This window comes from Kitasatospora sp. NPDC051170, assembly GCF_044455705.1.
Taxonomy (GTDB): Bacteria; Actinomycetota; Actinomycetes; order Streptomycetales; family Streptomycetaceae; genus Kitasatospora.
Window position 1 is genome coordinate 53,640 of the sequence record NZ_JBITFA010000009.1, and the last position, 55,604, is coordinate 109,243.

Consider the following 55,604-nt stretch of genomic DNA (forward strand, 5'->3'; position numbering starts at 1 on the left):
CGAAGGCTTCCGGCCACTCCTCGAACCCGAAGTAGCCGAGCGCCTCGCCCGGTGGCCCGTAGTAGGCGGTGCGCCCGCCCGGGGCCAGGACCAGCAGCCGGTCGCAGACGTTCAGGCTGAGCACGCTGTGCGTCACCACGACCACCGTGCGTCCGTCGTCGGCGAGCCCGCGCAGCATGTGCATCACGGAGCGTTCCATGCCCGGGTCAAGCCCGGAGGTCGGCTCGTCCAGGAACAGCAGGGAGGGCTTGGTGAGCAGCTCCAGGGCGACGCTGACGCGTTTGCGCTGGCCGCCGGAGAGGCTGGCGATCACCTGGTCGGTCCGGCTGCTCAGGCCCAGCTCGCCGATCACCTCGTCGACGCGCGCTTCGCGCTCGTGCCGGGCGGTGTCGCCGGGGAAGCGCAGTTCGGCGGCGTAGGCGAGGGCGCGGCGCACGGTGAGCTGGGTGTGCAGGATGTCGTCCTGCGGGACGAGGCCGATGCGGCGGCGCAGCTCGGCGTAGTCGCGGTAGAGGTCGCGGCCGTCGTAGAGCACCGTGCCCTCGTCGGCGGGGCGCAGCCCGGTGAGGGCGTTGAGCAGGGTGGACTTTCCGGCGCCGCTGGGGCCGGCGACGGCGAGCAGGGCCTTCTCGGCGAGCGGGAAGCCGACGTCGTCGAGGAGCACCCGGTGGTCGGGGCCGACGCGCACCACGAGGTGCTGCACGTCGAGGGAGACCTCGCCGGTGTCGGTGTACTCGACGAGCCGGCCGCCTTCGAGGCAGAGCGCGGAGTGGCCGATGCCGACGATGTCGGCCGGGCCGACGGGCGCCTGCTGGACGGGGCGGCCGTTGAGGTAGGTGCCGTTGTGGCTGTTCAGGTCGACGATCTCGTGGCCGCCGCCGGGCAGTTCGCGCAGTTCGGCGTGGTGGCGGGAGACGACCAGGTCGTCCAGGACGAGGTCGTTGTCGTGGGAGCGGCCGATCCGCACGGCGCGCCCGGGCAGTTCCATGACGGAGCTGGGGCGGCGGAAGGTGCCGGAGGAGCGCGGGGCGAGCAGGGAGGTCCGCGCGCCCGGATCGGAGCGGGGCAGGCCCGCGAAGGTCGCGGAGGGGCCGGTGGCCGGGTCCCCGAAGCGCAGGCTGGTGCCGGGGCCGACGTCCTCGCCGGTGACGCGCTGCCCGTGGTCGTACGTTCCGTTGGTGCTGCCGACGTCCTCGAGCCGCCAGTGGTCGTCCACGGCGCGCAGCACCGCGTGGTGCCAGGAGACCCGGGGGTCGGGCAGGACGATCTCGCCGGTCGGATCTCGGCCGAGGTGGTAGGCGCGGCTCGGATCGATCAGCCGTGACCCGGTCTCGGTGACCAGGACGAGGGGCGGCGCGGTGGGTGCGCCCGGGCGCTCTCCCATGCCGAGCATTCTAGTTCCGGGCCCTGTCCGCCGCTTCCGGACCCTGGTCACCGCGCATCGGACCGGATTGCTCCGGATCGTGGATTGGACTGGACCACCGGCTCGGCGCGGCACTATCGTTCGGCGTGCCCGCCGCCGGCGCCTCGATCGCCTCGATCACTTGGGGACGGAACTCATGAGCATCTGGCCGCAGTTGAGCCGTCGCCGGATCGTCAGGGCCGGGCATGCCACCGGCCGGGAACTGCGCTGCGGGCTGATGGACACGATGCTGGCGGACCTCTCCGTCTCCGTCGTCCTCTACTTCGAGTGCCGGTTGGACGAGGACCGGCTCGCCGCCGGTCTCGCCCTCGCCCTGGAGCGGGTCCCGGTGTTCGCCGGACGGCTGCGCACCGACCGGGAGCAGCTGACGGCCGTCTGCGACGACACCGGCGTGCCGCTGGACGTCTACACCGTCGAGGGCACCCTCGCCGAGGCCATGGGTCGGGCCACCGCCGCCGGCTCCGAACTCGTCGACCCGGTCGACGCCCGCGCCGCCCGCCTCGGCGGCGTCCCGCTGCTCACCGTCCGCCTCACCCGCACCTCGGACGGCGGGACGGTCCTCGGCTGCTCCTGGCACCACGCGATCGGGGACCTGCAGAGCTTCATGCTGCTGATGCGCGCCTGGTCGGCGGCCGTCGAGGGCGAGCCGCTGCCGGAGGCCGAACTCGTCGACGACCAGGACGCGTTGCTGCACTCCGTGCTCCCGGAGCGGGACTGCGGCCGGCCCGGCTTCCGGCTGCCCACGGCCGCCGAGGCGCAGGCGCTGGCGAACGAGGTGGCCGTCGCGCCGCGCGCCAACCGGATCGTGCAGGTGCTCTTCGCCGAGGACGAAGTGCGGCGGATGCGGGAGGAGTTCAGTGCCAAGGCCGGGCTCAGGCTCTCCTCGGGGGACGTGGTCTGCGCCCATCTGATCAGCACGCTGCGGGAGTTGGACGAGGACACGGCCGAGCGGATGGTCACCGTGCCGGTCAACGCCCGCCGCTGGCTTGGCCTTTCGCCCGCCCTGGTGGGCAACCTGCTGAGCGAGGTGCACCTGACGCACCGGCCCGGGGAGGGGGCGGCGGCGCTGGCGGCCGCACTGCGCACGGCGGTGGAGGAGTTCCCGGCCGAGCACCTCAACCTGCGGGCCAACCTGGCCTTCCTCGCCGCGGCGGGCCGCTCCCGGATGGCCGACTGCGTGCCGCTGGGCTTCGACCCGGCGGCACGCCGCTTCAGCTTCTCCAACTGGAGCCGCTTCGGCGCGTACGACGTCACCTTCCAGGGGCAGCGGCCGGTGCTGTTCAGTCCGGCGGCCAACTTCCCGGTCCCGTGGGTGTGCTGGACGGTGGAGGGCTTCGACGGCCGGGGCTTCCTGTGCACGGTGGTGGTGCCGGCCAGGCTCGCCGCCCGGGCGCGCGGGGTGCAGGGCCGGGCGGCCCTGCACCGCTACCGGGTGGCGGCCGACGCGCTGCCCGCGGCGGCCGCCCTGGTGCCCAAGATCATCTGACGAAGAGACGAAGAGACGAAGAGACGAAGGGCCGAAAGCGTCAGAACGACTGCTCGATCGCCGTCCAGAGCCGCAGCCGGGCCTCCAGCGCGAGCTGGACGGTCTCGGCGCAGGACTCCCACTTGGCCTGGTCGTCGCCGCACAGGTCGATCAGCATCTGCATGGCCATCGGGGTGTGCTGCTCGCCGTCCACCTCGATGTGGCGGGCCAGGTAGTCCTTGAAGACGGTGAGCACGCCATCCGGGTCCGGGATCCCGACGACCTGGGTGAACATCTCCGGGATCAGGTCCTCGCGGCCGAAGGCGAAGGCGGCGGCCCGGCAGTGCACCGGCGCGTTCTCGACGATCGACCAGGTGGTGGTCGTGAAGTCGACGGCGGCCTGCGGCACCTCGGCGCCCTTCAGGGCCTGCAGGACGCCGTTGCCGGAGCCGAGCAGGCCCAGGAACTCGGTGATCGGCGCCGGGTCGGCCCCGGCCTGGCGCATGCCCTCGACGTACAGCTCGAAGTGGCTGGTGTAGCCCTCGCCGAGCTCGTCGCTCTCCTCGACCAGCACGATGTCGTTGATCAGCCGGCGGCTGGCGGTCGGGCCGTTCGGCACCCAGGGGACCTCGACGCAGGTGAGGTCGCGCTGGAGGCTCTTCAGCAGCGACATGAAGTCCCAGACGGCGAAGACGTGGCTGTTCAGGAAGGTGCGGACGTGGCCGATGCTGGTCAGCCCGTGGTAGACGGAGTGGCCGACGACCTCGCGGCGCAGCGGGTCGATGGCCTGCTGGAGGCTGGTCAGGCCGGGGTGGCTGCGGTCCCAGTGGTAACGGTTGGTGGACAACTCGGCTCCTTAGGTGTGCTTGAGGACGGCGTGCAGCGCGTGGCGCAGCTGCTCGCGGGAGGGCTGTACGGCGCGGTCGAGGGCGGGGGCGAAGGGCAGGACGGCTCCGTCGGGGCGGGTGACGCGCCGGGGCGGGGCGATCAGGCGCATCTCCTCGGCGGCGGTGGCCAGCAGTTCGGCGGCGAAGCCGCAGCTGCGGTTGGAGTCGTCGAGGACGACCAGGCGGCCGGTGCGTTCCAGGGAGGCGGCGAGGGCCTCCCGGTCGAAGGGGTACAGGGTGCGCGGGTCCAGGACCTCGACGGAGATCTCGGGCGCCAGCTCCTCGGCGACGGCGAGCGCGTCGTGGACGAGGTGGCCGACCGCGACCACGGTGACGTCCGTGCCCGGGCGGTGGATGCGGGCGCGGCCGAGCGGGATCGGCTCCAGCTCCCAGGTGACGGTCTCGCGCACGGGCAGGGCGGCGGCGGGGGCGAAGACCACCACCGGGTCCGGGTCCCGGATCGCCGAGCGCAGCAGCCCGTAGGCGTCCGTCGGGGTGGCGGGCACCACGGTCTTCATCCCGGCGTGGGCGAAGAGGCTGTACGGGTGGTCCGAGTGCTGCCCGGCCCAGCCGTCGCGCGAGCCCGAGCCGGGTACCAGACAGGTGATCGGCACGGACGCCTGGCCGCCGGTCATCAGGGAGAACTTGTGTGCCTGGTTGACGAGTTGCTCGAAGACCAGGAACAGCAGCGAGGGGATCTGGAACTCCAGGACGGGCCTGCGCCCGGCTAGGGCCGCGCCGATCGCCATGGAGGTGAACGCCTGCTCGGACAGCGGGGTGTCGACGATCCGCTCGGCGCCGAAGCGGTCCAGCAGGCCCAGGGTGGGGCCGGCCATCCCGGCGCCGATGTCCTCGCCGAAGACGCACACCGCCGGGTCGGCGGCGAGCTCGTCGGCGAGGGCCCGGTTGAGGGCCTTGGTGTAGGAGAGTCTGCTCACGCCGTCGCCCCCGCCCGGGGGCGCAGCCCGTCCGCGTACAGGTGGTCCAGCGCTCCCGCCGGGTCGGGGTGCGGCGAGGCGAGGGCGAACTCCTCGGCGCTGCCGAGCAGTTCGGCGACCTCCCGGTCGATTCCCCCGACGGCGGCGGCGTCGAGCAGGGCGGCGGCGCGGGGGAGCGGGTCCTGGACGCGCCAGGCCTCGATCTCCTCGGGGGTGCGGTAGTGCAGTTTCATCCGCCGTTCCATGGTGTGGTGGCCCTCGTAGCGGTAGGTGCGGCACTCCAGGAACCCGGGGCCGCCGCCGTCCGCCGCCCGCTGGACGGCGCGCAGCGCGGCGGCCCGGACGGCCTCCACGTCCATGCCGTCGACCCGCTCGGCGGGGATGCCGAAGGCTTCGGCGCGGCCGGTGGCACTGCCGGCGACGGCGGTGGCGGCGGGCAGGGTGGTGGCGTAGCCGTTGTTCTCGCAGACGAAGACCACGGGCAGGCGCCACATCGCGGCGAGGTTGAGCGACTCCAGCAGGACGCCCTGGTTGAGCGCGCCGTCGCCGAAGAAGGAGACGGAGACGGCGCTGCTGCGGGCCTGGCGGGCGGCCCAGGCGGCGCCGACCGCGATGGGGGCTCCGGCGCCGACGATGCCGTTGGCGCCGAGGATGCCGAGCCCGAGGTCGGCGGCGTGCATGGAGCCGCCCCGGCCGCGGTTCAACCCGTCGACGCGGCCCGCGAGTTCGGCGAGCAGCCGGTCGGGGGCCACGCCCCGGGCGAGGACGTGGCCGTGGCCGCGGTGGGTGCTGGTGAGGGTGTCGGCCGGGCCGAGCGCCGAGCAGACGCCGACCGCGACGGCCTCCTGCCCGATGTACGGGTGGATGCCGCCGGGGATCGCCCCGGCCTTGACCAGGGCGAGCGCCAGCTCCTCGAAGCCGCGGATCAGCCGCAGCATCCGGTAGCGCTCGCCCGTCGTGCCGAGAGGGGCGGGTGCGGTCACCGGGCCCCTCGCCAGGTGGTCAGGTCCCCGCGCCAGGTGGTCGGGCAGTACGCCGGGTCGGCGTAGTCCGGCCGGTCGTCGGCGGTGCGGCGCACCAGCACGTCGTGGTTGTAGACCACCGGGCCGCCGTCCGCCTTCTCGTGCCGGCGGTACTCGTTGGCGCCGTCCTGGAGGTGCAGGGAGACGGCGCGGCGCGGGAACCCGGCCAGGTTGGGGCCGGAGCCGTGGTAGGTGCGGCAGTGGTGGAAGGACATGTGACCGCGCGGGATGAGCATCGGGATCTTCACGACCTCGGCGCCGTTGTGGGCGGCGTTGGCGTCCAGGATGGCGTCCAGCTCGCCGTTGTCGCGGTCGGCGAAGTGCCGGGTGGAGTCCTCGCCGGAGGGCAGCTCCTTCCAGAGGTGGCTGCCGTCGACCATGGTGATGGTGCCGTTCTCCTCCCGGCAGTCGTGGAAGGGGATGAAGGCGGTGAGCATGTTCTCCGAGGCGGAGGTCTGCCAGTAGTGCTTGTCGAAGTGCCACGGCACCCGGTTGCTGGGCTCCCCGGGCACCGGCGGCTTGAGGATCAGGGTGGACTGGAAGATCCGGATCTCCTCGGCCCCGGCGAGCAGCGCGGCGACGGCGCCGACCAGCGGCTTGCGCAGGATCGCGCCGATGGCGTCGCTCTCGTAGTGCACGTAGTCGTTGTGCCGCTGCACCGGGCCGTGCGAGGGCTCCCAGGCGGCCAACCGGGGCGGGCGGACGGGCAGTTCGCGGTCGCGCTCGCCCGCGTAGTAGCGCTCGGTGGCGGCTTGGAGGGTGTCCAGCTCCTCGTCGGTGAAGAGCTTGCGGCTCAGGTACCAGCCGTGCTCGCGGTAGTGCGCCACCTCCTCGGGGGTGGGCAGCGACGCGCGGTCGGCGTCGGTGAGGTGGAACTCGGCGGTGGTGGTCATCGGCGCGCTCTCCTTCTGTGCGGCGGGACGGTCAGCGAACGTCGGCGCTCTGGCGCTCGACGGCCTCGTACAGGGCCTTGATGTTCGCCGTGCCGAAGGTCCCCGCGCCCTGGCGCTCGATCAGCTCCAGGAAGTAGGTGCGCCGGGGGTGGGTGGAGCGGGCGAAGATCTGGAACAGCTGGCCGCCGTGGTCCTGGTCGACGAGGACGTGCAGGTCGCGCAGGGTCTCCACGGGGATGGCCGTCTCGCCGAACCGCTCGGCGAGCGCGTCGAAGTACGCGCCGGGGGTGGTCAGGAACTCGACGCCGCGCGCCCGGATCGTCCGGACGGCGGTGGCGATGTCGCGGGTGCTGAACGCCAGGTGCTGCACGCCGGCGCCGCCGTGCGAGGTGAGGAACTCGTCGATCTGGCCGGGGCGCCGGGCGGTGTCGGGCTCGATCAGGGTGAAGGTGACTTCCCCGGAGGAGCTCTGCACCACGCTGGAGTCCATGGCCTGCTCGCCGACCTCGATGTACTCGCCGAAGATCCGGTGGAAGCCGAGCGCGGCCTCGCAGAACCGGACGGACTCGGCGAGTTGACCGGCCGGGACGCAGATCGCGACGTGGTCGAGGGTGTCGAGCAGGGCCTCGCCCGCGCCGGGGCCGGCCGCGGGGTCGGCGCTGCGCAGCGGGACGAAGCGCAGCGCGGTGTCGCCGAAGCCGGCGATCAGCCCGGCCTCGCGGTCGATCACCCGGGCGCCGTGCCGCTCGGCGCGGTCCATCGCCGCCTCCGGGTCGGCGCAGCCGAGGGCGAGCACGGCGACGGCGTCCCCGTGGCGGGCCACGAAGGAGGAGACGGGATGGCCGGGGTCGGCGGCGTCGGCCAGGTGCAGGCGGATGGTGCCCTGGTGCAGGGCGACGGTGCGGGTGCCGTCGGGCGTGGTGACGGGGGCTTCGGCGGTGAAGCCGTAGTCGGCGCAGAGGCCGGCGGCGTACTTGTCGGCGTCTTCGCAGTGGAACTCGACGTGGCTGATGGTCTGGACGGTCATCGGGATCTCCCCCCGGAGGGATGGTGGACAGCGGCGTGCCCCGAGGGACACGCCCTAGCGGGTCGACCGGGTGGACGCCGGGCCGAGGATCAGGCTGAGGTTGTGGCCGCCGAAGGCGAAGGCGTTGCTCAGCGCGGCGCGTACGGGGCCGGTGCGGGCCGCGCCGCGGACGTGATCCAGGTCGCAGGCCGGGTCGGGGTCGGTCAGGTTGAGGGTGGGCGGCAGCGTCCCCCGCGCCACCGCCAGGGCGGTCACGGCGGCCTCCAACGCGCCCGCGGCGCCGAGGAGATGGCCGGTGGCGCCCTTGGTGGAGCTGACCGCGGGGCGGTGCTCGCCGAAGACGGCGGTCAGCGCGGCGGTCTCGGCCACGTCACCGATCTTCGTGCCGGTGCCGTGGGCGTTCACGTAGTCGATGTCGCCCGGGGCCAGGCCCGCGTTGGCGAGGGCGGAGCGCATCGCGTCGGCGGCGCCGGCGCCGTCCGGGCGGGGCATGGTCGGGTGGTGGGCGTCGGTGGAGGCGCCCCAGCCGATCACGTCCGCGTAGCCGCCGGCTCCCCGGGCGTCGGCGTGCTCGACGCGTTCCAGGACGAGGACGGCGCTGCCCTCGCCGAGCACGAAGCCGTTGCGCCGGGCGTCGAACGGCCGGCTGGCCTCGGTCGGATCCTCCCAACCCTGCGCCAGGGCGCGGGCGTTGGTGAAGGCGGCGGCGATGGTCGGGTGCAGCGAGGACTCGGTGCCGCCGCAGACCACCACGTCCGCGTCGCCGGAGCGGATCAGCCGCAGCCCCTCGGCCACGGCCTGGGCGCCGGCCGCGCAGGCCGTCACCACGGCGGAGCTGTAGCCCCGGATGCCGTGCTTGATGGCGATCCGGGCGGTGGCCATGTTGGAGAGCATGCCGGGCAGCAGGTACGGGCTGACGCCGGGGCGCCCGCGCTCCAGGCGGCGGTGGGACTGCTGCTCGAAGGTCTCCAGGCCGCCGCCGCCGGTGGCCAGCACCACGGCGGTGCGGTGCGGGTCCACGTCGCGGCCGACGACCAGGCCCGCGTCGGCGAGGGCGTCGTCCGCGGCGGCCAGGGCCAGCAGCACGAAGCGGTCCACGCAGCGGGTCTCGGTGGGCGGCAGCACCTCCTTGCCGTCCACCGGCGGGGCGATCCCGGCGGCGGGGAGCCAGCCGTGCGCGGCGTGGCCCTCGGGCACGGCGCTCAGGCCGGAGCGGCCGGCGGCCAGCGCCTCGAAGACCTCGGCGGGCTTGCGGCCGAGCGGCGAGACCAGGCCCAGGCCCGTGACGACGGCGCCCGGCCGTACGGTCGTCATGCGCTCACCGCGCCGAGGTGGCGCTCGCGCAGCAGGACCTTGCGGACCTTGCCGGTCGGGCCGAGCGGGATGTCCTCGCCCGAGACCACCAGCACCTGGCGCACCGTCGCGGCGCTGGCCTCGTCGAGGGCGGCGGTGACGGCCTTCGTCCGGTCGAGCCCGGGCTCGGCGTTCTCGGCGAGGATCAGCAGGACGTCGGTGACGACGCGGTCGCCGTCGCGCACGGCCACGACGGTGCAGTCCAGCACGTCGGGGCAGGCGGCGAGCACCCGCTCCTCCGACATGGCGGTGAACAGCCGCTCTCCGCCGTCGAGTCGGACCGAATCCACGACGCGGTCGACGTGGTAGTAGTAGCCCTCCTCGTCCCGGTACATCAGGTCCCCGGTGAGGAAGCGCCCGCGCAGCCGGGTGCGGAAGGTGGTGGCGGAGTCGTTCCAGTAGCCGAGCGCCAGGGTCGGGGAGGCGGTGGCGAGTTCGCCGATCTCGCCGGGGCCGAGCGGCTCGCCGTCCGGGCCGACCACCTCGCAGTCGACGAAGGCGTGCGGGCGGCCCACGCAGCGCCCGTAGCGCTCGGTGCCGGGGCCGTGGGTGATGAAGAAGTGGGAGTGGCCCATCTCGGTGGATCCCAGGCCGTCGACGAACAGTGAACCGGCCTCGCGGGTACGGCCGTTGCGGGTGACGGTCTGGCGGCTTCCGGTGGCGATCAGGCGGCGGATGTGCACCTCGTGGGCGCAGTCGCCGGTGTTCCACCAGAGTGCCACGGACTCCAGGTCCCGTGCGGACAGGTCGTGGTGGGCGAGGTCGGCCCAGGTGGCGGCGAAGCCGATCACGCCGCTGGGGCGCCACCGCTCGATCGCCTCCAGCACCCCGGCGCCGGACTGGCCGGAGAGCAGGGCGAGTTCGGTGTGCGAGCTGAGCGCGAGGTTGAGGGCGATCAGGGTCGCGGCGTGCGGGGCGGGCAGGGCGCTGAGCATCCGGTCCTGGCCCTGCGGGCGCGGCAGCCCGAGGCGGTGGTGGATCGCCGCGTACAGGCTGGTGTGCGAGTGGACGACGGCCTTGGGCATGCCGGTGGTGCCGGAGGAGTGGGTGATCGCCACCGGGTCGCCGGACCAGTGCCGGTACGGCTCCGGGGCGGCGTCCGGGTCGCCCGCGCCGAGGGTGCCGATCTCGGGCAGCAGCGGCGCGCCGAGCTCGTGGCCGGCCAGGAGGGCCAGGTGGGCCTCGTCGGCCAGCACCCCGACCGCGCCGAGGCGGGCGATGTAGCGGGCGGCGCGCTCGCCGTCCAGGTTGGGGTTGAGCAGGGCGGGGATGGCGCCGAGGCGGGCCAGGGCGAGGAAGGCGAGCACGTGGTCGGCGGCGGTGCTCGCGTACACCACCACCGGGTCGCGGCGGGTGACGCCCAGCAGGTGCAGGGCGGAGGAGCGGGCGCGGACGGCGCGGTCCAGCTCGCGCAGGGTGAAGGGCTGCCAGGCGGCGTGGTCGTCGACCGGGGTGTCGAAGGTGATCAGCGGGTCGTCGAGGCCGAGGCCGAGAGCGAGCCGGGCCTCCAGGACGTTCCCGGCGCCGACGGCGGGGTCGTCCGCGAGCAGGCGGCGGAGACTGCGGATGGACACGGGTGGCTCCCTCTCGGGCGTTCGGTGGCAGGGGGGCAGGACGGGGCGGTGCAGGGGGCGCGCTTCGACGGCGGCCCGGCGGGAAGGGGTGCGTTCGGGGTGGGGCGCGTTCGGGGTGGGAGGCGGTCAGAGGGCCAGCAGGGCGGCGACGGCCCGGTGCGGGCCCTGGGCCGTCTCCTCGGCGGCGATGACCAGGACGCGGTCGGCGTCCCCGTCCGCGATCAGCAGCGCGGCGTGGTCGAGCGCGTCGGCCGGGATGCGGCCGGGTGCGGTCTCGGCCGGGCGGATCGCCACGACGGGGCCGGTCAGGCCCCAGCGGGCGGCGATGTGCCCGAGGACGGCGTTGGGGTTGGACTGGAAGAACAGCAGCGGTGCGGGCCGTCTGCCGGGCTCGGCGGACTCGTCGATGGCCCGGGCGGTGGCGCGGTCGCCGCTGGTGCTGGCCAGCAGCAGGGCGGTGCGCCCGGGGGCGGGGGGCTGCCCGTGGTGGGCGGCGAGGCAGCGGTCGGCGGCCTCGGCGACCAGCGGGTTGAAGCCCGAGGCGGCGAAGCCGGGCAGCGGCGGCGGGGGTGCGGCGGCGTCGTCGGCCCGGGCCTCGGCGATCACGCGCAGCCCGTAGGCCGTCGCGGCGGCGTCGGTGGTGGTGGTCATGGCGTTCGTGGTGGTCGCAGTGGTCGCAGTGGTCGCAGTGGTCGTGGCGGTCATGGCGTTCGTGGCGTTCATACGGCGGCCAGCAACAGGGCGGTGTTGGCCCCGCCGAAGGCGGAGTTGAGGCTGAGGGCGTGGCCCGGGCGGGCCGCGCGGGGGCCGTCCACGAGGTCGAGGCCGATCTCCGGATCCGGTCCGAGGGCGCCGGCGTTCACCGGGAGCAGGCCGGATTCCAACGCGCCGACGGTGACGGCGAGTTCGAGCAGGGCGGAGGCCTCCAGGGCGTGTCCGTGCACCGACTTGCTGGAGCTGACCGGCAGTTCGGCGGTGTGCGGGCCGAACACCCGGTGCAGGGCGCGGGCTTCGGCCAGGTCGGCGAGGGTGGAGCCGGTGCCGTTGGCGTTGACGTAGCCGACCTCGGCCGGGGCGACCGCGGCGCGGGTGAGCGCGGCCTCGATCGCCCGGGACAGGCCCGTGCCCTCCGGTTCGGGGCGGCAGACGTGGTGGGCGTCCCCGGAGCGGCCCCAGCCGGCCAGCCGGGCGAGCGCGGTGGCGCCGCGCCGTTCGGCGGCCGGGGCCGCCTCGACCAGCACGGCCACGGCCGCGTCGGCGAGCAGGGTGCCGGTGCGCCCGCTGCTGAACGGGCGCAGCTCGCCGTCGCGGGCCAGGGCGCGTCCGGCGTCGAAGACGGCGAACACCCCCGGCTCGACGAGGTGCCCGGCCGCGACCAGCACGCGTTCGTGCCGCCCGGTGGCGACCATCGCGGCCGCGTCGGCGACGGCCGTGGAGGCGGCCACGCAGGCGCCGGTGTACACCCGGGTGACGCCCGGGGCGCCGCACAGACGCCCGACCCCGGCGGCGACCGCCCGGGCGGTGGTGCCGGTGCGCTCGTCGCTGTGGAGGGCGAGCAGGACGGGCGTCCCCTCGGGCAGCGGCCCCACCTGCCCGATCGCGTCCAGTACCGCCCTGGCGAGCGGCAGCGTGGCGGCCAGCGGCACCTCCCCGGGCAGCAGCGCCGCCCGGGTGGTGCGGCGGGCGCTCACGTCGAAGCGGGTGACCTCGCCGAAGGACGCCTTGCCGTGGGCGGCGGCCTCGCTCAGCGCGGCGAGCCCGCGCCCGGCGGCGCTGAGCACGCCGACGCCGGTGACCAGGACGGGCGTACGCCCGCCCGGTGGAGGTGGTCCGAGGCCCCGCACGCCGGTCACGGCCGGGCGCCCGCTCGCTCGGCGAGGACGGTGGCGCGCAGCAGTTCGGTGGCGTCGTCCACGGTGCGCACGGCGGCGAAGCCCTCGTCGTCGAGGTCCAGCTGGAAGCCGTAGCGCTGCTCGAACTCGGCGATCAGCCAGGTGAGTTCGAGCGAGCCGAGCTCCTCCGGCACGGCCTCGGCGGCGCGCTGCCCGAACGCCGCCAGCATCGAGACCACCTCGGCCCGGTCGGGCAGTGCGGCCCCGTTCGAGCCGGTCACGCCGCGTCGCCGACCGGGGCGGCGGCGGTGGTGGCCAGGGCGTCGATGCGCTTGGCGACGTCGGCGGTGAACTCGTCGAGCGTCATCATCGCCGTGGTCTCCATCTCGTCCAGGTCGAACTTGATCCCGAACTCGTCCTCGACCTGCACCGACAGCTCGGCCAGGGCGAGCGACTCGAGGTCCAGACCGGCCGGGCCGAGGTCGGTGTCGCCGGTGACCTCGGAGACGTCGTACTGCATGTCGGTCAGGGAGGCGAGGACGAACGCGCGGATGCGGTCCTTCATGGTGGGCTCCTAGCTCGGTCGGTGCGGGTGGTGCGGGAGAGGACTCGGGGAGGGGTTCAGCGCGCGGCGGCGGTCGCGGCGGTGTCGCGCAGGGCGGCCGGGTCGCGCAGCAGTTTTCCGGTGGCGGTGCGGGGCAGTCGGGGCAGCAGCGCCAGGCGCCGCGGCCGCTTGTAGGCGGCGAGCCGGCGGGCCAGCCCGTCGTGCACGAGGGAGAGGTCCGCGTCGGGCTCGGTGGCGAGGTACGCCTCGATCGCGCCGTCCTCGAAGACGACGACGGCCTCGCGGACCTCGGGCAGCGAGGTGAGCGCCTGCTCGACCTCGGTGAGGTCGACCTTGAGGCCCCCGATCGAGACCTGGGAGTCGAGCCGGCCGAGGACGGTGACCAGGTCGTACACCTCGTCCAGCTCGGCCGCGTCCCGGGTGTGCAGCCAGCCGTCCGACCAGCGGGTCGGGTCGTCCAGCCCCGGGTACGGGGAGGTCGGCGCGCCGATCTGCAGCTCGCCGCCGACGAGGCGCAGCCGCATCCCGTGGACGGGCCGCTTCGCCGGGTTGAGCGCGCCGGACAGGTCGGTGGCGATGACCCCGGTCTCGGTCATGCCGTACATGGTGCCGAGCGGCACGCCGTAGCGTTCGGTGAACAGCGCGGCCAGCCCGGGGCGGACGAGTTCGCCCGCCACGATCATCCGCCGCAGCTGCGGCAGCGCCGGGGGAGCGACGGTGCCCGCCAGCAGTTCGGCGTGGAACGGCACCCCGATGACGGTGGTCGGGCGGTCGCTCGCGGCAACGGCGGTCAGGATGCCGGCCGTGGTCATCCGCTCGGGGATCGTCAGTGCGGCGCGGGCGCGCAGCGCGTTGAGCAGTCCGCCGACCAGGCCGAGCACGTGCACCACCGAGGACAGCAGCACGACGCGTTCGCCCCCGCCGGGGAAGTCCGTCAGTCTGCGGTAGCAGTCGAGTTCGCGGATCACGTCGCTCGCGGTGCGGGCGATGACCTTGGCCGGGCCGGTCGATCCCGAGCTCAGCTGGATCAGCGCGTGCCCGGTGGCGGCCGGGCGGCCCCCTGGCAGGGCGACGGCCTCCGGCTCCACCTCGGAGAAGCCGCGCAGCGCCGAGGCCGGCCCGTGGGTCGCGCCGACCATCACCTGGGGGGCCAGCCGCTCCACCGCCGCCTCGATCTCATGATCGGTCAGGCGGTGGTCGAGCAGTGCCACTTGTGCGCCGAGGCGCCAGCAGGCCAGCAGCGACGTGACGAAGGCCACGGAGGGCGGCAGGCGCAGCGCGGCGGTGCCGCCGGGCCCGAGCCCGACGGCGGCCAGTCTGCCGCACTGCTCCTCGACCAGCGCGCGCAGGGCGGCGCGGTCCAGGGGCGTGCCGAGGTGCAGGCACTCCTCGCCCCCCGGCCCGGCCAGCAGCAGTTCGTCCACCCAGTTCTCCTGGGCGTCGGCGTGCGGTGGCGGGGAGGGCGGAAGTGAGGAGGGGGAAATGCGGGTCAACACCGCTCCAGAGAAGCGAGGGGATTTGACATGAACGCCGTTAATAGCCAAAACGGTCAATTCCGTGGCCAGACCTTGGCACAGACGATTGGTCAAATCAAGGTCTATACCAATGCCGCCCTTCCTCCTACGCTGCCGAACCGGGACTGGCCCGAGCGTGGCCGTCCGGGAAACGAGGATGCCCGTGGGAGAACTCACGCCGGCCGGGATCGAACGCGCCGCCCGCGCAGAACTTCCCCGCGAAATATGGGACTTCGTCGCGGGCGGAAGCGGCGAGGAACGCACCCTCGCGGCGAACCGCGAAGCCTTCTCCCACTATGCGCTTCGCCCCCGAACGATGGTCGACGTCACCACCTGCGATCCCACGCTGACCCTGCTCGGCAGCCCGCTCGGCACACCGGTCGGCATCGCCCCCATGGCCTACCACCGGCTGGTCGACCCCGAGGGCGAGACCGCCACCGCCCGCGCCGCCGGCCGCGCCGGAGCCCTGTTCGTGGCCGCCATGTTCGCCAGCCGTACCCTGGAGGAGATCGCCGAGGCGGCCACCGGCCCGCTCTGGCTCCAGCTGTACTGGCTGCGCGAACGCGACGCCCTCACCGCCCTGGTGGAGCGCGCCGAGGCCTCCGGCTTCCGGGCACTCGTCCTGACCGTGGACGCCCCCAGGATCGGCAGACGGCTGCGCGACCTGCGCAACGGCTTCGCCATCCCGCCCACCGTCCGCGCCGTCAACCTCGACCCCGCCCTGATGAGCGCCAGCCACCAGGCCGCCGACGGCGGTTCGGGCATCGCCGAACACGCCCGCCGCCAGTTCGACCCCAGCCTGACCTGGGCCGACCTCGCCTGGCTGCGCGCACGCACCCGGCTGCCGATCGTCCTCAAGGGCATCCTCACCGCCGAGGACGCCCGCCTCGCCGTCGAGCACGGCGCCGACGCCGTGCTGGTCTCCAACCACGGAGGCCGTCAACTCGACGGCGCGATCCCGGCCCTGGCCGCCCTGCCCGAGGTCGTCGACGCCGTCCCCGCCACCATGCCCGTCCTCCTCGACGGCGGGGTGCGCACCGGCGCCGACCTGGCCACCGCCCTGGCCCTCGGCGCCCGCGCCGTCCTGGTCGGCCGGCCCGTGTTCTGGGGCCTCGCCACCGGGGGAGAGGCCGGGGTGCTGAGCGTCCTCGACCAGCTGCGCGACGAACTGGAGCACACCATGGCCCTCCTGGGCCGCCCCCGGCTCGCCGACCTCGACCGTACGGCCGTCACCCCCTGGCCAGCCGCTCGGGTGTGAGCCCGTCTGAACCCGGCCGCGGCCGGGCCACGTTCCTCAGGATGAGAGACCCACGATGACCACACCCGACACCCGATTCCCCGGCTGGGACTGGGACGACCCGGACGGCCTGGCCACCCGGCTCGACGAGTTCAGCGCCGACGTCGCCACCTGCGCCACCCTGGAGCCCCACCCCGGACCCCTGCCCCAGACCCGAGCGGACTTCCGCGAACTCGGGCTCACCGGCATCGAGTTCGCCGCCTTCCGCACCGCCCACCCCGAGGGCCTCGGCACCGACCTGGCCGCCCTGAGCAGCCCCGACACGTCCGCCGAACCCGGCACCCTCTACCGCGTCGACGGCGACCGCTGGTTCACCCGGCTCGACATCTCCAAGCCACTGCCCTTCGCCGACGCCAGCGTCGACTGGGTGTACGCGGAGCACCTCATCGAGCACGTCACCATGCCCGTCGCCGTCGGCTGGCTGCGCGAGGCCCGCCGCGTCCTGCGCCCCGGCGGCGTCCTGCGCGTCACCACCCCCGACCTCGCCCGCTACCTGGTCGGCTACGCCACCGGCGACGGCTTCCTCACCAAGCACCGTCGGCGCCTGACCACCCTCGGCTTCGGCCCGCCGATGCCCGACCGCCCGGCGTTCCTGGTCAACCAGATCTTCCGCCACTACGGCCACCAGTGGATCTACGACCTGGACGAGCTGCGCCACGTCCTCACCCTGGCGGGATTCGCCCCCGACCGGATCCGCCACTGCGCCTACCGTCAGGGCGCGCGCCCCGACGTCGCCGACCTCGACACCGCCTTCCGCACCGACGAGACCATCTACGTCGAGGCCGACCGTTAGGGGCGTGTCGTTCGGATCACGCCGGGCGGTCGCCGCCGGGGCACGCACCTCGACGGCTTCTCGTCAGTCGCCGATGCTCCGCATGGACTCCCTCCTCGGCGCCGCCGATGCACGCACCCCAACGACGCCCGCTGATCCGACGTGATCCGAACGACACGCCCCGAGAAGGACCGCCCATCCATGCCCCTCAACCCCCAGGCCGAAGCCTTCCGCGCCCGCCGCGCGGCCGACGGCGCGCCGCCGCTGTACACCCTCACCCTCGCCGAGGCCCGCGCCGCCGACCTCGCCGACATCCAGGCGTCCGCCGGCACCCCCGAGCCCGTCGCCGCCGTCGAGGAGCACCGCATCCCCGGCCCCGACGGCGACCTCACCCTGCGGCTCTACCGCCCCGAAGCACCCGGGCGCAGCGGGCGCGAACTACCGGCCCTGCTCTATCTGTTCGGCGGCGGCTGGACCCTCGGCTCGCCCGACACCAGCGACGCGATCTGCCGCCGCCTGACCAACGCCGTCGGCTGCGTCACCGCCTCCGTCGGCTACCGCCTCGCCCCCGAACACCCCTTCCCCGCCGCCCTCCACGACTGCCACGCCGCCCTCCGTCAACTCGTACACAGAGCATCCGAGTTCGGCATCGACCCGACCCGCCTCGCGGTCGGCGGCGACAGCGCCGGCGGCAACCTCACCGCCGCCCTCACCCTGCTCCTGCGCGCCGAGGGCGGCCCCGCCCTGCGCCACCAGCTGCTGGTCTACCCCAACACGGACCACGGCGCCGACACCCCCTCGCTGCGCGAACACGACGACCCGGCGCTGTTCAACCGCCGCTCCGTCGCCTGGTACTGGGGCCACTACCTCGCCGACCCGGCCGACGGCGCCAGGCCGTACGCCTCCCCGCTGCGCGCCGAAACCCTGGCGGGCCTGCCGCCCGCGACCGTCCTCACCGCCGAGTACGACCCGCTGCGCGACGAGGGCGAGCAGTACGCCGAGGCCCTGCGCGCCGCCGGCGTGCCCGTCGACCTGCGGCGCTACGAGGGCGTGCCGCACGGGTTCTTCGCCATGACCGGCACCCTGGACGCCGCCGCCGAGGCCCAGGCCCACGCCGCCGAGCGCCTCCGGGAGGCCCTGCGATGATCCTCGACCTGGGCGAGCTGCACGCCTCGCTCTCCGACCCGCTGATGGACGCGATGACCTTCCTCAACGAGGTCACCACCCGCTACCCGGACGCCGTCTCCTTCGCCCCCGGCCGCCCCTACGAGGGCTTCTTCGAACCCGAGGACGTCCCCCGCTACCTCGACGCCTACCTCGCCCACCTCGCGAAGCGGGGCCTGGACCGCGACGCCGTGCGCACCACCCTGTTCCAGTACGGCCCCACCAAGGGCATCATCGCCGACCTGGTGGCCCGCACCCTCGCCAACGACGAGGGCCTCACCGCGGCCCCCGAAGCCCTGGTCCTCACCGTCGGCGCCCAGGAGGGCATGCTGCTGACCCTGCGCGCCCTGTGCGCGGGCCCCGAGGACGTCCTGCTGGTCAGCTCCCCCTGCTACGTCGGCGTCACCGGGGCCGCCCGGCTGCTGGGCATCGCCACCCGGCCCGTCCCCGAGGGCCCCGACGGCGGCCCCGACCCGGAGGCCGTCCGCTCCGCCGCCCGCGCCGTACGGGCCGAGGGCCGCCGCCCGCGCGCCCTCTACGTCGTCCCGGACTTCGCCAACCCCTCCGGCACCAGCATGCCCCTCCAGGCCCGCACCCGGCTGCTGGAGACGGCGGGCGCCGAAGGCCTGCTGGTCATCGAGGACAACCCCTACGGCTTCTTCGCCCGCACCCCCGGCGAGCGCCCCACCCTCAAGGCCCTGGACCGCGAGCAGCGGGTCGTCTACCTCGGCTCCTTCGCCAAGACCTGCTTCCCCGGCGCCCGCCTCGGTTACGTCCTCGCCGACCAGGAGGTCAGCGCGCCCTGCGGCCGCACCAGCCTGCTCGCCGACGAACTCGCCAAGCTCAAGAGCATGACGACCGTCAACACGCCCGCCCTCAGCCAGGCCGTGATCGGCGGCATGCTCCTCACCCACGACTGCCGGCTGCGGGCCGCCAACGCCCTCGCCACGGCCCACTACGCGGCCGGCATGGACACCCTGCTGCGGGAGCTGGAGCGGCACTTCCCCGCCTCCGGGCAGCGCAGCCTCGGCGTGTCCTGGAACCGGCCCGAGGGCGGCTTCTTCGCCGTCCTGACCGTGCCCTTCATCGCCGACGACGAGGCCATGGAGTGCTGCGCCCGCGAGTACGGGGTGCTGTGGACGCCGATGGCCCCGTTCTATCCGGCGGGCGGCGGCGAGCGCCGGCTGCGGCTGTCCGTCAGCTCGGTGACGCAGGACCAGATCATCGACGGGGTGGCCAAGCTGGCGGCCTTCATCAACGCCAGGGTCTGAGCGCACCGTTCGGCACACGAGTAGGGCCCGGTCCACGAGGACCGGGCCCTACTCGTGTGCCGAACGGGCCTCAGCGCACCCGGGTGGAGAACAGCCGCGCCGACCAGTACACGGCCAGCGCCGTCATCACCACCACGACCAGCAGCCCCTGCCACACCGCGTTGTCCCCGGCGTGCCCGGAGAAGAGCGCGCGCATGCCCTCCACGGCCCAGTAGAAGGGGTTCCAGTGGGCGATCCCTTGCAGCCACCCCGGCGCCAGGGTGAGGGGCAGCAGCACCCCCGACAGCAGCGCGATCGGCTGGGCGAGGGTGTTGACCACCGGCGCCATCGCGGCGTCGGCCGGCACCATCAGCGCGATCCCGTAGGAGATCGCCGAGGTCATCAGCGCCAGCAGCCCCAGCAGGACGTAGGCGAGCAGCAGGTTCAGCGGGTTCACCCGCAGCCCGAAGGGCAGGGCGATCAGGGTGATCAGCACCGCTTGGACGAGCAGCGCCACCATCTCGCGCAGCGCCCGTCCGAGCAGCAGCGCCAGCCGGCTGACGGGCGTGACGCGGGAGCGCTCGATGATGCCGGCCTTGAGCTCGCCGAGGAGGCTGAAGCCGGTGAAGAGCCCGCCGAAGATGCACAGCACCGCCAACAGGCCCGGTACGTACACCTGGTAGGCGTCGGCGTAGCTGATCGCGCCCTGCGGGGCGAGCACCTTCTTGAGCAGGGGCGCGAACAGCAGCAGGTAGAACAGGGGCTGGATGATCCCGACGGCGATCCACACCGGCGTGCGGACCATCAGCAGCAGCTGGCGCTGGAAGACCAGCCAGGTGTCGCGGGCGAGCTTCACGGTTTCCCCAAGAGATCGGTCAGAACTGCTGCTCGGTCAGGACTGTTGCAGCGAGCGGCCGGTGCGGGCGAGGAACACGTCGTCCAGGCTGGGCCGTTGGAGGCGCACCGAGCCCGGCCGCACCCCCGCCCCCTCCAGGTCGCGCAGCAGCCGGGGGATGGCCGCGGCGCCGTCCTCCAGGTAGAGGCGCAGGCCCTCCTCGCCGTCCGGCTCCAGCCGGTGCAGGTACGGCTGCGGGCGCAGCACCTCGGCCGCGCGCTCGGTGACGCCCTCGCCGGGCTCCAGCCCGAGCAGCACGACGTCCCCGGAGATCTCGCGCTTGAGCGCCTCGGGCGTGTCCTCGGCCACCACCTCGCCGTGGTCGACGATGGAGACGCGGTCGCAGAGCGCGTCCGCCTCGTCGAGGTAGTGCGTGGTGACGACGACGGTCATGCCCTGGGTGCGCAGCCGCCGGATCTCCTCCCAGACGTACGCCCGGCTGGCCGGGTCCAGCCCGACGGTGGGCTCGTCCAGGAACAGCACCCGGGGCCGGTGGATGACGCCGAGCGCGATGTCGACGCGCCGGCGCTGGCCGCCGGAGTAGGTGGCGCAGGTGCGGTCGCCGAACTCGCCCAGGTCGAAGGCCTTGATCGCGTCCTCGGCGGCCCGGACGGCCTCCGCCTTGCCGGCGCCGTACATCCGCGCCTGGAGGACCAGCTCCTCCCGGGCGGAGACGTTGTCGGTGGTGCCGCCGCCCTGGGCGACGTATCCGATCCGGCGGCGTACTCCCGCCGGATCGGCGAACAGGTCGGCGCCGGCCACCTCGGCCCTGCCGCCGTCGGGGCGGATCAGGGTGGCCAGCATGCGCAGGGTGGTGGTCTTCCCGGCGCCGTTGGGCCCGAGGAATCCGAAGATCTCCCCGGCGGCGACGGAGAGGTCGATGCCGCGCACGGCGTCGACGGTGGAGCTGTCCCCTCTCTTGCGGGAGGTCTTCTTGCGGTAGGACTTGCGCAGTCCCGTGGTCTCGATCAACCGGAACTCCCGTACGGGGAAGGGCTGCCACGGCACCTCGGACGCGGTGCTCGGCACCTGCCCTGGCGGTGTCGCAGGGAGGTGCTGCTGCGACACCCTAGGGGGAACCCGGGCCAGGAAACAATGGCCTAGACCAATGGACCTGTGATCACCGGTTCTGCTAAAGGGACGCCCGGAGGGGGCGTCAGAGCGGCCGGGCGGCCAGCGCCTCGAGCCGGTCGGTCGCCGCCACCGCGCCGCCGCCCGCGAGCAGGTCGCGGCCGACGGCAACCGCTCGTTCCCGTACGTCCGATGACTCCAGTACGGTGCCCAGCGCATCCGCCAGCCGCTCCGGCGTCACCCGGGGGAACGGCACCCGCAGGCCCGCCCCGGCCGCCGCCACCTGCGCGGCGACGAAGGGCTGGTCGTGCCGGATCGGGGCCGTCACCAGCGGAATCCCGTGGGCGAGCGCCTCGCCGACGGTGTTCATCCCGCCGTGGCACAGCACCGCGTCCAGCTCCCCGCGCGCCATCAGCTCCAGGACGGGCGCCCGGTCCACCGCCACGGCGTGGGAGGGAAGTTCGGGCAGCAGCTCGCGCGGCGCGGCGAACACCGGCTGCACGCCCGGCCCGCACAGCTCCAGGGCCAGGACGGCCCGCGACAGGAACCCGGCGCCCAGCTCGCCCGCCAGCGTGCCCATCGTCACCAGGACGCGACGGCGGCCCGGCGTCAGGCGCTCCCACGGGAAGTCCGGGTCGGCCGGCCGGGTGCGCAGCACCGGCCCGACCAGGGCGTGGTGCGCGGGCGGCACGGCCTCGCCGGTCAGTGCGGGGCCGGTGGTGGCCAGCAGCAGGGCGGGGGAGAAGCGCGGATCGGTGAACTCCTCCTCGGGCAGCTTGGCGCGCTCCCACAGCCCGCGCAGCAGGCCCTCCGTCCACGCCTCCACCTGCGGCAACGCCCGGTAGGGGCGGCCCAGTTCCATCGCCCCCGGCGCGAAGCTCGCCCAGGGCAGCCCGTGCCGGTGGGCCGCGATCGCCCCCGCCGGGGTGTGCTGGTCGACCAGCAGCGCGTCCGGGCGGAACTCGCGCACGATCGTGTCCAGCGGCTTCGCGGTGAACCGCGCGTACGGGACGATGAAGCCCTCCCACAGCGAGCGCAGCGCGGCCAGCCCGTGCCCGCCCTGCGCGCGGAAGGCCCGCGTCCCGGTGCCGAGCACCCGCGCGTCCGGCCCGAGCAGCGGGCGCAGCACCGTCTCGGTGCCCGTCCAGGCCACCTCGTGGCCGCGCGCGGTCAGTTCGGCGGCGATGCCCGCCGCGGGATTGACGTGCCCGGTCAGCGGGGGCATCACCAGCAGAAAGCGACTCATGCGTTCAGCTCCTCGGGCAGCAGCCGGTGCAGGTCGGTGACGGTCAGGGCCTCCAGGGCGGCCAGGTCGAGTCCGGCGCGCAGTCCGGCGAGGTCGGCGCCGGGGCCGAAGCGGGCGCGCAGCAGGGCGTCCAGCGCGGAGAGTTCGCACTCGTCCAGCAGGAGGTCCCCGTCGAGGCGGGACTGCGGGGTGATCGCCGCCGCCCAGTCGGGCGGGGCGGAGGCTGCCTCGGCCAGCAGGGCGATCAGTTCGGGGCGCAACGGCCCGTGGGTGGACAGGGGTTCACGGTCTGACAAGGGAGTTTCTCCCGTCGGCTCGACGGCACGGGGTGGTCGCGACGGCCCCGGGCGCACGGTGGGCGCGGGCGGTCGCGCAGGAGTCTGTCAAGGGCCCGAGATCACTTGTGCGACCGGTCGGGCGTGGTGATACTAGCCCGCGTGACCGCACTGGAGGCAGTGGCCGTTCACCTCCCCCCGCTCTCCGTGCCGATCGAGGCGGTGGGTGAGCGCCTCGGCCTGACCCCACGTCAACTCAGACTCTTCCGCCGCTTCCACGGCCTGGACCAGCTCCGACTGGACCCGGACGGGACGCTGCCCGACCTGCTCGAAGCCGCCCTGGGCGAGCTCGGCGCACTGAACGGACGCGAACGCCACGTCCGCTACGTGATCCACGCCCGCAGCATGCCCGTGGCGGTGCCCCACCCGCTCAACCCCCTGCACGACCTGCTCGACGCCCACGGCCTCGGCCACGCGAGCGCGTTCACCGTCACCCACCACGCCTGCGCGGTGGGCCTGCTCGCCATCGACCTGGCGGGCCGCCTGCTGGCCGGAGACCCCGACCCGCAGGCCCTGGCCCTGGTCCTCGCCGGGGAGAAGACCTTCACCCGGGACGCCCAGCTGGTACCCGAGACCGGGATCTTCGCCGAGGGCGCGGCCGCCTGCCTGGTCAGCGCCGGCGGCGAGCGCCACCGGGTGCTCTCCTACGCGGTGCGCCAGCGCCCGGAGTTCGACGGCCGGCTGGCCGAGGACGCCGATCTGCTCGCCCGCTACCAGCGCGAGTACCCGGACGTCATGGTCGAGGCGATCGAGGCCGCTCTGGACGAGGCGGGCCTGCGCCTCGACGAGCTGGCCGCGATCCTGCCGCACAACGTCAACCAGGCGTCCTGGCGGATGATCGCGCGCCGGATCGGGTACCCGCTGGACAAGGTCGTGCTGGACAACGTGCTGTCGGTGGGGCACAGTTTCGCTGCGGACAGCCTCATCAACCTCCACACGGCCACCACCCGTGGGACGGTCCAGCGGGGCGAGCCCTACCTGATCGCCGCCGCCGGTGTCGGAGCGACCTTCTCCGCGATGGCCGTGCGCTGCTGACGCACCGCCGTCCACCGACCGGCTCTCTCCGCGTTTCCCACGCTTCCCACGCTTCCCACGCAGGACGGGACGGAACCCCCATGTCAGAACAAGTGGTCCAGACCACCGACCCTCAGGCCGTCGATCCGGAGATGCGCGAGCGCATCCTGCACGGCATCGGCGAGCTGCTGCCGCGCGTCCTCAAGCGCGACCTGCCCGAGATCCCCGAGAACGCCTGCCTCTTCGACGACCTCGGCCTCACCTCCGCCGGCACCATCGAGCTCATCCTGGAGCTGGAGGAGTCCCTCGACATCCAGGTCGACGTCGAGCAGATCACCGAGGACGACCTGCGCTCCGTCACCAACCTGGCCGACTACGTCGCCGGCCACCTCATCCCCGAGGACTGACCGGGTGCCCGCCCCCGGCGGCGCGGGCCTGCGGATCACCCGCGCCTCGGCCCACCGCTTCGACGGCCGCTCGGAGACCTCCCTCGACCCGGACCTGCGCGTCTTCACCTCCGACCTCGTCCGCCCGTACGGCCTGCCGCTGCGCGAGGACCTGCTGGGCGAGGGCGCCGGCCACTCCTACGAGGAACTGGCCGAAGGCCCGCTGCGCGAGGCACTGGCCGAGGACGAGCCCGTCGACCTGCTGATCCTCGCCTTCGACACCCCGGACGTGCGCCCCGGCGCGCCCTCCTCCCTCGCGCTCAGCCGCTCGGTGCCGGGCTCGCCGCTGGCCTTCGCCGTCTGCGACCAGGGCTCGGCCGCGGCCTTCACCGCCCTGCGCATGGCCGCCGCCCACCACCGCACCGGCACCTGCCGGCGAGCCGTGGTCGTGCTCGCCGAGCAGAGCGCCCTGCACTACGAACCGGCCGAGCCCGTACCGCTTCCCAAGGAGCACGCGGTGGTGGTCCTGGTCTGCGAGGAGACGACCGCGCCGGAGATGACGGTCCGCCAGGTCCGGGGGCCGGACGACCCGGAGAAGGCCGTCCGCGTCTGGGCCGAGGAACTGGGTCCCGAGGCCGAGTTGCTGGCCGGCCCCGGACTGGACGGCGCGCCCTGGCCCGGCGCCCAGCCGTTCACGGGCCTGTGGGCCCGGCTCGCCGAGCGGCTGCCCGTCCTGCGCGAGCAGCGGCGACCGGTGCTGGTCGCCGGGGTCGACCGACGCCTGGGAGTGCTGAGCGCGCTGACCCTGCCGTGACGACCGTCGACCTCTGGCTGATCGACTGCCGCCAACCCGAGGCGGTCGTCGCCGAGTTGTGGCGCTCCCTCGACGAACGGGAGCGTGAGCGGGCCGCCCGCGCGAAGCCGGAGGTGCGCCGCCGCCTCACCGTGACGCGCGGCGCCGTCCGGCAGCTGGTAGCGGCCCGGCTCGGCCTGCGCCCGGCGGAGGTCCGCTGGCGATACGGCCCGCACGGCAAGCCCGAGCCCGAGTCTGAGTCGGAGGACGCGCCCGAGTCGCAGCGCGCGCCCGGCCTGCGGGTGAGCTGGACCGGCTCCGAGGATTTCGCCGCGCTCGCCCTGGCCGAGGGGGAGCGGCCGGTCGGCGTGGACGTGGAGCGCACGGCCGACGCCCGGACGGCCGAACGCCTCGCCCGCCGCTGCTTCCCGCCCGAGGAGGCCCGGTTCGTCGCCGAGGGCCCGACGCCCGAGGAGCGCTCGGCGCGCTTCACCGCGCTCTGGTGCCGCCGCGAGGCCTGCGTGAAGGCGTACGGCGGACGGCTGGCGCAGTCCTTCGCCCTGCCCGTGGCGGGCCCGTCCCCCCTCGTGCTGCCGGACGCCGGCGCGCTCGGGCCCGGTCCGGTGCGGCTCTGCGACGTTCCCGTGCCGGGCGCCTTCCACGGTGCCCTCGCCCTGTCCGGAGCGGCACCTGTTCATGTCAACTCGCGTAGCTGGCAGCTAAGTTGACGGTTCATTAGGCTTCCCTCGGCTGTCCACCCATTTGGTCTGGACCAGTAGCGGAATCCGCGATACCGTCCCCGAAAACCCCCTGCCGAGCAGCCCCCGGCGAGCCGAAAGGCGCGTGCGACGTGACCATCCACGACGTGACCTCCCCCGACGTGCCCGTGCCTTCGAGCCCGACCCCGGCGGCGGCGAGCCCACTCGCCACCCGGCACATCACCGTCCGCTACGCCGCCGAGGGCAGCGGCTTCGGCCCGCTCACCCGAGGCCAGGACAACATGATCCGCTGCATCCGTGGCGGCGCCCCGGAGCAGATCAACAAGGACTCCCTCTGGCCCGTCCCGGACGACACCTCCCTCTCCGAGGGCCTCGACGCCCTGCGCCTGCTCGTCGAACGGCACGAGTCCCTGCGCACCCACTTCCCGCCCGGCCCCGGTCCGGACGGCTTCCCCAGCCGCCAAGTGGTCCGGGCGAGCGGCGAGTTCGCCGTCACCGTGATCGAGGCCGGCGGCCGGACGGACGCCGAACTGAACGCGCTCGCCGAGGAGTCCGGGCGCCGTGACGTCGCCGTTCCGATCGACCTCGCCGCGCCGCCGCGCATCCGCTTCACCCTGCTCACGGAGGGCGAACGCCTGCTGCGCCTGGTCGCCGTGGTCTGCCACGCCGGAGCGGACGGCGCCGCCATCGCCGTCCTGATCCAGGACTGGCTCGCCCTGGCCGCCGGCAAGGAGCTCCCGCCCGTCAGCTCCCCGACCCCGCTGGAGTTCGCGGCCGCCGAGCAGAGCCCCCAGGGCCGCCGCAAGGCCACCGCCGCGCTGCGCCGCTGGGCGCAGATCCTCTCCACCGGCCCGCAGGCGGTCTTCGCCGACTCGCGGATCACCGGGCGGGCGAGCGACCACGGCGCCCTGCTGGTCCGCTCCCGCGCGGGCGCGGACCACCTCGCCGCCGTCTGCCGCCGCACCGGCGCCAGCCCCTCGGTCGTCCTGCTCGCCGTCTTCGCGGCGCTGGTCGCCCACCGCTCGGGTCAGTCGCGGCTGGTCCTGGCGGCCCTGTCCGCCAACCGCCAGCGCGCCGCCCTGCTCGACCACGTCGGCACGCTCGCCCAGGACGCGCTGATCGAGCTCGACCTCGGCGGCGGACCGCTCGAAGAAGGAGCGGGACGCGACGGCGATGCACCGGCGGCCCCCACCGACCTCGACGCCCTCATCGGGATCACCAAACCGACCTCCTTCGCCGCCTACTGGCACAGCACCCTGGACGCCGAGAAGGTCTGGGAGCTGGTGGAGGACACCGCCCACCTGCGCGGCGCCCGCTTCGGCCGCCAGGTGGTGGTCAACGACCTCAGCCTCACCATCCCCGCCGCCGTCGCCGACCTCCAGCCCGCCCCGGCCGTCGAGCCCGAGCTGACCGAGCTGCCCTCCCCGCCGATGCCCGTCCGGCTGATGTTCACCATCCTGCGGATCAGCGGCAGCCTCGACTTCGTGCTGATCGCCTGCCCCCAGGTGCTCGACGCACGGGAGAGCGACCACTTCGCGCGCGCCCTGCTCGCCGTGCTCGCCGCCGCCGCGAAGGGCCCCGTCCCGCTCGCCGAGCTGCCCGGCCTGGCCGACCTGCCGCGCCCGCACCGGGTGGGCGAGTGGCACGTGATCGACGGCTGCTGGATCGACCTGGCCGCCGTCCGCGCCCTCCTGCGGGAGGCGCTCGGAGCGGACGCGGAGATCAGGATCGCCCTCGAGGAGGCCGCCCTGACCGCAGAGATCACCACGCCGGATGCCGCGCTCACCCCCGGCGTCGCCCACGCTGCGGTGGTCGCCGCCCTGCCCGGCCGTGACACGGCGATGGCCCCGCACCACTACCTCATCCGCCACCGCCCCTCCGGCACCGTGGCCGCGGGCAGCGGCCGCGACCCCGAGGTGGCGGCCCGCCACGCGGCCCTCACCCGAACGGGTGAGGGTGCGCCGAGCTGACGGGGTTCACCCCGACGGGCCGTCGCGGCGCGGCTCCCACCAGCTCCCGGCCTGGGCCTGCGCCGCCAGCCCCCACGGGTTCGGCACCTCCTCCTCGTCCCCTCCCTGCACCGGCAGCCGGTCGATCACCTCCACCAGGGCGGCCGGCAGTTGCGGCGCCAGCCCGTGGTGCACCCGGGAGAGGATGTCGCGCCGCACGTCGTCCGGCAGCAGCGGCCGGCTCATCCGCAGGTCCCGCGGCCCGGGCCGGCCGCGGGCCGTCGCCAGCTGGTCCGACCAGGCGCGCCAGTAGTCGGCGTCCTCGGTCTCGCCGAGCCTGAGGTGGTGCAGGTGCAGGCAGTACGCGGCGGTGCCGCTGCCCGAACCGGCCGCGAAGCGCCACCAGAACTCGGCGCCCTCCTCCCGCCCGGTCGCGTACAGCAGCGCGCCGAACACCTCCGCCCCCTCGGGGTGGATGCGGCGCTCGTTGACCAGCAGGTCCAGGCCCTGGGAGGCGTCCGGCGCGCCCAGCACCAGGGCCACCACCAGGCCGAGTTCGAAGGCGGCCTGCTCGTGCTCGGACGGCAGGTGGGCGGGCGCGGCCGTCAGCCGGGCCCGGCGCAGCGCGGCGATCCGCTCGGCGTGGGCGCGCTCGGTCCGGGGCACCCGCACCGGCGGCGGCTGGGTTCCGTGTTCGGAGGTCACGGCGCCGACTCAACGCCCCGGTCCGGGAGTTCACAGACGCCGAGCCGCCGCGCCAGCCGCTCCCGGGCGTGCCGCAGATTGGAGTGGACGGTGGCCACCGGGCGGCCCAGGTACGCCCCGATCACCTTGACGTGCAGCCCCAGCAGGTAGCGCAGGATCACCACGTCCCGCTGCCGGTCCGGCAGTTCGAGGATCGCCGCGTACAGCCGCACCTCGTCCGCCTCGCTGTGCAGCAGCCCGTCCGCGACCTGCTTGAACGCCCCGATCACCGCCTCGAAGGTGACGGCCTCCACGGCCACCGGCTCCGCGCCCGACACCCAGTCCGCGATGTGCCGGTTCGCCAACCGCCAGGCGTAGGCGGCCGGTTCCTCGAAACGCACCACCTGCGGCCAGCACCGGGCGAGGTCGCCCTTGACGGCCTCGACCACCAGGACGGCGTCGGCCCGGCTGCCCGTCCGCGTCAACGCCAGCGCGTGCCAGGCGGGTTGGTGGGTCGCGCAGAACGCGGCGTAGGTGAGGTCCGGCCGTGGCCCGGGCTCGCCGCCGAGCGTTCCCACCCCGCGGAGGGGGGCGGCGCTCCAGTCGATCGTCATCGCCCCATCCTCACGGCACCGGGCCCTCACTCCCGGCCGTCAAGCGAATACAGTTCGTCATCCCGTCATATGTATGCGGACAGGGATCGATCGGTCCGAAACCGGCGGCCCCGAACACGGTTGGGCGCCGGAAGCCCGGGGGAACAATCGATCCGTCCATGCCGGAACGGCCAGGGGCTGCTGAGGGCCGAGGGAAGAGGGGGAGCGCAACGATGAGCCTCTACGACGGGGTCGACCTGCGGCTGAACGTGCCGCACTCCGCCCGGATGTACGACTACTTCCTGGGCGGCTTCACCAACTTCGCCGCCGACCGCGAAGCCGCGGGCCACGCGCTCGCCGTCGCCCCCTGGCTGCGCACCGCCGCGCGCGCCAACCGCTCCTTCATGCACCGCTCCACCCGCGCCCTCGCCGAGGCCGGCATCGAGCAGTTCCTCGACATCGGCACGGGCATCCCCACCCCGCCCAACCTCCACGAGATCGCCCAGGGCGTCCAGCCGCTCGCCCGCGTCGTCTACGCCGACAACGACCCGATCGTGCTCTCCCACGCCCAGGCCCTGCTCACCGGCACGCCCGAGGGCCGCACCGCCTACGTCGAGGCCGACGTCACCGATCCCGAACGCCTCCTCGCCTCCGCGAGCCTGCACGAGACCATCGACCTCGCCCGGCCGGTCGCGCTCTCCCTCAACGCCCTGCTCCACTTCGTGCCCGACGCACAGGGCGCGTACGGGATCGTCGAGCACTTCAAGTCCGTCCTCGCCCCCGGCAGCGCCCTGGTGATGACCCACATCACCCCCGACTTCGCCGCCGAGGACGTCGCCCGCGTGGCCGGGATCTACGAGGCCGCCGGCACCCCGGTCCAGGCCCGCACCCGCGAGGAGTTCACCCGCTTCTTCGACGGCTGGACGCTCCTGCCGCCCGGCGTCGTCCCCTGCGCCGACTGGCGCCCCGACCCCGGCGACCGCCCGGTCGCCCCCGCCGAGGCGTCGATCCACGTGGGCGTGGCCCTCGCGCTGTGACGGAGAACTGGCGAACCGTCAGCCCACGTACGGTGTCCTGGTGAGTATGAACCCACATCCCCGGCACACCCGGCACACCCGACGCACCGTCCTCGCCCTCGGCGGCGTCGCGGCCGCCGCCCTGGCCGGCGCGACCGGCACCGCCCACGCGGCGGGCGAGGACACGGCCCGCCGCCTCGCCGACCTGGAACGCGAACACGGCGCCCGCCTCGGCGTCCACGCCCGCAACCTGCGCACCGGCCGGGTCGTCCGGTACCGCGCGGGCGAACCGTTCCCGATGTGCTCGGTGTTCAAGACCGTCGCCGTCGCCGCCGTCCTGCGCGACCTCGACCGCGACGGCGAGTTCCTCGCCCGCCGCCTCCACTACACCCGCGAGGACACCGAGACCTCCGGCGGAGCCCCCGTCACGGGCCTGCCGCAGAACCTCGCCGAGGGCATGACCGTCGCCGACCTCTGCGCCGCCGCCATCGACCACAGCGACAACGCGGCGGCCAACCTGCTGCTGCGCGAACTCGGCGGCCCCGCCGCCGTCACCCGCTTCTGCCGCTCGATCGGCGACCGCGTCACCCGGCTCGACCGCTGCGAACCCGACCTCAACTCCGCCGAACCCGGCCGCACCACCGACACCACCACGCCGCGCGCCATCGCCGAGACCTACCGCCGGCTCGTCCTCGGCCACGCCCTGCCGCCGGCCAAGCGCGAGCGCCTCACCACCTGGCTGCTCGGCAACACCACCAGCACCCACCGCTTCCGCGAGGGCCTGCCGGCCTCCTGGCGCCTCGCCGACAAGACCGGCACCGGCTCCTACGGCACCACCAACGACGTCGGCATCGCCTGGACCGCGGACGGCGCCCCCGTCGTCCTGGCCGTCCTCTCCACCAAGCCCGACCCCAAGGCCCCCAAGGACGACGCCCTGGTGGCCGAGACGGCCGCCGTCCTGGCCGCCGTCCTCGGCTGACCCGCCCGCACCCCCTACGGAACCTGCCGCACCGGCAGGAGCCCTCGCGCGCCCAGGACCTTGCGCGCGACGCCCATCGCCGCCATCACCCGGGGGAACCCGGCGTACGGGAGCGCCTGGAGGACGGCCTCGACGATCTCGCCCGGTTCGAGGCCCGCGTCGAGGGCCGTGCCGAGGTGCGCCTCCAGCTGGGGCTCGACGCCGCCGAGGGCGATCAGGGCACCGAGGACGACCAACTCCCGCCGGGCGGCGTCCAGTCCGGGGCGGGCGTGGATGTCGCCGTACGCGAACTCGACGGCGAGTCGGGGCAGGTCGGGGGCGATGTCGTCGAGGGAGTCGTAGGCCCGGGCGCGGACGGGGCCCGGCCCGCCGAGCTCACGCTGGCGGGCCAGGCCCCGTTCGTACCGCTCGTTCACCGGGCCGCGCCGTGGCGGGCGGTGAAGTCCAGCAGGCGGTGCCAGGCGTCGGTGCAGGCGTCCTGCCACTGCGCGAAGGAGTCGTCGAAGAACGAGTGCGGGGCGCCGTCGTAGACGTGCCGCTCGTGCTCCTTGCCGGCGCCGTCGAGGCGGGCGGAGAGGGCGTCGAACTCCTCCTGGGTGGTGGCCACGTCGTCCCCGGCGAGCAGCATCAGCAGCGGCGCGGACACCTGCTCGGCGCGGTCGCCGAAGAAGCGCGGCGGCCCGTAGAAGCCGACCGAACCGGCCAGGCCGAGGTCTGCGGAGGCGAGCCGCCAGGAGTACGCGCCGCCCAGGCAGAACCCGACGCTGAAGAGCGGACCGCCGCTCCACTCCCGCAACTTGGCCGCGGCCGCCGCCGCGTCCGCCTCCACGTGGGCCGGCTCCAGCAGCGGCATGTGGGCGGCCCAGTCGAAGTCGGCGTCGCGGTCGCTCAGGCCCGCGCTGCGGCCGTAGAAGTCGAAGGCGAGGGTGTGGAACCCGGCCTCGGCGAAGCGCCGGGCGAGGTCCTCGTAGAAGGGGTGCAGGCCCCGCCGGTCGGGCAGCAGCAGGACGCTGCGGCCGTTGGGAGCGGTCGGGGCGGCGCGGAAGGCGCTGAACCGGTTGCCGTCGGCGGCGGTGATCTCCAGCCGCCCCTCCCGCGCCACGGCGCCGGTGGTGACGGGGGCGGCGGGCGGACGGCTGTCGGTGGTGTGGCACATGGTGCTGTTCTCCCTGCGTCGTTGTGAACGTGCCCCAGCCTGCTGCCGCCGCCCGGACCTACCCAGACCCCTGCCGTTCCGGGTACTGCCAGGGCCACCCTCGGCTGCGCCCCCGAAGCTGCGCCCCCTCGGCTCCGCCCCCGAAGCCGCGCCCCCCGCCGCGCCGGGCATACTGGCGGGCATGGATCTGGGGGAGTTTCTGCAGGCCCGACGGGCCCTGATCACCCCGCAGAGCGCCGGACTGCGCGGTGGCGGACGCCGCCGGGTGCCGGGCCTGCGGCGCGAGGAGCTGGCGCAGCTCGCGGGGATCAGCGTCGAGTACTACCAGCGGCTGGAGCAGGGCCGCGCGAAGCACCCGTCCGAGGAGGTGCTGGACGCGCTCGCCGAGGTGCTCCGCCTGGACGAGGTCGAGCGCCGGCACCTGCACGTCCTCGCCCGGCCCGCCCGCAGGCACGGCACGAGCGCTCCCGGCACGACGGCTCCCGACACGCCGGCCGTCCGCCCCGAACTGGTGCGCCTGCTGGAGCAGGTGAAGGTCCCGGCCATGGTGATGACCGACCGCTTCGACGTCCTCACCCTCAACCCCATCGCCAGGCGGCTGTTCGTCCCGGCCGCCGCCCTCCCGCAGGGGGCGTGGAACCTGGCCAGGTTCCTCTTCCTCGACCCGGAAGGGCGCGAGTTCTACGTCGCGTGGGAGGAGGTCGCCGCCGCCACCGTCGGCCAGCTCCGCGCCACCGCGGGCCTGCACCCCGGGGACCGCGAACTCGCCGACCTGATCGCCGGGTTGCGCGCCCACAGCGCCGCCTTCGCCCGCCTCTGGTCCCGCGCCGACGTGGAGATCCGCACGTACGGGACCAAGAGCTTCCGGCACCCGGCCGTCGGGACGCTCGCCTTCAGCTACGAGACCCTCGGTCTCACCGGCGACGACCGCCTCCGGCTCGTGACCCTCACCCCCGTCCCGGACGGCCCGACCGAGGCCGCCCTGCACCTGCTGGCCACCTGGGCGGAGGAACCCCTGGCACCCGCCGTCGTCTAGAGGAACCGGAGTGCCCGCCCACCCCACCTGGCACAGACTGGTGGTGCCAACCGATGCTGCCCCACACCCCGGGACGGGAGAGGCATGCTGCTGGGACTCACCACCGCCCTGGTCGCCACCGTCTGCTTCGGCTTCGGCGCGGTCTTCCAGGCCCGCGGCGCCCGCTCGGCCCCCCGCGCGGACCGGGTGCGGGCCGGGCTGCTCGCCGCGCTCGTCCGTTCCTGGCAGTTCGTGGCGGGCACGCTGCTGGACATCCTCGGCTTCGTGCTGAGCATCGTCGCCCTGCGCAGCCTGCCCCTCTTCCTCGTCCAGGCCGTCACCAACGCCAGCCTCGCCGTCACCGCCCTGGCCGCCGTCTGGATGCTCGGTGCCCGCCTGCACCGCAGCGACGTCGCCGGCATCCTCGCCGTCGTGGTCGGCCTGACGCTGCTGGCCCTCGGCTCGGGCCGGGAGGGCCGGGAGTACGCGCCCGCCGCTTTCCACTGGGCCCTGCTGGCCACCACCGTCGTGACGGTGCTGCTCACCCTGGTCCTGGCCCGCCGCGAGGGCGTCCCCGCGGCGGCGGGCCTGGGGCTGCTCGCGGGCGTGGGCTTCGGTGTCACCAGCCTCGCCGTCCGCGTCCTCGACGCCTCCGGCGTGCTCACCCTCCTCACCGACCCGGCCGCCTACGCCCTGGTCGTCGGGGGCCTCGGCGGCTACCTCGCCTACGCCCTCGCCCTGCAACGCGGCACCGTCACCGCCGCCACCGCCGCCGGGACGGTCGCCGAGACCTTCGCCCCGGCCCTGGTCGGCGTGGCCGCGCTCGGCGACGCCGCCCGCCCGGGCTACGCCTGGTGCGCCCTGACGGGCTTCGCGATCGCGGTGGGCGGCACCTTCCTCCTCTCCCGGTTCGGCGAACTCGAGGGCGAGTCCGCCGAGCTCACCGAAGCGCGTCGGCCCGAGCCGGCCCCCGGTCCCGGTCGCCCGGACGGCTCCGCCGTGCGAAGGTGACGTGCCGGACAATTCGGACGGCGAAGCGCGCACAGAGCGGCAGGTACGCGATGCCGGACGAACCCCAGGCCACCCCCGACGCCCGCCCGGTCGCCCTGATCACCGGCGCCTCCTCCGGCATCGGCCTCGCCACCGCCACCCGCCTGGCCGACGCCGGCTGGTGCACCCTGCTCTCCGGCACCGACCGCACCCGCCTGGACGCCCTCGCCGACCGCACGGGCGGCCGCCCCCTGCCCGAGGACCTCGCCAAACCGGACGGCCCCGCCCGCCTCGTCGAGGCCGCCCTCGCCGCCACGGGCCGGGTGGACGCCCTGGTCGCCAGCGCGGGCCTCGGCTGGCGCGGCCCGTACGAGCGCACCCCCTCCGACACCCTCGACAGGATGATCGAGGTCAACCTCGCCGCCCCCCTGCGCCTGGTCCGCCTCCTGCTGCCCGGCATGCTGGAGCGCGGCCGGGGCCGGATCGTGCTCCTCGGCTCGATGGCCGGCGCCGTCGGCGTCCGCGAGGAATCCGGGTACTCGGCCACCAAGGCGGGCCTGGCGATGTTCGCGGAGAGCCTCTGGTACGAGCTGCGCGGTACCGGCGTCGGGGTGCGCATGATCCTCCCGGGCGCGGTGGACACCCCGTTCTTCGACCGGCGCGGCACCCCCTACCAGCGCGGACGCCCCCGCCCCGTCACGGCCGAGCGCGTCGCGGACGCCGTGGTCGCGAGCATCACCACCGAGCGCGACCGCCTCTTCGTGCCGCAGTGGCTGGGCCTGCCCGCCCGCATCCACGGCGCCGCCCCCGGCTTCTTCCGCCGCATGGCCTCCCGCTTCGGGTGAGCGGCCCGCTCAATGCCGCCGTCCTGGGGGCCGCCGCCGTCGAGTTCCTGCACCTGGCCCCGGCCGCCGTCCGCCTCCCGCCGCTGCGCCGCACCCTCGCCCGCCGCACCGCCGGCCACGGCGCCGACCCCCGGCACGTCGCCCTCACCTTCGACGACGGCCCCGACCCGGTCAGCACCCCGTACGTCCTCGACGCGCTCGACGAACTCGGCGCCCGCGCCACCTTCTTCCTCCTCGGCGCCATGCTGGAACGCGCCCCCGACCTGGGCCGGGAACTGGTGCTGCGCGGCCACGAGGTCGCCGTGCACGGCTGGCACCACCGGCAGCAGTGGTACCCGGCCCCCGCCCGCGACGCCCGCGAGCTGCGCCGCGCCACCGAGGCCGTCACCGACCTGTGCGGCGTACGCCCGCTCTGGTACCGCCCGCCGTACGGCGTCCTGACCGCCGGGCCCGCCCTCGCCGCCCGCCGCCTGGGCCTGCGCACCGTCCTGTGGACGGCCTGGGGCCGCGACTGGACGGCCGAAGCCACCGGCGAGAGCGTCTACGCCACCGCCCGCCCGGGCCTCACCGGCGGCGCCACCCTGCTGCTCCACGACTCCGACTGCACCTCCGCCCCCGGCTCCTGGCGTGCCACCCTCGCCGCCCTGCCGGCCCTCGCCGCCCACTGCCGCACCCAAGGCCTGGTCCTCGGCCCGCTGCGCGACCACGCCGTCCCGTCTACGCGAGACTGACACCTCTACGCGAGCCCCACCCGCTCCAGCGCCGCCCCGAACCCCGCCCGCCAGCCGTCCGGCCTGGCGCCGGGGGAGGGGGCGGGCGCCGGGCGCTCGAGCGCGGCGAGCGCGCCGCGCACCACCTCCTCGGGGCGGGCGGAGGCGACGTCGGCGTGGCCGAGCTCCAGTTCGTGCTGGAGGTTGTCCCGCCCGTGCCCCTGGACGACGTCGAGCAGCAGCAGCCGCCGCCCGATCGCCCGGGCCTCGCTGCACGTGTCCCCGGAGCTGGTCACCACCAGGTCCGCCGCCGTCATCAGGGCGGGCACCCCGTCGGTGTAGCCGTACGGGTGCAGCCGGGGCTCGCGCAGGGCGGCGGCGCGCAGCCGCCGTTCCAGCTCCCGGTTGCGCCCGGCGACGGCGAGCACGTGCGGCCCGGCCGCCGCCAGGGCGGCGGCGCAGCGGGCGAGCGGCCCGAGCCCCCAGGCGCCGGACATCAGCAGCACGCACCGCGCCTCCTCCGGCACCCCGGCCTCCGCCCGCGCCTCGGCCCGTCCGGGCGGCCGGTAGAACGGCGCGCGCAGCGGCGCGGGCAGCACGGCGATCCGGGCCTCGGGCCGGTAGCGGCGGACGGCGCAGGCGGCCACCTCGGAGGTGACCAGGAACAGGTCGGTGCCCTCCTGCACCCACAGCCGGTGGGGCGTGACGTCCGTGCAGAACACGAAGTGCCGGAACTCCCGCCCGGGCAGGGCGTTGACGGCCGAGGTGGCGGTGGCGAACACCGACACCACCAGCTGCGGCCGCTGCCGTCGCACCAACTCCCGTAGCGCGGGCACGAGTTTGGAGCGGGCGGCGGCGTCGGCCGCCAGCGCGATCCGGGCGCCGGGGCGCAACGCGGAGAAGTGGAACGCGTCGTAGACGCCGGGCAGGTCGAGCAGCCGCCGGAAGACGGCCTCCCCGGCGGCGCCGGAGCGGCGGCCGAGCAGGGCCATCGCGTCGACGGTGGAGGTGGTCCAGCCGCGCTCCTCCAGGGTGTCGGCGCAGGCCCGCGCCATCACGTCGTGTCCCTGGCCGAGGGAGCCGGAGACCAGCAGGGCGTGCGGCACCGGTCAGCCCGGGGCGGAGGCGGCGTCCTGGTACCACTGGGCGTAACGCCGCACCCCCTCGGTGAAGTTGGTGCGCGGCGACCAGCCGAGCAGCCGCTTGGCCTGGGCGGAGGAGATCCGCCGGCCCGCGTAGTCGGCCTTGCGTCCGGGGATGTGCTCGATGGTGACCGGGCCGAGCAGGTCGTCGACGGTGTCGGCGATGTCGCGGATGGAGATCGCGGTGGAACCCTCCAGCGCGAAGGTCTGGTCCTCGGCGGCGGGGGACAGGGCCCGCACATGGGCGTCCGCGAGGTCCTCGACGTAGACGAAGTTGCGGCTCTGCCGCCCGTCGCCCGCGATGGTGATCGGCCGCCCGGCCAGCGCCGCCTGCACGAACCGGGCGACGACGAGCTCGTCGCGCATCCGGGGCCCGTAGGGGATGCCGAAGCGCAGGATGGTGAAGTGCTGGCCGTACAGCTCGCGGTAGCTGTGCACCAGCATCTCGGCGGCGAGTTTGGTGGCCACGTACAGATGGCCGCTGTGCTCCAGGGCGATCGGCGCGTGCTCGTCCAACTCCTGTTCCTCGTCGTCGAGTCGGTCGAGCTGCTGGTCGGCGAGGGCGGCGCCGTACACCCAGACGGTGCTGGCCAGGACGGTGCGGCTCAGTCCGCTGCGCCGGGCCGCCTCCAGGACGGTCTCGGTGCCGTCGATGTTGGCGCGCACGGCGCCCACCGGGTCGGCGGTGACCTGCTCGACGTCGGCCATCGCGGCGAGGTGGTAGACCACCTCGCTGCCGGCCAGCGCTGCGGTGAGGGCCGGCAGGTCGAGCACGTCGATGCGCGCGTGCTCGGCGTCGGGGTTGAGGTACTTGTCGGTGGTGTCCACCGCCAGCACCTCGTGGCCGGCCGCGATCAGGTGGTCCACGACGTGTGAGCCGATGAACCCGCACCCCCCGGTGACGGCTATCCGCACGGCCCCGCTCCCTTCATCCGTCTCATTCGCGACATCGGTGTCAGCCGTTCAGGCCCCGGCGAGGCGCCGGTGCACCGTCGAGACGGCCTCGATCACCTGCTCCGTCTCGTCCTCGGTCATGTCCGAGTGCACCGGCAGGCAGATCTGCCGGGCGCACACGTCCTCCGCCACCGGCAGCGGCCCGCGCCGGTACGGCTCCAGCACCGGCTGCAGGTGCAGCGGCAGGTCGTACACCTCGCCCGACAGCCGCACCCCGAACTCCTCGGCCACGGCCCGCTTGAACGCCGCCCGGTCGGTGCCGCGCGGCAGCAGCGCCACGTACTTGTAGTAGTTGCCGCGGCTGCCGTCCGGCTCGGCCAGCGGCTCCAGCCCGTCGATCCCGGCCAGCGCGTCGTCGTAGCGGCGGGCGACGGCCCGGCGGGTCTCGACGAACTCCTTGAGCCGGCGCAGGTGCACCGTGCCGGTGGCCGCGTGCAGCTCGCTCATCCGCCAGGCGTGGCCGAGCAGCACGTGGTGGTTGGTGGTGAAGGAGCCCTTGCCCTGGTCGCGGTAGATCCGGGCCTCGTCGCGCAGCTCCGGCGACTCGGTGAGGACCATGCCGCCCTCGCCGCTGGTGGTGACCTTGGTCGGGTAGAAGGAGAACGCCCCGGCCAGGCCGAAGGTCCCGGCGCTGCGCCCGTCGAAGCTGCTGCCGTGCGCGTGCGCCGCGTCCTCGATCAGCGGCACGCCGCGCGCGTCGCACAGCGCCCGCAGCTCGTCCACCCGCGGGGTGATCATCCCGCCGATGTGCACCAGCACCACGGCGGCGGTGTCCGGGGTCAGGGCGGCGGCCAGCGTCTCGGGGGAGAGGGCCAGGGTGGCCGGGTCGACGTCGGCGAAGACCGGCCGACCGCCCGCGTGGACGACGGCGCCGGCGGTCGCGTAGAAGCTCACGGCCGGGACCACCACGTCCCTGCCGCGCACGTCGACGGTGCGCAGGATCACCTCCAGCGCCGCCGTGCCGCTGGCGACCGCCACGGCGTGCGAGGCGCCGTGCTCGGCCGCGAACGCCTGCTCGAAGCGCTCCGTCCAGGGGCCGAGGGTGAGCGCGCCGGTGGCGAGCATCTCCGTCACCGCCTCGGCGACGGCCGCGCGGTCGCTCTCGTCGAACACGATGCGGGCGGCTGGAACGCCCATGGGACACCTCCGGCGGCGGGCTGGGATCAGCACCGATCGGGGTCAGGTCGTACCGAGCGTCGGGGAGACGGTCGGGCCAGGCACATCACGCTACTTCGCGGGGCCCGCCGCGGCCCGCCGCACCGCCCGCACGGGTGACGCCGCCGGTCGTACTGCGTCCGCAGTACGCGTACGGCCTGCACAGGGACGACGACGGGGGAGGGGTCGGCGACCGACGATGGGACATGCTGCGGGCGGACCGCGCCGGAACCGGCGTACGGGCCGCTCGCCGCGCGTTCCGCGACCGTGCACCGAACCCGAAGGAGGCCGCACTTCCGTGGCCACGTTCCTGTACCGACTGGGCCGATGGGCCTTCGCCCGGCGCAAGCTGGTGACCCTGCTGTGGGTCGCCGTGCTGGCCGTCTGCGGAGTCCTCGCCGCCAAGGCACCCGCGGCGCCCGACGACGGTTTCTCGATGCCGGGCACGGAGGCGCAGAAGGCGTTCGACCTGATGAACGAGCGCTTCCCCGGCGGCCACGCGGACGGCGCCTCGGCCCGCCTGGTGTTCACCGCGCCGAACGGTCAGAAGATCACCGCCGAGCCGAACAAGAAGGCCGTCGAGTCCACCGTCGCCGAGCTGGCCCACGCCGAGGAGGTCACCGGCGCGGTCGACCCGTTCCAGGCGCACGCCGTCTCCCAGGACGGCACCACCGCGTACGCGACGGTCAGCTACTCGGTGAAGGCCGGCAAGCTCTCCGACGGCGCCACCACCGCCCTGGAGCAGGCCGCCCAGCACGGCCGCGACGCCGGACTGAAGGTCGAGGTCGGCGGCACCGCGCTGATGGCCAAGCCCGAGGCGGGCGGCAGCAGCGAGGCCATCGGCATGGCGCTGTCCGCCGTCGTCCTGGTGATCACCTTCGGCTCGCTGGTCGCCGCGGGCCTGCCGCTGCTCACCGCGATCGTCGGCGTGGGCCTCGGCATGTCGCTGATCGCCGCGCTCGGCAGCACCCTGGGCCTGTCCACCACGACGGGCACCCTGGCGATGATGCTGGGCCTGGCGGTCGGCATCGACTACGCGGTGTTCATCGTCTCCCGCTACCGCGCCGAACTCGCCGAGGGCCGCACCCCCCAGGAGGCGGCCGGACGGGCCGTGGGCACCGCGGGCTCGGCGGTGGTGTTCGCGGGCCTCACCGTGGTCATCGCCCTGGCCGGGCTCTCCGTGGTCGGCATCCCGCTCCTCGCCAAGATGGGCATGGCCGCCGCCGGCACCGTCGTCATCGCCGTGCTGGTCGCGCTGACCCTGGTGCCCGCCCTGCTCGGCTTCATCGGCCGCAAGGTGCTGCCCCGCAAGGTCCGCAAGGCCCCCGAGGGCGCGGCCCCGCGCACCGGCGACAACGGCGGCGCCCGCTGGGCCCGGTTCGTGCTGCGCCGCCCGCTCGCCGTGCTGCTCGGCGGCGTGATCGGGCTCGGCGTGCTCGCCGCCCCCGCCCTGGACCTGAACCTCGGCCTGCCCGGCGACGAGTCCAAGCCCACCTCCACCACCCAGCGCCGCGCCTACGACCAGCTGTCCGAGGGCTTCGGCCCCGGCTTCAACGGCCCGCTGACCGTCCTGGTGGACGTCAAGGGCACCGCCGACCCCAAGGGCGCGGCGAACGAGGTCGTCAAGGCCGTCTCCTCGGTGCCCGGGGTGGACAGGGTCTCGCCGCCGGTGTTCAACCAGGCGGGCGACACCGCCCTGGTCAACGCGATCCCGACGACCGGCCCGAGCGACGCGAGGACCAAGGACCTGGTGCACACCATCCGCGGCAAGGCGGCCGGCCTGAAGACCGCCACCGGCGCGACCGTCCTGGTCAGCGGCACCACCGCGATGAACATCGACGTCTCGCAGAAGCTCAGCGACGCGCTGCTGCCCTACCTGGCGGTGGTGGTCGGCCTCGCCGTCCTGCTGCTGCTCGTGGTCTTCCGCTCGGTGCTCGTCCCCGTGAAGGCGGCCCTCGGCTTCCTCCTCTCGGTGGCCGCCGCCCTGGGCGCCGTCGTCGCGGTGTTCCAGTGGGGCTGGCTGGCCGACCTGATCGGCGTCGAGCAGACCGGCCCGGTGATGAGCATGATGCCGATCTTCATGATCGGCGTGGTCTTCGGCCTCGCCATGGACTACGAGGTGTTCCTGGTCACCCGCATCCGCGAGGGCTTCGTGCACGGCGAGAGCCCGGACCAGGCGATCGTGACCGGCTTCCGGCACAACGCCCGGGTGGTCACCGCCGCCGCGTTCATCATGATCGCCGTCTTCGCGGGCTTCATCGGGATGAGCGAGCCCATGATCAAGATGATGGGCCTGGGCCTCGCCACCGCCGTCGCCTTCGACGCCTTCATCGTCCGGATGACGATCGTCCCGGCCGTGCTCGCCCTGCTCGGCCGCCGCGCCTGGTGGATGCCGCGCTGGCTCGACCGGATCGTCCCGGACGTGGACGTCGAGGGCAGCAAGCTCCACGCCGCCGCCCCCGAGGCGGCCCCGGAGCGGGAGCCGGTCACCGTCTGACCGGCCCCTCCACCGGCCCCGCTCGACCCCACCACCGGCCCGTTCCGGGCATGAGTTCGAGCGCGGACCGTTACCGTTGCAAGTCGGGGGCCGTTCCGTCCGGAACGGCCCCCGCCGAGCATCAGACGCTCACAGCATGGAACGCGGAGAGCACCATGAGCGACACCTGGCAGCGACTGCGCCGCGACCACCCCCGGCTGCTCGACGTCCTGGGCGGCGCGCTGCTGACGGTCATCACCGCACTCGGCGCCACCGTCGACCAGTACGGCGGGAACTGGGTCGTGCCCGGCGCGGGCACCGTCGCCGTCGCCGCCGTCTCCGTCCTGGCCGTCTTCCTCCACCGCCGCCACCCCTTGGCCGTCGTCGCCGTCACCCTGGGCTGCACGATGGCCCTCAGCGTGATCAGCCCCCGGCTCACCCCCATGCTGGCGACCCCGCTGCTGCTGGCCCTCTACTTCCTCGCCGTGCGCACCGACCGCTCCACCGCCTTCCGCGCCTCCGTCGCCACGGCCGTCCTGCTCACCGGCATGACGCTGGCCTTCGGCCCCGGCGGCCCGATCGGCGAGCGCATCGGCGTCCTCGCCTGGGCCCTGCTGCCCGGCGCCCTCGGCGACTCCATCCGCAACCGCCGCGTCCAGCTCGCCGCGATCCGGGAGCGCGCCGAACGCGCCGAGGCGACCCGCGAGGAGGAGGCCCGCCGCCGCGTCGCCGACGAGCGCATCCGCATCGCCCGCGACCTGCACGACGTCGTCGCCCACCACATCGCCCTGGCCAACGCCCAGGCGGGCATCGCCGTCCACCTCATGGACCGCCACCCCGCCCAGGCCCGCGAGGTGCTCAGCCACATCACCGAGGCCACCGGCTCCGCCCTCCAGGAGCTGCGCGCCACGGTCGGACTGCTGCGCCGGGCCGAGGAGCCCGCCCCGCTGGAGCCGGCCCCGGGCCTGGACCAGCTGCCCGAGCTGATCCACAGCTTCGAACGGGCGGGCCTGCCCGTGCGGCTCACCGTCGAGGGCGAGGCCCGCCCGCTCTCCCCGGGCGTGGACCTCACGGCCTTCCGGATCGTCCAGGAGTCGCTGACCAACGTCGCCAAGCACGCCAGCGGCGCCGACGCCGAGATCACCCTCGCCTACAGCGGCAGCCGGGTCGCGCTCAGCGTCGCCAACGGCCGCCCGGCCCCCGCCGGCCGCCCCCGCCCCGTCGCCCTGCCCCAGCCCGCGCCCGGCCAGGCCGGTTTCGGGCAGGGCGGCTTCGGGCTGATCGGCATGCGCGAGCGGGCCGGCGCGGTCGGCGGACGCCTCAGCGCCGACCCCCGCCCGGACGGCGGGTTCCTGGTCACGGCCGAACTGCCGCTGCGCACCGGCAGCCGCGACGGCGCCCCCGCCCCGGCCGAGCGCTCGGTACGGGACGGCCGAGCCGCCGCACGAGACCCGCAGGACGCGCGAGACGTACGAGCCGCACGAGCCGCACGAGACGACAGGGACCACCGCGCATGACCATCCGCGTACTGCTCGCCGACGACCAGGCCCTGCTGCGCGGCGCCTTCCGGGTGCTGATCGACGCCGAGGACGACATGGAGGTCGTCGGCGAGGCCGCGGACGGCCGCGAGGCCGTCGAACTCGCCCGCGCCACCAGGCCCGACCTCGTCCTGATGGACATCCGCATGCCCGGCGCCGACGGACTCGGCGCCACCGCCGCCATCTGCGGCGACGAGGAGCTCTCCGGCACCCGGGTGCTGATCCTCACCACCTTCGAGATCGACGAGTACGTGGCCCAGGCGCTGCGCGCGGGCGCCGGCGGCTTCCTCGGCAAGGGCGCGGCCCCGGAGGAACTCCTCGCCGCCGTACGCACGGTGGCGGCCGGCGACGCCCTGCTGTCGCCGGCCGCCACCCGCGCCGTCATCGACCAGTTCCTCGCCCAGCCCGACCTCGCCGCCGCGGCCCCGGCCGAGCGCCTCGCCGTGCTCACGGCCCGCGAGCGCGAGGTCATGTCGATGGCCGCCACGGGCCTGACCAACGAGGAGATCGCCGAGCGGATGTTCGTGAGCCCCTTCACGGTGCGCACCCACATCCACCGGGCGATGTCCAAGCTCGACGCGCGCGACCGGGCCCAACTGGTGGCCATCGCCTACCAGTCGGGCCTCGTCCCGCCGGGCCGCCCGTCCTGAGCCGGGCCGGTTCCGGGGCCGTCAGCCGGACTTGACGGTGACGTCGCCGATGTTCGAGCCGATGTCGATCTTGAACTTGGCGTTCGCGTCGTTGGTCACCCCGACGTGCTTCTCGCCGATGTCCGTCCCGGCGCTCACCTTGTAGGAGCCGGCCGGCACGACCACGGTGACGTCGCCGTTGTCGGTGTTCGCCTTGACGTTCTGGGCCTTGCCCGGGGTGATCTTGATCCCGCCGTTGTCGGTCTTGGCGGTGGTGTGGTCGCCCTTGAGCGTGGTGCCCTTGATGTCGCCGTTGCTGGTGCGCACCTCGACCGTGCCCGCGTCCTCCACGGAGATGTCGCCGTGGTCGGTCTTGACGTTGACGTCCCCGACCTGGGTGAGCTTGATCCCGCCCGCGGACCCGGACCCGGTGACCGGCAGCCCCGGAGGCAGCTCGACGGTGTAGTCCACCGCGCACAGCTTTCCGCAACCGCCCAGCACCAGCACCCCGTTCTCCACCCGGGTGGAACCGCCCGGCTTGTCGTTGTGGTACGCGACCTTGCGATGGACGGACGCCTTGTCGGTGCCCGACTTGCCGTGGACGGTCAGGTCCCCGGCGGAGTTGTCGAGCCGGACGGCGGTGATCTTCTCGGACACCGTGGCGTCGTCGCTGAAGGTCTTCTCCGTGACGGAGGTCGGGTCGCAGGCGGTGATCAGCCCGGTGGCCAGAACTGCGACGACGACGATCCCCGTGTAACGACGGTGGTGACGCATGACGGTTTACCCCCCACTTGCTGTGCGTGATCCCTGTGGACTCCCCGTGGGACGACCCCGTGCTCGAAGCCGTCCCCTCGAAGGTATCCGGGCCAGGTGCCCCGGGGCGGTGGTAAAAACCCCCCAATGCACACTCCACCTGAGGGGATGGCGGGCGGCGGGTCAGGGCTTGCGCGCCACCGCGCCGTACATGCTCACCCGCTCCGCGCCCGGCGCCGGGGGAGCGTCGGGGCGCCACAGCGGGACGGTGACCACACCGGGCTCCAGCAGCTCCAGCCCGTCGAAGAAGGCCCGGACCTCCTCCCGGCCGCGCCCGACCAGCGGCGCGGTCGCCCGGTCGTAGACACCGGTGACGCGGTCGCGCACCGCGGCCGGGATGAAGTCCGCGGTGCCGTGCGAGAGCACCAGGTGGCTGCCGGAGGGCAGCACCTCGAGCAGGGTGGCCAGCACCCGGTACGGCTCGTCCTCCTCGCGCAGGAAGTGCAGCACGGCGGCCAGCACCAGGGCGATCGGCCGCTCGAAGTCGAGGACCCGCTCGGCCCGTACGGCCTCCAGCAGCGCGGCCGGCTCGCGCAGGTCGGCCTGGAGGACGGTGCTGCGCCCCGGGCCGGCGCCGGACATCAGGGCGCGGGCGTGGCTGAGCACGATCGGGTCGTTGTCCACGTAGACGACCCGGGCGGTGGGGATCACGGACTGGGCGATCTGGTGGGTGTTCCCGGCGGTGGGGATGCCCGTGCCGATGTCGAGGAACTGGTCGAGGCCGAGTCCGGCGACGAAGCCCACCGCGCGAGTGAGGAAGCCCCGGTTGGCGCGGGCGGTCGAGCGGAACTCGGGGTTGGCCGCGAGGGCCTTCTCGGCGGCGGCGCGGTCGGCGGGGAAGTTGTCCTTCCCACCGAGGTAATAGTCGTACATCCGCGCCGGGTGCGGGACGTCGGGCCGCAGGTCGGCCGGGATGCCGGCCTCGCCGGGCTCCCACATGGTCTCGTATCCCACGGTCGTCGTCCCCTCCACCTGCGGCCAGGAATCCGCGAACAGCTCATCTGATGATCGACTTGCCATGCGCTCGGCGCACAGCCTAGAGCCCGGCAGGTCGGGGAATGAATACCCCACCCGGTACACTTGTGCTCTTGAGGTCGAACGTGAAAGTCGAACGTGAGAGGCGGCCCGGCATGCAGGTGGACGAGGAGGCGGTCGGCGCGGTCCTGAACCGACTGCGCCGCGCACAGGGCCAGTTGGCCGGAGTCATCGCCATGATCGAGGCGGGGCGCGACTGCAAGGACGTGGTCACCCAGCTCGCCGCGGTCTCGCGCGCCCTGGACCGGGCGGGCTTCAAGATCGTCGCCAGCGGGATGCGCCAGTGCATGGCCGCCGCGGACGAGGACGCCCCGCCGATGAGCGAGGCCGAGCTGGAGAAGCTGTTCCTCGCCCTGGCCTGAGGCGCTGGTCCGGCGCGCTGATCCGGCGCGCTGGTCCGGTGTTCCGGTCCGGCACGCCGGCCTGAGCCCCGACCCGAGCAGTTCGCGAACCGCCCGACGCTGCGTCACGCGTCGTTCACGCGCCGGTCGCTGGTCTTCGGATGAATGAGCCCGCCCGCAGTTGTACAGCCAACTGTGCGGCATTCCCTCTCAGTCTCCGTGACCAGCCGCGCGGCCCCGGCACCGTCCCCCGGCGGACCGGGCGCCCCGCGGCGGACAGGACAACCGTGGCCGCAGGCAGCGCCCTGACCCTCACCTCCTCCGCGAGCCCCCTCGAAGGCGACCGGCTCACCTTCCACTGGACCACCGACGCCCCCGACGCCAAGAACTGGGTCGGGATCTACGACGGCAGCCGCAAGCCCGGTACCGGCTCCTCGCTGCTGTGGAAGTACACCGCCGCCGCCTCCGGCGACGTCCAGCTGGACACCTCCGCCCTGACCGGCGGCCCGTACACCGCCTACCTGCTGGCCAAGGACGGCTACGAGGTCCTCGCCCAGAGCGCCCCGTTCAGCTTCCGGCCCAAGCCCGCCGTCGTGCCCCCGCACGCCGCCGTCGACGCCCTCACCACCGCACCCGTCGCCCCCGGCACCAAGGTGAGCGTCAAGCTCGGGGGCCTGTGGGCCCGCCCGGCCGGCAACCCCGCCGGCAGCGCCTCCTACCGCAAGGTCGGCGGCCCCGCCTGGGCCTCCGTCAGCGCGGATGGCACCGTCACCGGCACCGCCCCCGCCGTCGGCGGCGACCCCGAGCCGATCGTCGTCGGCGTCAAGGACTCCGCGGGCGCCGTCGACACCGTCACCGTGCTCGTCCCGGTCGCCGACGCCGCCGCCCGCCCCCGCCTCAAGGCCGCGAGCTGGAACCTCCACGACGCCGGCGCCGCCCACAACGACGCGCTGGAGAAGCAGCTGCGCGTGGTGCTCAGCCAGGGCCTGGACGTGCTCGCCCTCCAGGAGACGGCCGGCGAGCGGGCCAAGGCCCTCGCCGACGCCCTCGGCTGGTACGCCCACCAGAGCCCCGGCAGCGTCGGCATCCTCAGCCGGTATCCGCTCACCGAGCTGCGCGCGGCCACCGCCGACCTGCCCGCCGTCGCCGCCACCGTGAACCTGCCCGGCGGCCGCACCGTCCGCTTCTGGGCCGCCCACCTGGACGAGACCGGCTACGGCCCGTACGCCGTCCAGGACGGCCAGGGCGCCGCCCAGGTCGAGACCGCCGAGAAGGCCTCGCCGCGCGCCCGGCAGGCCGCCGCCCTGGCCGCCGCCCTCCGTGAGGACCTCGGCCGCAAGCTGACGGTGGTGCTCGGCGGCGCGCTCTCCTCGCCCTCCCACCAGGACTGGACGGCCGCCACCGCCGCCGCCCACCAGGGCGTCGGACCGCTCGCCTGGCCCGTCAGCAAGGCCGTCCAGGAAGCCGGGCTCACCGACGCCTTCCGCGAGGAGAACCCCGACCCGGCCAAGGCGCCCGGCGCCACCTGGTCGCCCACCCGCAAGCGGCGCGGCGAGAAGCCCGAGCCGCAGGACCGCATCGACTACGTCTGGTACGCGGGCGCCCTCAAGCTCGTCGAGGCCCACACCCTCGTGACCGGCTGGCCGCAGGCCGAGCCCAACGCCGCCGCAAACGAGTGGCCCTCCGACACCGCCGCCGCCGTCGCCACCTTCCAGCTCTGAAAGGCCGGTCCGAGATGCCCGAGCTCTCCCGCCGCACCTTCGTCGGCGCCACCGCGGCCGCCGGCGCCACCGCCCTGACGGGCCTCGCCGCCGCCACCCCCGCCGCGGCCGCCCGCCCCGAGGCCGAGGCCACCGGCACCATCAAGGACGTCAAGCACGTCGTCGTCCTCATGCAGGAGAACCGCTCCTTCGACCACTACCTCGGCAGCCTCTCCGGCGTACGCGGCTTCGGCGACAAGCAGGCCCTGCGCTTCCCCGACGGCTCCGACGTCTTCCGCCAGCCCGACACCCGCCGCAGCGACGGCGGGGCGATGCTGCCGTACCGGATGGACACCGCCAAGTACAACGCCCAGAACGCCGGGGGCCTCGCCCACGACTGGGCGACCGGCCACCAGGCCATCAACAACGGCGCGATGAACAAGTGGATCGCCGCCAAGGGCGAGCGCACCATGGGCTACTTCACCCGCGAGGACATCCCCTACCAGTACGCCCTCGCCGACGCGTTCACCGTCTGCGACGCCTACTTCACCTCCCTCGCCGGCCCCACCGACCCCAACCGGCTCTACCTGTGGACCGGCACCGCAGGCCCCGGCCGCGACGGCACCACCGGCCCCTGGATCGACAACACCCCCGTCACCGACAACCCCGTCGCCGACTGGACCACCTACGCCGAGCGCCTGGAGAAGGCCGGCGTCACCTGGCGCGTCTACCACAACCCCAGCAAGGACGACCGCACCGGGGACTACGACGACAACGCGCTCTCCTACTTCAGGCAGTTCCACGACTTCCCGCACGACGACCCGCGGTACGTCAACGCGATGACCAAGTTCGACCCCACCGACTTCGACCGCCACTGCAAGGACGGCACCCTGCCGACCGTCTCCTGGCTGGTCGCCCCCTACCTGTTCTCCGAGCACCCCGCCGCCGGTCCCGCCTACGGCGCCCACTGGGTCAACCAGGCGCTGCAGTCGTTGATGTCCAACCCCGCGGTGTGGGAGCACACCGTCTTCCTCGTCATGTACGACGAGAACGACGGCTACTTCGACCACATGGTCCCGCCCACCCCCGAGGAGGGCACCCCCGAGGAGTTCGCCCAGGGCCGCGCCATCGGCCTCGGCAACCGGGTGCCGCTGTGGGTCGTCTCGCCCTGGTCGCGCGGAGGCTGGGTCTCCTCCCAGGTCTTCGACCACACCTCCGTGCTGCGCTTCATGGAGCTGGTCACCGGCGTCGCCGAGCCCAACATCTCCGCCTGGCGCCGCGCCGTCTGCGGCGACCTGACCAGCTGCTTCGACTTCGCCGCCCCCGACTTCTCGATACCGAAGCTCCCCGACACCAACGCCCTGATGGCCAGGGCCGACGCGGGCACCAAGCTCCCCGGCGTCGCCCTCCCGGCCGTCGGCGCCCAGTCGATGCCCGTCCAGGAGCGCGGCGAGCGCCCGCACCGGCCGCTGCCCTACCAGCCGTGGGCCGACGTCGAGGTGGACCGGGTCGGCGGCAAGGTCACCTGCACCATGACCAACGACGGCTCGGTGGCCTTCCCGTACACCGTCTACCCCAACATCCTGCTGCCCTTCGCCGGCACCCCGTACACCGTCGCCCCCGGCGCCAAGGCCCAGTACGTCTGGGACGCCGCCACCACCGACGGCCGCTACGACTTCACCGTCCACGGCCCGGACGGCTTCGTGCGCCGCTTCGCCGGCACCGTCGTGCGCGACGGCAAGGACGGGCGGAACGGGCAGAACGACGTGGGTGTGCCGATCGTGACCGCCGACCTGCGCGGCGACCTCAGGCTCACCCTCCAGGTCGCCAACGACGGCCTCACCGACGTCTCCTTCACCGCCGCGCCCAACGACTTCGCGGGCAGCGCGAAGACGGTGCGCGTCAAGCCCGGCAAGCAGGTCTCCCTGACCTGGCCGCTGGACAAGCAGGGCCGCTACGACGTCACCGTCACCGCCCACACCGGGCTGCGCTTCGCCCAGCGCTACGCGGGCTGGGTGCATTGACGCACCGCTGTGCGGTGTGATGGTCCGTCAATTGGCCGGGGGCGCCGATCCGGTGACCCCCGGCCGTGGCGGGGCCGTGTTGTCCTACCCCGGCGCTACGGTCGGGCCCATGCAGAACATCAGCACCTGTCTCTGGTACGACGGCCGGGCCGAAGAGGCCGCCACCTTCTACACCTCGCTGATCCCGAACTCGCGGATCACCGGGATCTCCCACTACCCCGACGCCGGTGCGGGCGAGCCGGGCACGGTCATGACCGTCTCCTTCGAGCTCGACGGCCGGCCCTACGTCGGCCTCAACGGCGGCCCCGTGTTCCAGTTCACCGAGGCCGTCTCGCTCCAGGTCGAGTGCGACGACCAGGCGGAGGTCGACCGCCTCTGGGCCGCGCTCACCGCCGACGGCGGCGAGGAGAGCCAGTGCGGCTGGCTCAAGGACCGCTTCGGCCTCTCCTGGCAGATCACCCCGCGCATCCTGCTCGACCTCGTGAGCGGCGAGGACCGGGACAAGGCCGCCCGCGTCATGGGCGCGATGCTGAAGATGCGCAAGATCGAGATCCAGCCGCTGCTCGACGCGGCCGCGGGCTGATCCCGTGACGGCCCCCGACTTCCGCATCACCGTCTACCTGCGGGCCACCCCCGAGCGCGTCTGGCACGCCCTGACCAACGCCGACGAGTCCGGCCTCTACTGGGGACACCGCAACGTCTCCACCTGGCTGCCCGGCACGCCCTGGGAGCACCAGCGCACCGACGGGTCCGGGATCGCCGACACCATCGGCGTGGTCGAGGCCGCCGAACGCCCCCACCGGCTGGTCACCACCTGGGCCGAGCCCGGCCGCGCCCGGCCGGGCGGCCCCGCCCGGGTGAGCTACGACATCCGGAGCTGGGAGGCCCTCACCCGGCTCGTCGTCCACCACGGGAACCTGGCGGACGAAGCGGAGCGGGCGGACGTCGAACACGGCTGGTCGGCGGTGCTGTCCAACCTCAAGACCTACCTGGAGACCGGCCACCCGCTGCCGCAGCAGCCCTGGCTGATGCCCTGAGACCGGCGGCGCCCCCGGGCGGAACCGTTCAGCGCCCGGCCCCCGCGGCCGGGCGCTCCCGTTCACCGCTGCGCCGCCGCCCGGGGACGACGCCCAGCCAGGGGAGGCGGGAGAACCGGGAGAACCGGGTGAGTCGGGTGAGCCGCTCCCGGCTCGCGACCGAGGCCCGGTCGAGCTCCTCCATCAGCCGCCGGCTGCGGTGCTCGAGGTCCAGCTCGTCCAGGATGCGGTCGACCTCGGCCAGCACCGCGCCGTGCAGTTGCCACGCCTCCGGGCGCTCACGGACCTCGTTCAGCAGCGCCCCGGCGACGTTCTCCCGGCAGGTCCAGGCCGCCGCCAGCTCCGTTGCCAGCCGCTGCTCCGCCTCCTCCGCGCTACGGCTCACCTGCGTGGTGACCAGCACCGCGTAGCTCACCATCGCCCCGCCGGTATGGGCCAGCAGTTCCTCCAGCCCGACCGCGATCTCCGGGGGGAACAGCCGCTCCCCGGGCCCGCGCCGCTTCGCGAGGTCGGTCAGCGAACGCGCCAGCACCCGGATCACCACCACGCAGATCTCCAGGGTGTCCAGCCCGGTGCGCAGCACCAGCCGGGACAGCAGCGCCTCGCTGACCCGGGGGTTGAGGCGCAGGCTGTCCTCGGCCTGGCGCAGCGCCGCGTCCACCTCGGCGATCGCCTGGTCCAGCCGGCGCGCCTCGTGGAGCCGCTCGGCGGCCCGGGCCACCGGGATGGGCCGGCCGAGTTCCTCGGCGACGTCCAGCAGCAGCTGGCGGCCCCGCCGGGCGAGGTCCTCGATCGACTCCCCGGCGGTGTCCACCCACACGGGCGGCGCGAAGACCAGGTTGAACAGCAGGCCGACGGCTGCGCCGATGAGTGTCTCCAGCACCCGGTCCCACGCCTGCGAGGCCAGCTTGGTGACGCCCAGGATCAGCATCGCGCTGATCGCGACCTCCTGGACGAACTCCCCGACCCGGGCGTACCGCCCGATGGCCAGCGAGGCCAGGATGACCAGGCCCAGGCTCCACCAGGACAGGCCGACCACGGCGCTGAAGCCGATCGCGATCAGTACCCCGACCACCACCGAGACGACCCGGCGGACGCTGGTCTTGAGCGTGGAGTAGACGGTGACCTGGACCACCAGCAACGCCGTGAGCGGCGCCGTCAGCGGGGCGGGCTCGCTGCTGAGCCGTGTCGCCACCACGTAGGAGAGGGTGGCGGCGACCGTCGCCCGCAGGGTCTGGACGACGAACGGCTCCCGGGCGCCCCGGCGGACCAGGGTGGTGACGGACTCCGGAAGAAGGACCATGCGGGCCTTCTTTCCCCGTGGCGGCCTCTCACACTGCCGCCACGACGCGGAATGACTCGTCCAGCCGCCGGGGCCGGGAGCCGCGGTGTCAGTTCTCGCGGTCGAAGCGCAGCTTCCACGGCGCGAGCGCCGACTCGACCTGCACCCCGAGGCTCATCTTCGACATCCCCTCGATCCGCTCCTCGAAGCGGATCGGCACCTCGCGGATGGTCAGCCCGCGCTTGATCACGCGGTAGTTCATCTCGACCTGGAACGAGTAGCCGTTGCTGCGCACCGACGGCAGGTCGATCCCGCGCAGGGTCTCCGCCCGCCACGCCTTGAAACCGGCGGTGGCGTCCCGGACGCCCAGCCCCAGGATGGCGTTCACGTAGAAGTTGGCCCAGGCGGAGAGCGCCTTGCGGTGCCAGGGCCACTCCGAGGCCGTCGAGCCGCCCGGCACGTAGCGCGAGCCCAGCACCACGGCGGTGTCCCCGTCCTGGAGGGTGCGCAGCATCTCGGGTATCGCCGAGGCCGGGTGCGAGAGGTCGGCGTCCATCTGGATGACGATGTCCGCGCCCTCGTCCAGCGCCCTGGCCATGCCCGCGAGGTACGCGCGGCCCAGACCGTCCTTGACGGTGCGGTGCAGCACCCCGACCGTGCCGCCGGAGTCGGCGGCCAGCTTCTCGGCGACCTCGCCGGTGCCGTCCGGCGAACCGTCGTCGACCACCAGCAGGTGCAGGTTGGGTACCGCGAGGTCCGTGAGCATCCCCGCCAGGACCGGAAGGTTCTCCCGCTCGTTGTACGTGGGGACGACGACAACGACCTTGGGGGAGCCCTCGACCATGTTCTGTTTCCCTTGCACCCTCTCAGGCCGCCGCCCGGCCGGGTGACCCGGCCACCCGCGACGACCTGCTCCGCAGTAGACCGTGTGAGTCTATCCGCGCGCGTCACCCTCACCGACCACGGGTGCCCGCCCGGCACCGCCCGTCCTGCCTCCGGAAGCCGTTCGACTGCGATGCGTCCTTGTGGCATGCTGCCCCGACCTTGATCGATTTTGCACGATCTTGAACGAGCGTGATGCCGTCGCGGCACCGCACCACCGACCGACCGCACCGACCCCTCCGGAGGAACCGTCCCGCCATGCGCCGCACCGCCGTCCCCGTCTCCGCGTTCCTCCTCGCGCTCGCCGCGCTCACCGGCTGCACCTCCTCCGGCTCGGGCCGGACCTCCGGCGCCGGTTCGGCGGAGGCCGCCGGCGCATTCGACCCGGACCAGGCCCTGGCCCACCGCACTCGGGAGCCGTACTCCGCCACTGTCCACCTGACGGTCGAGGAGGGCGACGGGGAGGACCGGATCAAGGACGTCGTCGACGGCCGGCTGAACTTCAACACCCCGGTCGGCGGCAGCGAGACCGTGCACCGGGTCGAGGGCCCCGGCCCGGTGACCAGTACGAGGCAACAGATGACCGTGGAGGGCGTCGGCTACGAGAAGTCGGACGGCGACATCGCGTGGAGCCGTACCGACACCCCGACCTCCACCGGAGCCGCCGACCAGGCCGCCGCCTACGCCAAGGCGATGCTCGACAGCGGTCCCGCCGCCCGCAGGGGCATGGAGAAGGTGGCGGGCATCCCGGTGTTCCACGTGGCCGCCAGGCTCACGGTGGACCAGGTGCGCACCGCGGACCCGGGCAACGCCGACCGGATGGCGCGGGATGGTGTGACGGAGCTCGACTGCCACCTGTGGTTCGGCCGGATCGTTCAGGGGGAGCAGTCGCTGGTGACCCACGGCCGGACCGAGGTGACCAAGGACCTCTACACGCGCTTCGGCCCCGCTGAGACCTTCACCGCGCCGCCGGTGGACTGACGCCCTGACGTCGGCTCAGGAACCGTAGACGGCGGCGAGGTTGTCGACGGCCGGGTGGGTGCGCCCGGCCGGTCCGGCGGCGAAGGCGCGCAGCACCGTCTCGGTGACGGTGCGCACCAGGTCCCCCGCGTGGGAGTCGATGCCGTGGTCGGCCTTGCCGCCGCCCGGGCCGTGGGCGTCCAGGGCCTCGACCCAGCGCATGGTCCCGGTGGCGAAGACCCCGGCGCCGGAGGGCACGGTGTAGTAGGCGGTGTCGGCGTGGGAGCGGCGGCCTTCGCAGACGACGGGGGAGTGCGCGACCACCTCGATCGGGCGCGGGGTGGGGAAGGCGGTGTTCACCCGGTCGTACTCCACACCGACCAGGTGCGGGAAGGACGCCCCGGCGGCCACGCCCGTCCCCGCGAAGATCCAGTGGTCGGGGGAGGTGACCACGTACGGGGCGTCCACCGGGTAGCCGTCGTAGATGACCCCGAGCAGCGCGCTCTCCGGGTCGGCGCCCGGGCCCGTGCGGAAGTCGGTGGTGGCGGGCGCGCCCGCCTTGTGGCCCGGGTCCTGCGCCCAGGCGTCCTTCCAGCAGACGACCGTGCGGTCCGGGCCCAGCTCGGTGGGCTCGAAGCGGACCCGGCGGAAGCAGCAGTTGGCGCCCAGGACCGCGAGGTTGGTCCCCGCGTCGCGGGCCGCGGTCACGGCGGCGCGCTGCTCGGGGGACCAGTACTCGTCGTGCCCGAGCGACAGGACGGCGGCGGCCCCGCGCAGCAGCTCCGGCTCGCGGGCCACGTCGATCCCGGTGGTGTAGGCCAGCGGCAGGCCCAGCCGCTCGGCCAGTGCGACCAGGGGCGCCTCGTACACCAGGAACAGCCCGGCACCGTGGTCGTAGTCGTAGGGCCGGTCGAAGACGACCCGGAGCGAGCGGGTGGCGAGGGTGCCGCTGGGGCCGTTGTAGAGGCTGTAGCCGCCCCACTCGTTGTACGCCTGCCAGGTCGCCGGGGCGCTCATGACCACCACCTTGCCGGCGGTGCCGGCGGAGCGGACGGTGAGCGGCACGTAGCAGCGGCCGGAGCCGTCCTCGGCGTCCAGACGCAGCAGGTAGGCGCCCTCGGGCCAGCCGCCGGTCTCGACGGCGAGGGTGCGCTGCCAGCCGGTGAGCACCGTACGGGTGGCCTGGTCCACGTGCGGGGCGGCCTGCCGGGTGCCGGGGACGTGCTCGCGCCGCCAGACCAGGCGGGCGCGGGCGCCGCCGTACCAGCCTGTGCGGTAGGCGGAGACGGTGAAGGCGGCGGCGGAGGTGGAGACGTGCAGGCCGAAGGTCTCGCCGGGCAGCACGCTGACCCGGTCGGCGAAGGCCTCGACGGCGCCGGCCTTGCCGGGGTCGGTGATCTCCCAACCGGGGGTGCCGGGCAGGGCGTTCTCCTGCGCCGTGCCGGGGTGGGCGGCGGGTGCGGCGCCGGCGGGGGCGGCGCTGCTGGACGCGGCGCTGCTGGACGCGGCACCGGAGTGCGGCGCGAGGGCCGCGGCCGCCGCCCCGGGGTGGCGGGGGCCGCAGGAGGTGGCGGCGGCGGCCACCAGGGCCAGGCCCAGGACTCCCCGTCGGCTCGGCTCCGCCACGTCGGTCTCCCTCGCGTTCGCTGATCCGTTCACCCGGTGCGTTTCGTTCACCCGGTCCGTTCCGTCCGCCCGGTGGGTTCCGGCGCGTTCCGGTGCGTCAATAGGCTGGCACATCCTCACTCTTTCGGGGGGCTCTTGCCCACGCCGCCGCGCCAGGCGTACGGGCCAATCGGCGCGCCCTCCGCCACCGGAGGGGGCCGTACGGGCGGCGCCCGGGCGTGTCCGCGCGCCGCCCGCCCGCCGCTGTGACCGGCGTCACCTAGCCTGACCAGGCCCGCCGTCCGGCGGCCAGCGGATCGGGAGCCGTGGACAGGGGTGCGCGTGGTGTCGTCGGGTTCGGTCGAACCGGGGGTGGTGTCCTCGACGCGCCGGGAGAAGTTCCGGGCATGGCTGCTCGAGGGCCTGGCCGACATGGCCAAGCAGCACCCCGGTCCCCACGCCGAGGCCCCGGCGGAGAAGGGCCAGCGCTGGTGGCGGGTCATGTGCCTGACGGGCCTGGACTACTTCTCCACCCTCGGCTACCAGCCCGGCATCGCCGCCCTCGCGGCGGGCCTGGTCTCCCCGCTGGCGACGATCGTCCTGGTGCTCGTCACCCTCTTCGGCGCGCTGCCCGTCTACCGCAGGGTCGCCCAGGAGAG

General features: G+C 74.3%; 55 protein-coding genes (2 of these 55 cut by a window edge). 26 read left to right on the plus strand and 29 right to left on the minus strand.

Annotation, left to right across the window (positions count from 1 at the left end):
* Positions 1-1,384: the 5' portion of an FHA domain-containing protein gene (locus ACIBCA_RS19700; RefSeq protein ID WP_396284203.1), read on the minus strand. 965 nt of this gene lie to the left of the window's left edge; 1,384 of the gene's 2,349 nt are visible here — the first part of the coding sequence; the start codon lies at positions 1,382-1,384; its stop codon lies beyond the left edge, outside the window.
* A 175-nt stretch (positions 1,385-1,559) separates the two neighbouring features.
* Between ACIBCA_RS19700 and ACIBCA_RS19705 the strand changes: the two genes are divergently transcribed.
* The gene (locus ACIBCA_RS19705; protein ID WP_396284204.1) at positions 1,560-2,909 is read left to right on the plus strand and encodes an acyltransferase; all 1,350 of its coding nucleotides are present in this window, start codon (positions 1,560-1,562) and stop codon (positions 2,907-2,909) included.
* Positions 2,910-2,949: 40 nt separating this feature from the next.
* On the opposite strand, the gene ACIBCA_RS19710 is transcribed toward ACIBCA_RS19705, so the two are convergent.
* From ACIBCA_RS19710 to ACIBCA_RS19765, 12 genes are all read right to left on the minus strand, one after another.
* The gene (locus tag ACIBCA_RS19710) at positions 2,950-3,735 is read right to left on the minus strand and encodes a DUF3050 domain-containing protein (RefSeq protein WP_396284205.1); all 786 of its coding nucleotides are present in this window, start codon (positions 3,733-3,735) and stop codon (positions 2,950-2,952) included.
* A gap of 9 nt (positions 3,736-3,744) precedes the next feature.
* Entirely contained in the window at positions 3,745-4,713 is a 969-nt protein-coding gene (locus tag ACIBCA_RS19715; protein WP_396284206.1) for an alpha-ketoacid dehydrogenase subunit beta, read from the minus strand.
* The gene (locus tag ACIBCA_RS19720; protein ID WP_396284207.1) at positions 4,710-5,696 is read right to left on the minus strand and encodes a thiamine pyrophosphate-dependent dehydrogenase E1 component subunit alpha; all 987 of its coding nucleotides are present in this window, start codon (positions 5,694-5,696) and stop codon (positions 4,710-4,712) included. Before ACIBCA_RS19720 ends, ACIBCA_RS19715 begins: the two co-directional genes overlap by 4 nt.
* On the minus strand, positions 5,693-6,628 hold the full coding sequence (locus tag ACIBCA_RS19725; protein WP_396284208.1) for a phytanoyl-CoA dioxygenase family protein: 936 nt from the start codon (positions 6,626-6,628) through the stop codon (positions 5,693-5,695). Before ACIBCA_RS19725 ends, ACIBCA_RS19720 begins: the two co-directional genes overlap by 4 nt.
* Positions 6,629-6,659: 31 nt before the next feature.
* Positions 6,660-7,655: a 4-hydroxyphenylpyruvate dioxygenase gene (gene hppD / locus ACIBCA_RS19730; RefSeq protein ID WP_396284209.1), complete on the minus strand. Its 996-nt coding sequence runs from the start codon at positions 7,653-7,655 to the stop codon at positions 6,660-6,662.
* Positions 7,656-7,709: 54 nt separating this feature from the next.
* The gene (locus ACIBCA_RS19735) at positions 7,710-8,969 is read right to left on the minus strand and encodes a beta-ketoacyl-[acyl-carrier-protein] synthase family protein (RefSeq protein ID WP_396284210.1); all 1,260 of its coding nucleotides are present in this window, start codon (positions 8,967-8,969) and stop codon (positions 7,710-7,712) included.
* Positions 8,966-10,582 (minus strand): class I adenylate-forming enzyme family protein, encoded by a 1,617-nt coding sequence (locus ACIBCA_RS19740; RefSeq protein WP_396284211.1) that lies wholly within the window; start codon positions 10,580-10,582, stop codon positions 8,966-8,968. Before ACIBCA_RS19740 ends, ACIBCA_RS19735 begins: the two co-directional genes overlap by 4 nt.
* A 126-nt stretch (positions 10,583-10,708) precedes the next feature.
* Positions 10,709-11,233 carry a beta-ketoacyl synthase N-terminal-like domain-containing protein gene (locus ACIBCA_RS19745; protein WP_396284212.1) on the minus strand — a complete coding sequence of 175 codons (525 nt, stop codon included), beginning with the start codon at positions 11,231-11,233 and terminating at the stop codon, positions 10,709-10,711.
* A gap of 68 nt (positions 11,234-11,301) precedes the next feature.
* The gene (locus tag ACIBCA_RS19750) at positions 11,302-12,435 is read right to left on the minus strand and encodes a beta-ketoacyl synthase N-terminal-like domain-containing protein (RefSeq protein ID WP_396284213.1); all 1,134 of its coding nucleotides are present in this window, start codon (positions 12,433-12,435) and stop codon (positions 11,302-11,304) included.
* On the minus strand, positions 12,432-12,695 hold the full coding sequence (locus ACIBCA_RS19755) for an acyl carrier protein (protein WP_396284214.1): 264 nt from the start codon (positions 12,693-12,695) through the stop codon (positions 12,432-12,434). Before ACIBCA_RS19755 ends, ACIBCA_RS19750 begins: the two co-directional genes overlap by 4 nt.
* Positions 12,692-12,979 (minus strand): phosphopantetheine-binding protein, encoded by a 288-nt coding sequence (locus ACIBCA_RS19760; protein ID WP_396284215.1) that lies wholly within the window; start codon positions 12,977-12,979, stop codon positions 12,692-12,694. Before ACIBCA_RS19760 ends, ACIBCA_RS19755 begins: the two co-directional genes overlap by 4 nt.
* Before the next feature lie 56 nt (positions 12,980-13,035).
* Positions 13,036-14,472 (minus strand): class I adenylate-forming enzyme family protein, encoded by a 1,437-nt coding sequence (locus ACIBCA_RS19765; RefSeq protein ID WP_396284216.1) that lies wholly within the window; start codon positions 14,470-14,472, stop codon positions 13,036-13,038.
* Positions 14,473-14,650: 178 nt separating this feature from the next.
* On the opposite strand from ACIBCA_RS19765, the gene ACIBCA_RS19770 reads away from it, so the two are divergent.
* The 4 genes from ACIBCA_RS19770 to ACIBCA_RS19785 all read left to right on the plus strand — a co-directional run bounded on the left by ACIBCA_RS19770 (position 14,651) and on the right by ACIBCA_RS19785 (position 18,997).
* Positions 14,651-15,751, plus strand: a complete 1,101-nt coding sequence (locus ACIBCA_RS19770; RefSeq protein WP_396284217.1) for an alpha-hydroxy acid oxidase — start codon at positions 14,651-14,653, stop codon at positions 15,749-15,751.
* Positions 15,752-15,806: 55 nt separating this feature from the next.
* Entirely contained in the window at positions 15,807-16,583 is a 777-nt protein-coding gene (locus ACIBCA_RS19775) for a class I SAM-dependent methyltransferase (RefSeq protein ID WP_396284218.1), read from the plus strand.
* Between the two features lie 180 nt (positions 16,584-16,763).
* Positions 16,764-17,708: an alpha/beta hydrolase gene (locus ACIBCA_RS19780; RefSeq protein ID WP_396284219.1), complete on the plus strand. Its 945-nt coding sequence runs from the start codon at positions 16,764-16,766 to the stop codon at positions 17,706-17,708.
* On the plus strand, positions 17,705-18,997 hold the full coding sequence (locus tag ACIBCA_RS19785; protein WP_396284220.1) for a PLP-dependent aminotransferase family protein: 1,293 nt from the start codon (positions 17,705-17,707) through the stop codon (positions 18,995-18,997). The genes ACIBCA_RS19780 and ACIBCA_RS19785 overlap by 4 nt, the downstream gene beginning before the upstream one ends.
* 70 nt (positions 18,998-19,067) lie before the next feature.
* Here the strand turns inward: ACIBCA_RS19785 and ACIBCA_RS19790 are convergent, their stop codons facing one another.
* The 4 genes from ACIBCA_RS19790 to ACIBCA_RS19805 all read right to left on the minus strand — a co-directional run bounded on the left by ACIBCA_RS19790 (position 19,068) and on the right by ACIBCA_RS19805 (position 22,484).
* Positions 19,068-19,832: an ABC transporter permease gene (locus ACIBCA_RS19790; protein ID WP_396284221.1), complete on the minus strand. Its 765-nt coding sequence runs from the start codon at positions 19,830-19,832 to the stop codon at positions 19,068-19,070.
* A gap of 36 nt (positions 19,833-19,868) precedes the next feature.
* Positions 19,869-20,900 (minus strand): ATP-binding cassette domain-containing protein, encoded by a 1,032-nt coding sequence (locus ACIBCA_RS19795; protein WP_396284222.1) that lies wholly within the window; start codon positions 20,898-20,900, stop codon positions 19,869-19,871.
* 127 nt (positions 20,901-21,027) lie between these two features.
* Entirely contained in the window at positions 21,028-22,188 is a 1,161-nt protein-coding gene (locus tag ACIBCA_RS19800) for a glycosyltransferase (protein ID WP_396284223.1), read from the minus strand.
* Complete coding sequence (locus ACIBCA_RS19805) at positions 22,185-22,484, minus strand: hypothetical protein (RefSeq protein ID WP_396284224.1); 300 nt, start codon at positions 22,482-22,484, stop codon at positions 22,185-22,187. The genes ACIBCA_RS19800 and ACIBCA_RS19805 overlap by 4 nt, the downstream gene beginning before the upstream one ends.
* Before the next feature lie 141 nt (positions 22,485-22,625).
* Between ACIBCA_RS19805 and ACIBCA_RS19810 the strand changes: the two genes are divergently transcribed.
* From ACIBCA_RS19810 to ACIBCA_RS19830, 5 genes are all read left to right on the plus strand, one after another.
* The gene (locus ACIBCA_RS19810) at positions 22,626-23,558 is read left to right on the plus strand and encodes a 3-oxoacyl-[acyl-carrier-protein] synthase III C-terminal domain-containing protein (protein ID WP_396284225.1); all 933 of its coding nucleotides are present in this window, start codon (positions 22,626-22,628) and stop codon (positions 23,556-23,558) included.
* Between the two features lie 80 nt (positions 23,559-23,638).
* Complete coding sequence (locus ACIBCA_RS19815) at positions 23,639-23,944, plus strand: phosphopantetheine-binding protein (RefSeq protein ID WP_396284226.1); 306 nt, start codon at positions 23,639-23,641, stop codon at positions 23,942-23,944.
* 4 nt (positions 23,945-23,948) lie between these two features.
* On the plus strand, positions 23,949-24,737 hold the full coding sequence (locus ACIBCA_RS19820) for a hypothetical protein (protein ID WP_396284227.1): 789 nt from the start codon (positions 23,949-23,951) through the stop codon (positions 24,735-24,737).
* Positions 24,734-25,444: a 4'-phosphopantetheinyl transferase family protein gene (locus ACIBCA_RS19825; protein WP_396284228.1), complete on the plus strand. Its 711-nt coding sequence runs from the start codon at positions 24,734-24,736 to the stop codon at positions 25,442-25,444. Before ACIBCA_RS19820 ends, ACIBCA_RS19825 begins: the two co-directional genes overlap by 4 nt.
* Before the next feature lie 122 nt (positions 25,445-25,566).
* On the plus strand, positions 25,567-27,405 hold the full coding sequence (locus tag ACIBCA_RS19830) for a condensation domain-containing protein (RefSeq protein ID WP_396284229.1): 1,839 nt from the start codon (positions 25,567-25,569) through the stop codon (positions 27,403-27,405).
* A 6-nt stretch (positions 27,406-27,411) separates the two neighbouring features.
* Here the strand turns inward: ACIBCA_RS19830 and ACIBCA_RS19835 are convergent, their stop codons facing one another.
* Together ACIBCA_RS19835 and ACIBCA_RS19840 are read right to left on the minus strand one after the other, a co-directional pair.
* Positions 27,412-28,089, minus strand: coding sequence for a hypothetical protein (locus tag ACIBCA_RS19835; RefSeq protein ID WP_396284230.1), 678 nt, complete (start codon positions 28,087-28,089; stop codon positions 27,412-27,414).
* On the minus strand, positions 28,086-28,682 hold the full coding sequence (locus ACIBCA_RS19840) for an RNA polymerase sigma factor (protein ID WP_396284231.1): 597 nt from the start codon (positions 28,680-28,682) through the stop codon (positions 28,086-28,088). Before ACIBCA_RS19840 ends, ACIBCA_RS19835 begins: the two co-directional genes overlap by 4 nt.
* A gap of 212 nt (positions 28,683-28,894) precedes the next feature.
* On the opposite strand from ACIBCA_RS19840, the gene ACIBCA_RS19845 reads away from it, so the two are divergent.
* A complete protein-coding gene (locus tag ACIBCA_RS19845; protein ID WP_396284232.1) occupies positions 28,895-29,698 on the plus strand; it encodes an SAM-dependent methyltransferase in 804 nt (267 codons plus the stop codon).
* Positions 29,699-29,744: 46 nt separating this feature from the next.
* Positions 29,745-30,656 carry a class A beta-lactamase gene (gene bla / locus ACIBCA_RS19850; protein WP_396284451.1) on the plus strand — a complete coding sequence of 304 codons (912 nt, stop codon included), beginning with the start codon at positions 29,745-29,747 and terminating at the stop codon, positions 30,654-30,656.
* Positions 30,657-30,670: 14 nt separating this feature from the next.
* Here the strand turns inward: bla and ACIBCA_RS19855 are convergent, their stop codons facing one another.
* Positions 30,671-31,072, minus strand: a complete 402-nt coding sequence (locus tag ACIBCA_RS19855) for a carboxymuconolactone decarboxylase family protein (RefSeq protein WP_396284233.1) — start codon at positions 31,070-31,072, stop codon at positions 30,671-30,673.
* Positions 31,069-31,812: a dienelactone hydrolase family protein gene (locus tag ACIBCA_RS19860; RefSeq protein ID WP_396284234.1), complete on the minus strand. Its 744-nt coding sequence runs from the start codon at positions 31,810-31,812 to the stop codon at positions 31,069-31,071. The genes ACIBCA_RS19855 and ACIBCA_RS19860 overlap by 4 nt, the downstream gene beginning before the upstream one ends.
* Before the next feature lie 181 nt (positions 31,813-31,993).
* On the opposite strand from ACIBCA_RS19860, the gene ACIBCA_RS19865 reads away from it, so the two are divergent.
* From ACIBCA_RS19865 to ACIBCA_RS19880, 4 genes are all read left to right on the plus strand, one after another.
* Entirely contained in the window at positions 31,994-32,848 is an 855-nt protein-coding gene (locus tag ACIBCA_RS19865) for a helix-turn-helix transcriptional regulator (RefSeq protein ID WP_396284235.1), read from the plus strand.
* An 84-nt stretch (positions 32,849-32,932) separates the two neighbouring features.
* A complete protein-coding gene (locus ACIBCA_RS19870) occupies positions 32,933-33,838 on the plus strand; it encodes a DMT family transporter (protein ID WP_396284236.1) in 906 nt (301 codons plus the stop codon).
* A gap of 50 nt (positions 33,839-33,888) precedes the next feature.
* A complete protein-coding gene (locus ACIBCA_RS19875; protein ID WP_396284237.1) occupies positions 33,889-34,662 on the plus strand; it encodes an SDR family NAD(P)-dependent oxidoreductase in 774 nt (257 codons plus the stop codon).
* Positions 34,659-35,393 carry a polysaccharide deacetylase family protein gene (locus tag ACIBCA_RS19880; protein WP_396284238.1) on the plus strand — a complete coding sequence of 245 codons (735 nt, stop codon included), beginning with the start codon at positions 34,659-34,661 and terminating at the stop codon, positions 35,391-35,393. The genes ACIBCA_RS19875 and ACIBCA_RS19880 overlap by 4 nt, the downstream gene beginning before the upstream one ends.
* 5 nt (positions 35,394-35,398) lie before the next feature.
* On the opposite strand, the gene ACIBCA_RS19885 is transcribed toward ACIBCA_RS19880, so the two are convergent.
* The 3 genes from ACIBCA_RS19885 to ACIBCA_RS19895 are packed head-to-tail and all read right to left on the minus strand — an operon-like array spanning position 35,399 to position 38,605.
* The gene (locus ACIBCA_RS19885; protein ID WP_396284239.1) at positions 35,399-36,478 is read right to left on the minus strand and encodes a hypothetical protein; all 1,080 of its coding nucleotides are present in this window, start codon (positions 36,476-36,478) and stop codon (positions 35,399-35,401) included.
* Between the two features lie 3 nt (positions 36,479-36,481).
* A complete protein-coding gene (locus ACIBCA_RS19890) occupies positions 36,482-37,429 on the minus strand; it encodes an NAD-dependent epimerase/dehydratase family protein (RefSeq protein WP_396284240.1) in 948 nt (315 codons plus the stop codon).
* A gap of 48 nt (positions 37,430-37,477) precedes the next feature.
* Positions 37,478-38,605: a DegT/DnrJ/EryC1/StrS family aminotransferase gene (locus ACIBCA_RS19895; RefSeq protein ID WP_396284241.1), complete on the minus strand. Its 1,128-nt coding sequence runs from the start codon at positions 38,603-38,605 to the stop codon at positions 37,478-37,480.
* 316 nt (positions 38,606-38,921) lie between these two features.
* Here ACIBCA_RS19895 and ACIBCA_RS19900 point away from each other — a divergent pair, with 316 nt between their 5' ends.
* The 3 genes from ACIBCA_RS19900 (at position 38,922) to ACIBCA_RS19910 (ending at position 43,287) form a co-directional block, all read left to right on the plus strand.
* The gene (locus tag ACIBCA_RS19900) at positions 38,922-41,120 is read left to right on the plus strand and encodes an MMPL family transporter (RefSeq protein ID WP_396284242.1); all 2,199 of its coding nucleotides are present in this window, start codon (positions 38,922-38,924) and stop codon (positions 41,118-41,120) included.
* Positions 41,121-41,275: 155 nt separating this feature from the next.
* Complete coding sequence (locus ACIBCA_RS19905) at positions 41,276-42,616, plus strand: sensor histidine kinase (RefSeq protein WP_396284243.1); 1,341 nt, start codon at positions 41,276-41,278, stop codon at positions 42,614-42,616.
* Entirely contained in the window at positions 42,613-43,287 is a 675-nt protein-coding gene (locus ACIBCA_RS19910) for a response regulator (RefSeq protein WP_396284244.1), read from the plus strand. Before ACIBCA_RS19905 ends, ACIBCA_RS19910 begins: the two co-directional genes overlap by 4 nt.
* Before the next feature lie 21 nt (positions 43,288-43,308).
* On the opposite strand, the gene ACIBCA_RS19915 is transcribed toward ACIBCA_RS19910, so the two are convergent.
* Both ACIBCA_RS19915 and ACIBCA_RS19920 read right to left on the minus strand, forming a co-directional pair.
* Positions 43,309-44,040 carry a DUF4097 family beta strand repeat-containing protein gene (locus ACIBCA_RS19915; RefSeq protein WP_396284245.1) on the minus strand — a complete coding sequence of 244 codons (732 nt, stop codon included), beginning with the start codon at positions 44,038-44,040 and terminating at the stop codon, positions 43,309-43,311.
* Positions 44,041-44,202: 162 nt separating this feature from the next.
* Positions 44,203-45,033: an SAM-dependent methyltransferase gene (locus ACIBCA_RS19920; RefSeq protein WP_396284246.1), complete on the minus strand. Its 831-nt coding sequence runs from the start codon at positions 45,031-45,033 to the stop codon at positions 44,203-44,205.
* Between the two features lie 176 nt (positions 45,034-45,209).
* On the opposite strand from ACIBCA_RS19920, the gene ACIBCA_RS19925 reads away from it, so the two are divergent.
* From ACIBCA_RS19925 to ACIBCA_RS19945, 5 genes are all read left to right on the plus strand, one after another.
* Positions 45,210-45,476, plus strand: a complete 267-nt coding sequence (locus ACIBCA_RS19925; protein WP_392877763.1) for a metal-sensitive transcriptional regulator — start codon at positions 45,210-45,212, stop codon at positions 45,474-45,476.
* A 266-nt stretch (positions 45,477-45,742) separates the two neighbouring features.
* The gene (locus ACIBCA_RS19930) at positions 45,743-47,176 is read left to right on the plus strand and encodes an endonuclease/exonuclease/phosphatase family protein (protein ID WP_396284247.1); all 1,434 of its coding nucleotides are present in this window, start codon (positions 45,743-45,745) and stop codon (positions 47,174-47,176) included.
* Positions 47,177-47,190: 14 nt separating this feature from the next.
* Positions 47,191-49,179: a phosphocholine-specific phospholipase C gene (locus ACIBCA_RS19935; RefSeq protein ID WP_396284248.1), complete on the plus strand. Its 1,989-nt coding sequence runs from the start codon at positions 47,191-47,193 to the stop codon at positions 49,177-49,179.
* 109 nt (positions 49,180-49,288) lie between these two features.
* Entirely contained in the window at positions 49,289-49,762 is a 474-nt protein-coding gene (locus ACIBCA_RS19940) for a VOC family protein (RefSeq protein ID WP_396284249.1), read from the plus strand.
* A 4-nt stretch (positions 49,763-49,766) separates the two neighbouring features.
* The gene (locus tag ACIBCA_RS19945) at positions 49,767-50,216 is read left to right on the plus strand and encodes an SRPBCC domain-containing protein (protein ID WP_396284250.1); all 450 of its coding nucleotides are present in this window, start codon (positions 49,767-49,769) and stop codon (positions 50,214-50,216) included.
* A 28-nt stretch (positions 50,217-50,244) separates the two neighbouring features.
* Here the strand turns inward: ACIBCA_RS19945 and ACIBCA_RS19950 are convergent, their stop codons facing one another.
* Both ACIBCA_RS19950 and ACIBCA_RS19955 read right to left on the minus strand, forming a co-directional pair.
* Positions 50,245-51,519, minus strand: a complete 1,275-nt coding sequence (locus ACIBCA_RS19950; protein WP_396284251.1) for an aromatic acid exporter family protein — start codon at positions 51,517-51,519, stop codon at positions 50,245-50,247.
* A gap of 88 nt (positions 51,520-51,607) precedes the next feature.
* Positions 51,608-52,342 (minus strand): polyprenol monophosphomannose synthase, encoded by a 735-nt coding sequence (locus tag ACIBCA_RS19955; RefSeq protein WP_396284252.1) that lies wholly within the window; start codon positions 52,340-52,342, stop codon positions 51,608-51,610.
* Positions 52,343-52,638: 296 nt separating this feature from the next.
* Between ACIBCA_RS19955 and ACIBCA_RS19960 the strand changes: the two genes are divergently transcribed.
* On the plus strand, positions 52,639-53,361 hold the full coding sequence (locus ACIBCA_RS19960; protein WP_396284253.1) for a hypothetical protein: 723 nt from the start codon (positions 52,639-52,641) through the stop codon (positions 53,359-53,361).
* Positions 53,362-53,376: 15 nt separating this feature from the next.
* On the opposite strand, the gene ACIBCA_RS19965 is transcribed toward ACIBCA_RS19960, so the two are convergent.
* Entirely contained in the window at positions 53,377-54,966 is a 1,590-nt protein-coding gene (locus ACIBCA_RS19965) for a N,N-dimethylformamidase beta subunit family domain-containing protein (RefSeq protein ID WP_396284254.1), read from the minus strand.
* A gap of 411 nt (positions 54,967-55,377) precedes the next feature.
* On the opposite strand from ACIBCA_RS19965, the gene ACIBCA_RS19970 reads away from it, so the two are divergent.
* On the plus strand, positions 55,378-55,604 hold the 5' end (the start) of the coding sequence (locus ACIBCA_RS19970; protein WP_396284452.1) for an amino acid transporter. The gene runs 1,654 nt beyond the window's last position; 227 of the gene's 1,881 nt are visible here — the first part of the coding sequence; the start codon lies at positions 55,378-55,380; its stop codon lies beyond the right edge, outside the window.

Excerpts from the sequence above, each read along its gene's own strand:
- ACIBCA_RS19705 (WP_396284204.1), top strand. The coding sequence starts at position 1,560 with ATGAGCATCTGGCCGCAGTTGAGCCGTCGCCGGATCGTCAGGGCCGGG.
- ACIBCA_RS19905 (WP_396284243.1), top strand. The coding sequence starts at position 41,276 with ATGAGCGACACCTGGCAGCGACTGCGCCGCGACCACCCCCGGCTGCTC.
- ACIBCA_RS19775 (WP_396284218.1), top strand. The coding sequence starts at position 15,807 with ATGACCACACCCGACACCCGATTCCCCGGCTGGGACTGGGACGACCCG.
- ACIBCA_RS19840 (WP_396284231.1), bottom strand. The coding sequence starts at position 28,682 with ATGACGATCGACTGGAGCGCCGCCCCCCTCCGCGGGGTGGGAACGCTC.
- ACIBCA_RS19875 (WP_396284237.1), top strand. The coding sequence starts at position 33,889 with ATGCCGGACGAACCCCAGGCCACCCCCGACGCCCGCCCGGTCGCCCTG.
- ACIBCA_RS19960 (WP_396284253.1), top strand. The coding sequence starts at position 52,639 with ATGCGCCGCACCGCCGTCCCCGTCTCCGCGTTCCTCCTCGCGCTCGCC.
- bla (WP_396284451.1), top strand. The coding sequence starts at position 29,745 with ATGAACCCACATCCCCGGCACACCCGGCACACCCGACGCACCGTCCTC.
- ACIBCA_RS19910 (WP_396284244.1), top strand. The coding sequence starts at position 42,613 with ATGACCATCCGCGTACTGCTCGCCGACGACCAGGCCCTGCTGCGCGGC.
- ACIBCA_RS19800 (WP_396284223.1), bottom strand. The coding sequence starts at position 22,188 with ATGAGTCGCTTTCTGCTGGTGATGCCCCCGCTGACCGGGCACGTCAAT.
- ACIBCA_RS19895 (WP_396284241.1), bottom strand. The coding sequence starts at position 38,605 with ATGGGCGTTCCAGCCGCCCGCATCGTGTTCGACGAGAGCGACCGCGCG.
- ACIBCA_RS19870 (WP_396284236.1), top strand. The coding sequence starts at position 32,933 with ATGCTGCTGGGACTCACCACCGCCCTGGTCGCCACCGTCTGCTTCGGC.
- ACIBCA_RS19860 (WP_396284234.1), bottom strand. The coding sequence starts at position 31,812 with ATGTGCCACACCACCGACAGCCGTCCGCCCGCCGCCCCCGTCACCACC.
- ACIBCA_RS19925 (WP_392877763.1), top strand. The coding sequence starts at position 45,210 with ATGCAGGTGGACGAGGAGGCGGTCGGCGCGGTCCTGAACCGACTGCGC.
- ACIBCA_RS19770 (WP_396284217.1), top strand. The coding sequence starts at position 14,651 with ATGCCCGTGGGAGAACTCACGCCGGCCGGGATCGAACGCGCCGCCCGC.
- ACIBCA_RS19940 (WP_396284249.1), top strand. The coding sequence starts at position 49,289 with ATGCAGAACATCAGCACCTGTCTCTGGTACGACGGCCGGGCCGAAGAG.
- ACIBCA_RS19915 (WP_396284245.1), bottom strand. The coding sequence starts at position 44,040 with ATGCGTCACCACCGTCGTTACACGGGGATCGTCGTCGTCGCAGTTCTG.
- ACIBCA_RS19725 (WP_396284208.1), bottom strand. The coding sequence starts at position 6,628 with ATGACCACCACCGCCGAGTTCCACCTCACCGACGCCGACCGCGCGTCG.
- ACIBCA_RS19785 (WP_396284220.1), top strand. The coding sequence starts at position 17,705 with ATGATCCTCGACCTGGGCGAGCTGCACGCCTCGCTCTCCGACCCGCTG.
- ACIBCA_RS19780 (WP_396284219.1), top strand. The coding sequence starts at position 16,764 with ATGCCCCTCAACCCCCAGGCCGAAGCCTTCCGCGCCCGCCGCGCGGCC.
- ACIBCA_RS19950 (WP_396284251.1), bottom strand. The coding sequence starts at position 51,519 with ATGGTCCTTCTTCCGGAGTCCGTCACCACCCTGGTCCGCCGGGGCGCC.
- hppD (WP_396284209.1), bottom strand. The coding sequence starts at position 7,655 with ATGACCGTCCAGACCATCAGCCACGTCGAGTTCCACTGCGAAGACGCC.
- ACIBCA_RS19845 (WP_396284232.1), top strand. The coding sequence starts at position 28,895 with ATGAGCCTCTACGACGGGGTCGACCTGCGGCTGAACGTGCCGCACTCC.
- ACIBCA_RS19735 (WP_396284210.1), bottom strand. The coding sequence starts at position 8,969 with ATGACGACCGTACGGCCGGGCGCCGTCGTCACGGGCCTGGGCCTGGTC.
- ACIBCA_RS19815 (WP_396284226.1), top strand. The coding sequence starts at position 23,639 with ATGTCAGAACAAGTGGTCCAGACCACCGACCCTCAGGCCGTCGATCCG.
- ACIBCA_RS19760 (WP_396284215.1), bottom strand. The coding sequence starts at position 12,979 with ATGAAGGACCGCATCCGCGCGTTCGTCCTCGCCTCCCTGACCGACATG.
- ACIBCA_RS19935 (WP_396284248.1), top strand. The coding sequence starts at position 47,191 with ATGCCCGAGCTCTCCCGCCGCACCTTCGTCGGCGCCACCGCGGCCGCC.
- ACIBCA_RS19745 (WP_396284212.1), bottom strand. The coding sequence starts at position 11,233 with ATGACCACCACCACCGACGCCGCCGCGACGGCCTACGGGCTGCGCGTG.
- ACIBCA_RS19955 (WP_396284252.1), bottom strand. The coding sequence starts at position 52,342 with ATGGTCGAGGGCTCCCCCAAGGTCGTTGTCGTCGTCCCCACGTACAAC.
- ACIBCA_RS19865 (WP_396284235.1), top strand. The coding sequence starts at position 31,994 with ATGGATCTGGGGGAGTTTCTGCAGGCCCGACGGGCCCTGATCACCCCG.